Annotated in this window: 60 protein-coding genes and 1 pseudogene; 30 read left to right on the top strand and 31 right to left on the bottom strand. The window is 71.5% G+C overall.

Features of this window, described 5'->3' with window-relative positions; all coding sequences use genetic code 11:
- Positions 1-29 precede the first annotated feature (29 nt).
- Positions 30-986, top strand: a complete 957-nt coding sequence (locus ACIQAK_RS26340) for an NlpC/P60 family protein (RefSeq protein ID WP_401849114.1) — start codon at positions 30-32, stop codon at positions 984-986.
- A gap of 358 nt (positions 987-1,344) precedes the next feature.
- Positions 1,345-2,076: a phosphatase PAP2 family protein gene (locus ACIQAK_RS26335; RefSeq protein ID WP_366391467.1), complete on the top strand. Its 732-nt coding sequence runs from the start codon at positions 1,345-1,347 to the stop codon at positions 2,074-2,076.
- Between the two features lie 135 nt (positions 2,077-2,211).
- Here the strand turns inward: ACIQAK_RS26335 and ACIQAK_RS26330 are convergent, their stop codons facing one another.
- The gene (locus ACIQAK_RS26330; protein ID WP_366391468.1) at positions 2,212-2,427 is read right to left on the bottom strand and encodes a hypothetical protein; all 216 of its coding nucleotides are present in this window, start codon (positions 2,425-2,427) and stop codon (positions 2,212-2,214) included.
- A 163-nt stretch (positions 2,428-2,590) separates the two neighbouring features.
- Here ACIQAK_RS26330 and ACIQAK_RS26325 point away from each other — a divergent pair, with 163 nt between their 5' ends.
- Positions 2,591-3,460 (top strand): hypothetical protein, encoded by an 870-nt coding sequence (locus ACIQAK_RS26325; RefSeq protein WP_366391469.1) that lies wholly within the window; start codon positions 2,591-2,593, stop codon positions 3,458-3,460.
- A gap of 216 nt (positions 3,461-3,676) precedes the next feature.
- Positions 3,677-3,988 carry a hypothetical protein gene (locus ACIQAK_RS26320; protein ID WP_401849116.1) on the top strand — a complete coding sequence of 104 codons (312 nt, stop codon included), beginning with the start codon at positions 3,677-3,679 and terminating at the stop codon, positions 3,986-3,988.
- Between the two features lie 214 nt (positions 3,989-4,202).
- Here ACIQAK_RS26320 and ACIQAK_RS26315 read toward each other — a convergent pair whose 3' ends face one another.
- Complete coding sequence (locus tag ACIQAK_RS26315; protein WP_366391470.1) at positions 4,203-4,583, bottom strand: metal-sensitive transcriptional regulator; 381 nt, start codon at positions 4,581-4,583, stop codon at positions 4,203-4,205.
- 352 nt (positions 4,584-4,935) lie between these two features.
- On the opposite strand from ACIQAK_RS26315, the gene ACIQAK_RS26310 reads away from it, so the two are divergent.
- The gene (locus ACIQAK_RS26310) at positions 4,936-5,556 is read left to right on the top strand and encodes a DUF47 domain-containing protein (protein ID WP_007449359.1); all 621 of its coding nucleotides are present in this window, start codon (positions 4,936-4,938) and stop codon (positions 5,554-5,556) included.
- Positions 5,557-5,561: 5 nt separating this feature from the next.
- A complete protein-coding gene (locus tag ACIQAK_RS26305; protein WP_366391471.1) occupies positions 5,562-6,560 on the top strand; it encodes an inorganic phosphate transporter in 999 nt (332 codons plus the stop codon).
- 148 nt (positions 6,561-6,708) lie between these two features.
- Here ACIQAK_RS26305 and pstB read toward each other — a convergent pair whose 3' ends face one another.
- From pstB to mshD, 12 genes are all read right to left on the bottom strand, one after another.
- Positions 6,709-7,485, bottom strand: coding sequence for a phosphate ABC transporter ATP-binding protein PstB (pstB, locus tag ACIQAK_RS26300; protein WP_006125735.1), 777 nt, complete (start codon positions 7,483-7,485; stop codon positions 6,709-6,711).
- A 41-nt stretch (positions 7,486-7,526) separates the two neighbouring features.
- On the bottom strand, positions 7,527-8,615 hold the full coding sequence (gene pstA, locus ACIQAK_RS26295; RefSeq protein WP_366391472.1) for a phosphate ABC transporter permease PstA: 1,089 nt from the start codon (positions 8,613-8,615) through the stop codon (positions 7,527-7,529).
- Positions 8,612-9,613 carry a phosphate ABC transporter permease subunit PstC gene (gene pstC, locus ACIQAK_RS26290; RefSeq protein WP_366391473.1) on the bottom strand — a complete coding sequence of 334 codons (1,002 nt, stop codon included), beginning with the start codon at positions 9,611-9,613 and terminating at the stop codon, positions 8,612-8,614. Before pstC ends, pstA begins: the two co-directional genes overlap by 4 nt.
- 139 nt (positions 9,614-9,752) lie before the next feature.
- Positions 9,753-10,892: a phosphate ABC transporter substrate-binding protein PstS gene (gene pstS, locus ACIQAK_RS26285; RefSeq protein ID WP_366391474.1), complete on the bottom strand. Its 1,140-nt coding sequence runs from the start codon at positions 10,890-10,892 to the stop codon at positions 9,753-9,755.
- Between the two features lie 237 nt (positions 10,893-11,129).
- Positions 11,130-11,600, bottom strand: a complete 471-nt coding sequence (locus ACIQAK_RS26280; protein WP_401849111.1) for an NUDIX hydrolase — start codon at positions 11,598-11,600, stop codon at positions 11,130-11,132.
- A gap of 71 nt (positions 11,601-11,671) precedes the next feature.
- Complete coding sequence (locus ACIQAK_RS26275) at positions 11,672-12,895, bottom strand: CHAD domain-containing protein (protein ID WP_401849096.1); 1,224 nt, start codon at positions 12,893-12,895, stop codon at positions 11,672-11,674.
- The gene (locus tag ACIQAK_RS26270; protein WP_366391477.1) at positions 12,882-15,134 is read right to left on the bottom strand and encodes an RNA degradosome polyphosphate kinase; all 2,253 of its coding nucleotides are present in this window, start codon (positions 15,132-15,134) and stop codon (positions 12,882-12,884) included. Before ACIQAK_RS26270 ends, ACIQAK_RS26275 begins: the two co-directional genes overlap by 14 nt.
- Before the next feature lie 351 nt (positions 15,135-15,485).
- The gene (locus ACIQAK_RS26265; RefSeq protein WP_366391478.1) at positions 15,486-16,484 is read right to left on the bottom strand and encodes an ABC transporter permease; all 999 of its coding nucleotides are present in this window, start codon (positions 16,482-16,484) and stop codon (positions 15,486-15,488) included.
- On the bottom strand, positions 16,481-17,392 hold the full coding sequence (locus tag ACIQAK_RS26260; RefSeq protein WP_366391479.1) for an ABC transporter ATP-binding protein: 912 nt from the start codon (positions 17,390-17,392) through the stop codon (positions 16,481-16,483). The genes ACIQAK_RS26265 and ACIQAK_RS26260 overlap by 4 nt, the downstream gene beginning before the upstream one ends.
- Positions 17,392-17,805 (bottom strand): GntR family transcriptional regulator, encoded by a 414-nt coding sequence (locus tag ACIQAK_RS26255; protein WP_366391480.1) that lies wholly within the window; start codon positions 17,803-17,805, stop codon positions 17,392-17,394. The genes ACIQAK_RS26260 and ACIQAK_RS26255 overlap by 1 nt, the downstream gene beginning before the upstream one ends.
- 94 nt (positions 17,806-17,899) lie before the next feature.
- On the bottom strand, positions 17,900-18,223 hold the full coding sequence (locus ACIQAK_RS26250; RefSeq protein WP_366391481.1) for a MerR family transcriptional regulator: 324 nt from the start codon (positions 18,221-18,223) through the stop codon (positions 17,900-17,902).
- A gap of 487 nt (positions 18,224-18,710) precedes the next feature.
- Positions 18,711-19,634, bottom strand: a complete 924-nt coding sequence (gene mshD / locus ACIQAK_RS26245) for a mycothiol synthase (protein ID WP_366391482.1) — start codon at positions 19,632-19,634, stop codon at positions 18,711-18,713.
- Between the two features lie 254 nt (positions 19,635-19,888).
- Here mshD and ACIQAK_RS26240 point away from each other — a divergent pair, with 254 nt between their 5' ends.
- Positions 19,889-21,712 (top strand): bifunctional metallophosphatase/5'-nucleotidase, encoded by a 1,824-nt coding sequence (locus ACIQAK_RS26240; protein WP_366391483.1) that lies wholly within the window; start codon positions 19,889-19,891, stop codon positions 21,710-21,712.
- Positions 21,713-22,109: 397 nt separating this feature from the next.
- On the top strand, positions 22,110-23,273 hold the full coding sequence (locus tag ACIQAK_RS26235) for a methyltransferase domain-containing protein (RefSeq protein ID WP_366391484.1): 1,164 nt from the start codon (positions 22,110-22,112) through the stop codon (positions 23,271-23,273).
- A gap of 16 nt (positions 23,274-23,289) precedes the next feature.
- Here ACIQAK_RS26235 and ACIQAK_RS26230 read toward each other — a convergent pair whose 3' ends face one another.
- On the bottom strand, positions 23,290-23,457 hold the full coding sequence (locus tag ACIQAK_RS26230) for a hypothetical protein (protein ID WP_366391485.1): 168 nt from the start codon (positions 23,455-23,457) through the stop codon (positions 23,290-23,292).
- Positions 23,454-23,915 carry an ATP-binding protein gene (locus tag ACIQAK_RS26225; RefSeq protein ID WP_366391486.1) on the bottom strand — a complete coding sequence of 154 codons (462 nt, stop codon included), beginning with the start codon at positions 23,913-23,915 and terminating at the stop codon, positions 23,454-23,456. Before ACIQAK_RS26225 ends, ACIQAK_RS26230 begins: the two co-directional genes overlap by 4 nt.
- A gap of 247 nt (positions 23,916-24,162) precedes the next feature.
- On the opposite strand from ACIQAK_RS26225, the gene ACIQAK_RS26220 reads away from it, so the two are divergent.
- From ACIQAK_RS26220 to ACIQAK_RS26205, 4 genes are all read left to right on the top strand, one after another.
- Positions 24,163-25,014, top strand: coding sequence for a DUF5753 domain-containing protein (locus tag ACIQAK_RS26220; protein WP_366391487.1), 852 nt, complete (start codon positions 24,163-24,165; stop codon positions 25,012-25,014).
- Between the two features lie 12 nt (positions 25,015-25,026).
- A complete protein-coding gene (locus ACIQAK_RS26215) occupies positions 25,027-25,221 on the top strand; it encodes a DUF397 domain-containing protein (RefSeq protein ID WP_093691088.1) in 195 nt (64 codons plus the stop codon).
- A gap of 286 nt (positions 25,222-25,507) precedes the next feature.
- Positions 25,508-25,924 (top strand): hypothetical protein, encoded by a 417-nt coding sequence (locus tag ACIQAK_RS26210; protein ID WP_366391488.1) that lies wholly within the window; start codon positions 25,508-25,510, stop codon positions 25,922-25,924.
- Between the two features lie 70 nt (positions 25,925-25,994).
- Positions 25,995-26,336: a cupin domain-containing protein gene (locus ACIQAK_RS26205; protein ID WP_366391489.1), complete on the top strand. Its 342-nt coding sequence runs from the start codon at positions 25,995-25,997 to the stop codon at positions 26,334-26,336.
- Positions 26,337-26,395: 59 nt separating this feature from the next.
- Here the strand turns inward: ACIQAK_RS26205 and ACIQAK_RS26200 are convergent, their stop codons facing one another.
- The gene (locus tag ACIQAK_RS26200) at positions 26,396-26,773 is read right to left on the bottom strand and encodes a MerR family transcriptional regulator (RefSeq protein ID WP_366391490.1); all 378 of its coding nucleotides are present in this window, start codon (positions 26,771-26,773) and stop codon (positions 26,396-26,398) included.
- A 138-nt stretch (positions 26,774-26,911) separates the two neighbouring features.
- On the opposite strand from ACIQAK_RS26200, the gene ACIQAK_RS26195 reads away from it, so the two are divergent.
- Positions 26,912-28,042 (top strand): alkene reductase, encoded by a 1,131-nt coding sequence (locus tag ACIQAK_RS26195; RefSeq protein ID WP_366391491.1) that lies wholly within the window; start codon positions 26,912-26,914, stop codon positions 28,040-28,042.
- A gap of 117 nt (positions 28,043-28,159) precedes the next feature.
- The gene (locus ACIQAK_RS26190; RefSeq protein WP_366391492.1) at positions 28,160-29,089 is read left to right on the top strand and encodes a phosphatidylinositol-specific phospholipase C; all 930 of its coding nucleotides are present in this window, start codon (positions 28,160-28,162) and stop codon (positions 29,087-29,089) included.
- Between the two features lie 244 nt (positions 29,090-29,333).
- Here ACIQAK_RS26190 and ACIQAK_RS26185 read toward each other — a convergent pair whose 3' ends face one another.
- From ACIQAK_RS26185 to ACIQAK_RS26165, 5 genes are all read right to left on the bottom strand, one after another.
- Entirely contained in the window at positions 29,334-30,797 is a 1,464-nt protein-coding gene (locus ACIQAK_RS26185) for a HAMP domain-containing sensor histidine kinase (RefSeq protein ID WP_366391493.1), read from the bottom strand.
- A 2-nt stretch (positions 30,798-30,799) separates the two neighbouring features.
- On the bottom strand, positions 30,800-31,537 hold the full coding sequence (locus ACIQAK_RS26180) for a response regulator transcription factor (RefSeq protein ID WP_366391494.1): 738 nt from the start codon (positions 31,535-31,537) through the stop codon (positions 30,800-30,802).
- A gap of 69 nt (positions 31,538-31,606) precedes the next feature.
- The gene (locus ACIQAK_RS26175) at positions 31,607-32,683 is read right to left on the bottom strand and encodes a trypsin-like peptidase domain-containing protein (RefSeq protein ID WP_366391495.1); all 1,077 of its coding nucleotides are present in this window, start codon (positions 32,681-32,683) and stop codon (positions 31,607-31,609) included.
- A 339-nt stretch (positions 32,684-33,022) separates the two neighbouring features.
- Positions 33,023-34,063, bottom strand: a complete 1,041-nt coding sequence (locus ACIQAK_RS26170) for a LacI family DNA-binding transcriptional regulator (RefSeq protein WP_366391496.1) — start codon at positions 34,061-34,063, stop codon at positions 33,023-33,025.
- Between the two features lie 189 nt (positions 34,064-34,252).
- A complete protein-coding gene (locus ACIQAK_RS26165; RefSeq protein WP_366391497.1) occupies positions 34,253-35,059 on the bottom strand; it encodes a response regulator transcription factor in 807 nt (268 codons plus the stop codon).
- Positions 35,060-35,367: 308 nt separating this feature from the next.
- Between ACIQAK_RS26165 and ACIQAK_RS26160 the strand changes: the two genes are divergently transcribed.
- The 8 genes from ACIQAK_RS26160 to ACIQAK_RS26125 all read left to right on the top strand — a co-directional run bounded on the left by ACIQAK_RS26160 (position 35,368) and on the right by ACIQAK_RS26125 (position 40,974).
- Entirely contained in the window at positions 35,368-36,288 is a 921-nt protein-coding gene (locus ACIQAK_RS26160) for an alpha/beta hydrolase (RefSeq protein WP_401849085.1), read from the top strand.
- Between the two features lie 58 nt (positions 36,289-36,346).
- A complete protein-coding gene (locus ACIQAK_RS26155) occupies positions 36,347-36,601 on the top strand; it encodes a MoaD/ThiS family protein (protein ID WP_018490344.1) in 255 nt (84 codons plus the stop codon).
- 10 nt (positions 36,602-36,611) lie between these two features.
- A complete protein-coding gene (locus tag ACIQAK_RS26150) occupies positions 36,612-38,081 on the top strand; it encodes a hypothetical protein (RefSeq protein ID WP_366391499.1) in 1,470 nt (489 codons plus the stop codon).
- A 167-nt stretch (positions 38,082-38,248) separates the two neighbouring features.
- A complete protein-coding gene (locus tag ACIQAK_RS26145; protein WP_366391500.1) occupies positions 38,249-38,938 on the top strand; it encodes a DUF2993 domain-containing protein in 690 nt (229 codons plus the stop codon).
- 195 nt (positions 38,939-39,133) lie between these two features.
- The gene (locus ACIQAK_RS26140; RefSeq protein WP_350240574.1) at positions 39,134-39,214 is read left to right on the top strand and encodes a putative leader peptide; all 81 of its coding nucleotides are present in this window, start codon (positions 39,134-39,136) and stop codon (positions 39,212-39,214) included.
- 178 nt (positions 39,215-39,392) lie between these two features.
- Complete coding sequence (locus ACIQAK_RS26135) at positions 39,393-40,232, top strand: sulfurtransferase (RefSeq protein WP_366391501.1); 840 nt, start codon at positions 39,393-39,395, stop codon at positions 40,230-40,232.
- Between the two features lie 54 nt (positions 40,233-40,286).
- Positions 40,287-40,574, top strand: a complete 288-nt coding sequence (locus ACIQAK_RS26130; protein ID WP_003968135.1) for a DUF1416 domain-containing protein — start codon at positions 40,287-40,289, stop codon at positions 40,572-40,574.
- Between the two features lie 67 nt (positions 40,575-40,641).
- The gene (locus ACIQAK_RS26125; RefSeq protein ID WP_401370879.1) at positions 40,642-40,974 is read left to right on the top strand and encodes a DUF3099 domain-containing protein; all 333 of its coding nucleotides are present in this window, start codon (positions 40,642-40,644) and stop codon (positions 40,972-40,974) included.
- Positions 40,975-41,111: 137 nt separating this feature from the next.
- Here the strand turns inward: ACIQAK_RS26125 and ACIQAK_RS26120 are convergent, their stop codons facing one another.
- Both ACIQAK_RS26120 and ACIQAK_RS26115 read right to left on the bottom strand, forming a co-directional pair.
- A complete protein-coding gene (locus ACIQAK_RS26120; RefSeq protein ID WP_366391502.1) occupies positions 41,112-41,474 on the bottom strand; it encodes a DsrE family protein in 363 nt (120 codons plus the stop codon).
- Between the two features lie 68 nt (positions 41,475-41,542).
- Positions 41,543-41,851 carry a hypothetical protein gene (locus ACIQAK_RS26115; RefSeq protein WP_366391503.1) on the bottom strand — a complete coding sequence of 103 codons (309 nt, stop codon included), beginning with the start codon at positions 41,849-41,851 and terminating at the stop codon, positions 41,543-41,545.
- 303 nt (positions 41,852-42,154) lie between these two features.
- Between ACIQAK_RS26115 and ACIQAK_RS26110 the strand changes: the two genes are divergently transcribed.
- The 3 genes from ACIQAK_RS26110 (at position 42,155) to ACIQAK_RS26100 (ending at position 44,222) form a co-directional block, all read left to right on the top strand.
- Positions 42,155-42,727, top strand: a complete 573-nt coding sequence (locus ACIQAK_RS26110; RefSeq protein ID WP_366391504.1) for an FABP family protein — start codon at positions 42,155-42,157, stop codon at positions 42,725-42,727.
- 79 nt (positions 42,728-42,806) lie between these two features.
- Complete coding sequence (locus ACIQAK_RS26105) at positions 42,807-43,247, top strand: transcriptional repressor (protein ID WP_366391505.1); 441 nt, start codon at positions 42,807-42,809, stop codon at positions 43,245-43,247.
- A gap of 9 nt (positions 43,248-43,256) precedes the next feature.
- The gene (locus ACIQAK_RS26100) at positions 43,257-44,222 is read left to right on the top strand and encodes a folate-binding protein (RefSeq protein WP_366391506.1); all 966 of its coding nucleotides are present in this window, start codon (positions 43,257-43,259) and stop codon (positions 44,220-44,222) included.
- A 13-nt stretch (positions 44,223-44,235) separates the two neighbouring features.
- Here ACIQAK_RS26100 and dtd read toward each other — a convergent pair whose 3' ends face one another.
- Positions 44,236-44,685 carry a D-aminoacyl-tRNA deacylase gene (dtd, locus tag ACIQAK_RS26095; protein ID WP_366391507.1) on the bottom strand — a complete coding sequence of 150 codons (450 nt, stop codon included), beginning with the start codon at positions 44,683-44,685 and terminating at the stop codon, positions 44,236-44,238.
- A 232-nt stretch (positions 44,686-44,917) separates the two neighbouring features.
- Between dtd and ACIQAK_RS26090 the strand changes: the two genes are divergently transcribed.
- The 3 genes from ACIQAK_RS26090 to ACIQAK_RS26080 all read left to right on the top strand — a co-directional run bounded on the left by ACIQAK_RS26090 (position 44,918) and on the right by ACIQAK_RS26080 (position 47,910).
- On the top strand, positions 44,918-45,430 hold the full coding sequence (locus ACIQAK_RS26090; protein WP_366391602.1) for an ABC transporter substrate-binding protein: 513 nt from the start codon (positions 44,918-44,920) through the stop codon (positions 45,428-45,430).
- 230 nt (positions 45,431-45,660) lie between these two features.
- Entirely contained in the window at positions 45,661-46,635 is a 975-nt protein-coding gene (locus tag ACIQAK_RS26085) for an asparaginase (protein WP_366391508.1), read from the top strand.
- A gap of 24 nt (positions 46,636-46,659) precedes the next feature.
- Entirely contained in the window at positions 46,660-47,910 is a 1,251-nt protein-coding gene (locus tag ACIQAK_RS26080; protein WP_366391509.1) for a GNAT family N-acetyltransferase, read from the top strand.
- 77 nt (positions 47,911-47,987) lie between these two features.
- Here the strand turns inward: ACIQAK_RS26080 and ACIQAK_RS26075 are convergent, their stop codons facing one another.
- Both ACIQAK_RS26075 and ACIQAK_RS26070 read right to left on the bottom strand, forming a co-directional pair.
- Positions 47,988-48,782, bottom strand: coding sequence for an ABC transporter permease (locus tag ACIQAK_RS26075; RefSeq protein ID WP_366391510.1), 795 nt, complete (start codon positions 48,780-48,782; stop codon positions 47,988-47,990).
- Complete coding sequence (locus tag ACIQAK_RS26070) at positions 48,775-49,779, bottom strand: ATP-binding cassette domain-containing protein (protein ID WP_366391511.1); 1,005 nt, start codon at positions 49,777-49,779, stop codon at positions 48,775-48,777. Before ACIQAK_RS26070 ends, ACIQAK_RS26075 begins: the two co-directional genes overlap by 8 nt.
- 155 nt (positions 49,780-49,934) lie before the next feature.
- Here ACIQAK_RS26070 and ACIQAK_RS26065 point away from each other — a divergent pair, with 155 nt between their 5' ends.
- Positions 49,935-50,708, top strand: a complete 774-nt coding sequence (locus tag ACIQAK_RS26065; protein ID WP_366391512.1) for a TetR/AcrR family transcriptional regulator C-terminal domain-containing protein — start codon at positions 49,935-49,937, stop codon at positions 50,706-50,708.
- Positions 50,709-50,722: 14 nt separating this feature from the next.
- Positions 50,723-51,592, top strand: coding sequence for a TetR family transcriptional regulator (locus tag ACIQAK_RS26060; RefSeq protein WP_366391513.1), 870 nt, complete (start codon positions 50,723-50,725; stop codon positions 51,590-51,592).
- 209 nt (positions 51,593-51,801) lie between these two features.
- Here ACIQAK_RS26060 and ACIQAK_RS26055 read toward each other — a convergent pair whose 3' ends face one another.
- The 4 genes and pseudogenes from ACIQAK_RS26055 to ACIQAK_RS26040 form a co-directional block, all read right to left on the bottom strand.
- Positions 51,802-52,539, bottom strand: a complete 738-nt coding sequence (locus ACIQAK_RS26055; RefSeq protein ID WP_401849075.1) for an HAD-IA family hydrolase — start codon at positions 52,537-52,539, stop codon at positions 51,802-51,804.
- 58 nt (positions 52,540-52,597) lie between these two features.
- A pseudogene (locus tag ACIQAK_RS26050) lies at positions 52,598-52,863 on the bottom strand (DNA glycosylase AlkZ-like family protein); the annotation flags it as partial.
- Between the two features lie 173 nt (positions 52,864-53,036).
- On the bottom strand, positions 53,037-53,303 hold the full coding sequence (locus ACIQAK_RS26045; RefSeq protein WP_356831186.1) for a hypothetical protein: 267 nt from the start codon (positions 53,301-53,303) through the stop codon (positions 53,037-53,039).
- A gap of 30 nt (positions 53,304-53,333) precedes the next feature.
- Entirely contained in the window at positions 53,334-53,819 is a 486-nt protein-coding gene (locus ACIQAK_RS26040) for a hypothetical protein (RefSeq protein WP_366391514.1), read from the bottom strand.
- Positions 53,820-54,652: the final 833 nt, after the last annotated feature.

The raw sequence follows: 54,652 nt of genomic DNA, 5'->3' as shown, positions 1-54,652 counted from the left end.
GCATCGGCGTGGGCGCGGTCGCGTGCTTCATGGCGCTGCTCCTCGTCGGTACGTACTCGGCCGCCGCCGGTCTCGCGGGGGCGGGCGGGGGTGGTGCCGTCGCGCTCGCCAAGGGGGCGGTGCCGGCGCGGTTCCAGTCGCTGGTGCAGAAGTGGGGCAACCTCTGTCCCGCCATCAACCCGGCTCTGCTCGCCGCGCAGTTGTACCAGGAGAGTGGCTGGAACCCGCAGGCGCAGAGCCACGCCGCCGCGCAGGGCATCGCCCAGTTCATCCCGGGCACCTGGGCCACGCACGGGATCGACGGCAACAACGACGGCCGCCGGGACGTGTGGGACCCGGCCGATGCGATCCCCTCGGCCGCTTCGTACGATTGCGAGCTCGCCGGGTACGTGAAGAAGGTGCCGGGGGATCCGACGAGCAACATGCTCGCCTCCTACAACGCCGGCGCCTACGCGGTGATCAAGTACGGCGGTGTGCCGCCCTACAAGGAGACGCAGAACTACGTAAAGATCATCCGGTCGCTGGAGAAGAGCTTCGCCCGGCCCGTCGGCCGTGTGGCGCCCTCCCGGCAGGCGGCCGGGGCCATCTACTTCGCGCAGAAGAAGCTCGGTACGCCGTATCTGTGGGGCGGGAACGGAACGCCGGAGCAGCAGGGGCGGTTCGACTGTTCCGGGCTGACCCAGGCCGCGTACCGGACCGTCGGGATCGAGTTGCCGCGTGTCGCCAACGACCAGTACAACGCCGGGCCGCATCCCTCACGGGACGAGCTGCTCCCGGGGGATCTCGTCTTCTTCTCCGACGACCTCACCAATTCGCGGGCGATCCGGCACGTCGGGCTGTACGTCGGAGGCGGCTACATGATCAACGCTCCCTTCACCGGAGCGGTCATCCGCTTCGACAAGATCGATACGCCGGACTACTTCGGGGCGACGCGGGTCACCAAGGACGGCGCCGCTGCCTTGCCGACGGACCTTCCGACGGGATGACGGGTTCGTCGGCGGGACGACGGGACCCGTCGCCGAGGTGACCGTTCACTCCTCGGTCCCTTCCCGGCGCGGGTCGGCTGCGGCGAAACTGACGGGGGGTCGGCCGTGGCCGGAACTCTCCGTGAAGCCTGGGCCCTGAGCTGCAACGACCAGTCACTCTTCGATAACGTCATGGTGATCATTCGGTGGAGAGTGGAACGCGGACGGGTGCCAGGCCGTTCCCTGGACAGGGACAGCATGCGCACTGACCATGCGTGCGCAGGAACGGGACCACACCGATCACGGGGGTTCGACCACGGTGGCGCGCATGGACGCGCGTCGCCACAGATGAAGCAGACAAGGCAAGGGGCCGCAGCAGATGGCTGGACTCGAACTCGAAGGGTCGAACCCGGACGTCAGTCTGCTCTACGACATCAACGGGCTGGCGAAGGCCGCTCCGACCTGGCTCGACCGGGTCATGGAGTTCGTCGGTGAGTACGGGACCATGTTCGGCCTCGTCCTGGTGGGCCTCTGGTGCTGGTGGAGCATGCGCAAGCGCGGGAGCGCCGAGGATTCGGTGACCGCGGTCGCCGCGCTCGTCTGGGCGCCGCTCGCCGCCGCGCTCGCGGTCGTGGTCAACATCCCGATCCGTGGCTTCGTCGAACGGCCGCGCCCGTTCAACGACCACGAGGGCCTCGAAGTCCTGATCCACGGCAAGACGGACTTCTCGTTCGTCAGCGACCATGCCACCCTTGCGATGGCCCTCGCCGTCGGCATCTTCGTGGCCAACCGGAAGTTCGGCTTCGTCGCGCTCGGCCTCGCGCTCTTCGCGGGCGTCAGCCGGGTCTACATGGGCGTCCACTACCCGACCGACGTGATCGGCGGATTCGCCCTCGGCACGGCCGTCGCCCTGCTGCTGGCGCCCCTAGCCATGGCGCTGCTGACCCCGCTGATGGCGGCGGTCTCCCGTTCCGACCGGGTCGGCCGGCTTGTCCGGTCGAAGAAGGCGGATTCCGCGTACGCCGACGAGCGCGGGGACGCGCTGGGAATCCCAGAGCCGCGGCCGGGCGCCGGGCGCGGCAACCCGGGGGAGAAGGATCTCGCCGCCTGAAACCGGCCGCACGTTCCGTAGCGCCTATCTGTAACGCGTATCTGTCGCACCGATGTGTCACATCGATCCCCCGGGGTGCTTGAGCAAGCACCCCGGGGATCGTGCTTTTTCAGCCATGGCCCTCAACATGTGGGGTCAGGGCGGGGGCACGGCGAGGTGGTCGGCGGCGTCCGTGCGTGCCCGGTCCCGCGATCTGCGCGCCGGGCCCGTCCAGCCGCAGACGCAGCGGGCCAGGCAGAACGAGCCGCGCTCGATCGTCGTGGCGCTGTGTGCCGCCGCCGGTCCCGGGGCGGGGCACGACGGCGGGTGCGGGGCTGCGGTGCGGGCTGGGGCGGAGGGTTCCTCGGGCACCTGACCACGGTACTGGGGACGGTCCCCGAGCGGGGACCGGGCGCCGGACGACCCCCGGCCGCACGGCGGACGCGCCGGGGCGGCGTGACGGGGGGCGCCGGTGGTCGTTATGTGTGACGGGTGAGGGCTCGGTCGAGCGGCATTCGTTGGGGGTTGGCAGGCGATGGTGGTGCAGCAGTACAGGGACGGAGGCGGGGCCCGCGCTGTCCGCGTCCTCGCCGTGGCCGGGGTGATCGCGGTCGCCGCCGGATGCGTCGGCGGGGACGGGGGAAGCGGCAGGAGCGACGGCTCCGGGCAGCACGCCGTGGCCGCGGAGCGCCCGCTCGACGTGCTCGGCCGGGCCGCCGGCGTACTCGCCGAGGTGGGCGGCGCACGAGCCCGTACGTCGATGGAGACGGCGGCCGGCGGGACGCGGGTGACGATCCGGGGGCAGGGCACCTACGACTTCCGCAAGCAGGTGGGACGGCTGAAGGTGGTGCTGCCCACGGACGCGGCGGGCGCGGACGACCACCGGCCGATCACCGAGCTGCTGGCGCCTGGCGCGCTCTACATGAAGAACCGGGGCGCCGGGGTCCCCGACGACAAGTGGGTCAGGATCGACACGACCGCCCTCAAGGACGGCAACCTCGTCACCGGCGGGGTCACCGACCCGATGGCGGCCGCCGAACTGCTGCGTGGGGCCGGTGATGTGACGTACGTGGGGAAGTCGGAGGTGGGCGGGGTGACGGTGCATCACTACCGGGGCGTCGCCGACCTGAACCGGGCGGCGCGGGCCGCGTCGCCCCGGTCGCGCGGGGCGCTGGGCGCGGCGGCGAAAGGGTTCAGCAAGGACGCCATCCCGTTCGACGCGTACCTCGACGAGGAGGGACGGCTGCGGAAGGTCCGCCACCGCTTCAGCTTCGCCTCCGCGGGCCAGGAGGCGGCGGAGGTCACAGTGGTCTCGACGCTGCTGCTGTACGGGTTCGGGGTGCCGGTCACGGTGGCGCTGCCGGACGAGGGCGACATCTACACGGGGGAGATCCGGCAGGGCTGAGCGGCCGCCCGACGACGCGTCCCCCTAGGGGAGGAGCGGGGCGAGGAGGGGCCGGTTGGGAGGGGGACTAAATGGTCCGTCCGTGCCATGCGCGGCACGTATCGCGCTCCCTACGCTAGGAAGCCGGTGCGCCGAAGAAACGGCGATGCGCCGGAGCAGGGGCAAGGCGCCAAAGGGCCGGCGAAGGGTCGGCGACGGAAGGGAGAGGTGACGCAGGTGGTGACGCTCAGCGCTCCGAACGCTCAGGACTGTGTGGCCCTCGCGGAGATCGAGCTGTGCGGCGAGCTGATGATCGCGGCCTCGACGGCGCGTGAGGAGCGCCTCAGTCCCGACCGTATCGACGAAGTGCTCAACGTCGGGGATGAGCTGCTTGGCGCCGGAAGCGGCGGCGGCGGCGGAAGCGCTGGGGGCGCTGGGAGCGGCGGAAGCGGCGACGAAAGTGGCGGAGGCGACGTGGACGGCGTGCTCGCCGCCAAGGGCGCCGAGGCGTGGACCACCGTCCCCCGGCAGGCCGCCCACCAGGGCTGACGCCCCCGGCGGAGTGCCGACACCCGGTCCCGTACCGCACCGAACGCCCGGGCCCGGCCCTGTACGGCGCTGATGCTGAGCCCCTGAGCCCGGTCCCGTACCGCACCGAACGCCCGGGCCCGGCCCTGTACGGCGCTGATGCTGAGCCCCTGAGCCCGGTCCCGTACCGCACCGAACGCCCGAGCCAACCCCCGTACCTCCTGGCCCCCTGGCCTCAGGTCCTCAGCAGCCGGGCGATCGCCTTCGTGGCCTCCTCGACCTTCGCGTCGATCTCCTCGCCGCCCTTGACCGCCGCGTCCGCGACGCAGTGGCGCAGGTGCTCCTCCAGCAGCTGGAGGGCGAAGGACTGCAGGGCCTTGGTGGAGGCCGAGACCTGGGTGAGTATGTCGATGCAGTAGACGTCCTCGTCGACCATGCGCTGGAGGCCACGGATCTGGCCCTCGATGCGGCGCAGCCGCTTGAGGTGCTCGTCCTTCTGGTGGTGGTAGCCGTGGATGCCGCGGTCGTGGTCGGTCACGATCTCCTCGGCGTCGACGGGAGCCGCGGGGGCCGCCTCCGGTTCCGCTCCCGCGCCCGTGGTCTCGGTGGTGGTCATCTGCGTCCTCCCGTTGTCCTCGTGCGTGCGTGCGTTGTTCTCGTGCAACATGTCACAGCCTGCTACGGCGTGGCTCCGGTCCGGCTTCGGTCCGGCTTCGGTCCGGCTTCGGTCCGGCTCCGGTCCGGCTCCGGTCCGGCTCCGGTCCGGCTCCGGCCTCATGGGGTGACCTGGGCACACCTCTCGATATACCCCCGCCGGGTATATCGTAACGAATCCGGCGGAAACGTGACCGGGGGCCCGTGCTGATCACCGTTCCCGATGGGCGACACTGAAGAACGCCGGTTAGCCGTGGCCGGATGATGCGCCTAGCATCAGCCTGACCGAACCCAAAGCATCCCGAGGACCCCACGTGCGCTTTCGTCTGACCCCCAGGGAGACGAGCTTCTACGACATGTTCTCCGCCTCTGCGGACAACATTGTCACGGGCTCGAAACTCCTGATGGAACTGCTCGGGGCGGATTCTGCCTCCCGAGTCGAGATCGCGGAGCGTATGCGGGCAGCGGAGCACGCGGGGGACGATGCCACCCACGCGATCTTCCACCAGCTGAACTCCTCCTTCATCACGCCGTTCGACCGCGAGGACATCTACAAGCTGGCGTCCTCGCTCGACGACATCATGGACTTCATGGAGGAGGCCGTCGACCTGGTCGTCCTCTACCAGGTCCAGGAGCTCCCCAAGGGCGTCGAGCAGCAGATCGAGGTGCTGGCCCGGGCGGCGGAACTGACCGCCGAGGCCATGCCGGGGCTGCGGACCATGGACAACCTCACCGAGTACTGGATCGAGGTCAACCGCCTTGAGAACCAGGCCGACCAGATCCACCGCAAGCTGCTGGCCCAGCTCTTCAACGGCAAGTACGACGCCATGGAGGTGCTGAAGCTCAAGCAGATCGTGGACGTGCTGGAAGAGGCGGCTGACGCCTTCGAGCACGTCGCCAACACCGTGGAGACCATCGCGGTCAAGGAGTCCTGAACCTCGTGGACACCTTTGCGCTGATCGTGACCATCGGTGTCGCGCTCGGCTTCACGTATACGAACGGCTTCCACGACTCCGCGAACGCCATCGCCACCTCGGTCTCCACCCGGGCGCTGACCCCGCGTGCGGCTCTGGCGATGGCCGCGGTGATGAACCTCGCCGGCGCCTTCCTGGGCCAGGGGGTCGCCAAGACCGTCAGCGAAGGCCTGATCGCCACGCCCGTGGGGCAGAAGGGGATGGGCATCCTGTTCGCGGCGCTGGTCGGCGCGATCATCTGGAACCTCATCACCTGGTACTACGGTCTCCCCTCCTCGTCCTCGCACGCGCTGTTCGGCGGCATGGTCGGGGCGGCACTGGCCGGTGGTACGGATGTGATCTGGTCCGGGGTGCTGGAGAAGGTCGTCATCCCGATGTTCATCTCCCCGTTCGTCGGCCTGATCGCCGGCTATCTGGTGATGGTCGGCATCATGTGGATGTTCCGGAAGTCCAACCCGCACAAGGCCAAGCGCGGTTTCCGGATCGCGCAGACGGTCTCGGCGGCGGGCATGGCGCTCGGGCACGGCCTCCAGGACGCGCAGAAGACGATGGGCATCGTGGTGATGGCCCTGGTCATCGCCGACGTCGAGGGCCCCAACGACGAGATCCCCGTCTGGGTCAAGATCGCCTGTGCGGTGATGCTCTCGCTCGGTACGTACGCGGGCGGCTGGCGCATCATGCGGACCCTCGGCCGGAAGATCATCGAGCTGGACCCGCCGCAGGGCTTCGCCGCCGAGACGACCGGCGCGTCGATCATGTTCGGTTCGGCGTTCCTCTTCCACGCCCCGATCTCCACGACGCACGTCATCACCTCCGCGATCATGGGCGTCGGCGCCACGAAGCGGGTGAACGCCGTGCGCTGGGGCGTCGCCAAGAACATCATCCTCGGCTGGTTCATCACCATGCCGGCCGCCGCGCTGGTCGCGGCGCTGAGTTACGGCGCGGTGCTGCTGCTCTTCGGCTGAGCCGATGTCGTAAGGCGACAAGCCCTGAGCACATCAATGGGTCCGCCCCCGTTCTCCGTACCAGGGAGAGCGGGGGCGGACCCTTTCGCCTTGTGGTGGCACCGCCATGCAGCACCGCAAGGCCGTATCGGGGCAGGAGGCGTACGGCTCAGCCGAAGCGGCCCGAGATGTAGTCCTCCGTGGCCTGGACCGACGGGTTGGAGAAGATCCGCTCGGTCTCGTCTATCTCGATGAGCCGGCCGGGCTTGCCGACCGCGGCGAGGTTGAAGAACGCGGTGCGGTCCGAGACGCGGGCCGCCTGCTGCATGTTGTGCGTCACGATGACGATCGTGAAGCGCTCCTTCAGCTCGCCGATCAGGTCCTCGATGGCAAGGGTCGAGATCGGGTCGAGCGCCGAGCACGGCTCGTCCATCAGCAGGACCTGCGGCTCGACCGCGATGGCACGGGCGATGCACAGGCGCTGCTGCTGGCCGCCGGAGAGACCGGAGCCGGGCTTGTTGAGCCGGTCCTTGACCTCGTTCCAGAGGTTCGCGCCGCGCAGGGACTTCTCCACGACGTCGTTCAGTTCGCTCTTGCGGTAGCTGCCGTTGAGCCGCAGGCCCGCCGCCACGTTGTCGAAGATCGACATGGTGGGGAAGGGGTTGGGCCGCTGGAAGACCATGCCGACCGTGCGGCGCACGGTGACCGGGTCGACGTTGGAGGCGTACAGGTTCTCGTCGTCCAGCAGCACCTTGCCCTCGACGCGGCCGCCGGGGGTGACCTCGTGCATCCGGTTCAGGGTGCGCAGGAAGGTGGACTTGCCGCAGCCGGACGGGCCGATGAAGGCGGTCACGGAGCGGGGCTCCACGGTCATCGAGATGTCCTCGATGGCCTTGTGGCTGCCGTAGTAGGCGGTGAGGCCGCTGATGTCGATGCGCTTGGCCATGGTGATTCACTGCTTCTTTCGGGAGGTCGCTGATGGCCGCGTCAGCGACCGGTCTTCGGGGCCTTCCAGCGGGCGATTCCGCGGGCCATGAGGTTGAGGATCATGACGAAGGCGATCAGTACCAGGGCCGCCGCCCAGGCGCGGTCGTACGAGGCGGCCTCACCGATCTTGTACTGCTCGTAGATGTAGAACGGCAGCGAGGACTGGGCGCCTTCGAAGGGGTTCGAGTTGATCAGCTGGCTGCCGAAGACCAGCAGGATGATCGGGGCGGTCTCGCCGGCGATACGGGCGATGGCCAGCATGACGCCCGTGGTGATGCCGCCGATCGCGGTCGGCAGGACCACCTTCAGGATAGTGCGCCACTTCGGGATGCCCAGGGCGAGCGAGGCCTCGCGGAGTTCGTTGGGGACGAGCTTGAGCATCTCCTCGGTGGAGCGCACCACGACCGGGATCATCAGGATCGTCAGGGCGAGCGCGCCCATCAGGCCGGACGGCTGGATCTCGAAGATCAGCATGATCGACAGGATGAAGAGACCGGCCACGATGGACGGGATGCCCGTCATCACGTCGACGAAGAACGTGACCGCCTTGGCGAGCGAGCCCTTGCCGTACTCGACCAGGTAGACGGCGGTCAGCAGGCCGAGCGGGGCGGAGATCACCGTGGCGATGCCGACCTGCTCCAGGGTGCCGATCAGTGCGTGGTAGACGCCGCCGCTGGCCTCCGAGCCGAGTACCCCGGCCATGGAGTGGGTGAGGAAGTACCCGTCCAGGCGCTCGGCGCCGCGGGTGATCGTCGTCCACAGCAGGGAGGCCAGCGGGATGACGGCGATCAGGAAGCAGACCCAGACGATGCTGGTGGCCAGGCGGTCCTTGGCCTGGCGCTTGTTCTCCACGACGGTGGTGGCGACGTAGGAGATGGTCAGGAAGAACAGCGCGGCGAGCATGCCCCACTGCACCTTGCTGTGCCAGCCGGCCGCGGTGCTGATACCGACGGCGAGCGCGATCGCCACGGCGGCGAAGCCGACGGGGGCCAGGCGCGGCAGCGAGCGGCTGCTCAGGCCGGACTTCGGCGCGCCGGGGCCGCCGGGCGGCGTCGGGCGTTCCTGTACGGCGGTGGATGCGTGGCTCATGCGTTGGCCCCCGAGTACTCCTTGCGGCGGGCGATGATGAGCCGGGCCGCGCCGTTGACCAGCAGGGTGAGGACGAAGAGGACGAGGCCCGAGGCGATCAGGGCGTCACGCCCGAACTCGTCGGCCTCGCCGAACTTGGCCGCGATGTTCTGCGCGAACGTCCCGCCGCCCGGATTGAGCACGTGCAGCGAGATGATGAAGCTCGGGGAGAGGACCGTGGCGACGGCCATCGTCTCGCCGAGCGCGCGGCCGAGGCCGAGCATCGAGGCGGAGATGATGCCGGAGCGGCCGAACGGCAGCACCGAGAGGCGGATGACCTCCCAGCGGGTGGCGCCGAGCGCCAGGGCCGCCTCCTCGTTCATCTTCGGGACCTGGAGGAAGACCTCGCGGCTGACGCTGGTCACGATCGGCAGGATCATGATCGCCAACAGCACGCCGACGGTGAACAGCGAGCGGGCGACGCCGACCTCGGTCTTCTCGAAGATGTACGTCCAGCCGAAGAACTGGTCGAGCCAGAGGTTCAGGCCCTCCAGGTACGGGACCAGGACGAGGGCGCCCCAGATGCCGTAGACGATGCTGGGGACGGCGGCGAGCAGGTCGACGACGTACGCGATGGGGGCGGCCAGCCTGCGCGGCGCGTAGTGCGAGATGAACAGGGCGATGCCGACAGCGACCGGAACCGCGATGACCATCGCGATGATCGAGCTGACGACGGTGCCGAAGAGCAGGACGGCGATGCCGAAGACCGGGGGGTCACCGGCCGGATTCCAGTCGAAGGTGGTGAGGAAGTTGCCCTCGTCCTTCGAGATGGCGATGGCGGCCCGGTAGCTGAGGAACGCGGCGATCGACGCCATGAGCACGAGCAGCAGGATGCCCGAACCGCGCGAGAGGCCCACGAAGACCTTGTCGCCCGCACGCCTGGTGGACCGGGGGCGCGCCGTGCGGTCCGGGGGTGCCGGCGGGGCCGGTGGTGTGTCTATCGGTGTGGTGGAAGCCATGGTCTTTCCGGTCTGTGTGGGGGAGCTGTGCGCTCCCCTGGCGGCGGTGCACCGGATGGTCGGGGCGGCGGGCCGGTCCGGAGGGGTGCGCCGGGCCGGCCTGCCGGTGCCGCGCGGAGTCGCTCCGCGCGGCGGGTGGTTACGAGAGGCCCTTGACGGTTTCGCGGACCTTCGTGTTGATCTCGGCCGGGATCGGGGCGTAGCCCGCCTCGGTCAGGATCTTCTGGCCGTCGTCGGAGGCGGCGTAGGAGAGGAAGGACTTGACGGTGTCGAGCGTCTCGGGCTTGTTGCCGGTGTCGCAGACGACCTCGTACGTGACCAGGACCAGCGGGTAGGCGCCCTCGGCCTTGGTGGTGTAGTCGAGGTCGAGGGCCAGGTCCTTGCCGGTGCCCTTGACCTTGGCGGCGGCGATCGCCTTGGAGGCGTTCTCCGAAGTGGCCTCGGCCGGGGCCGAGCCGCCGGTGTTGATGGAGACCGTGGAGATGCTCTGGGACTTGGCGTAGGAGAGCTCGAAGTAGCCGATCGCGCCGTCGACCTGCTTCACCTGGGCGGCGATGCCGGAGGAGCCGGAGGCGGCCTGGCCACCGGGGGCCGGCCACTTCTTCTCGGCCTCGTACTTCCAGTCCTTCGGGGCGGTGGCGCCGAGGTACTTGCCGAGGTTCTGCGTGGTGCCGGAGTCCTCGGAGCGGTGGAAGGCCTGGATGGCCTTGTCCGGCAGCTCGACGCCCTCGTTGAGCTTGGCGATCGCCGGGTCGTTCCACTTCTTGATCTTCGTGTCGAAGATCTTGGCGAGGGTCGGGCCGTCCAGGGTGAGCTTGTCGACGCCCTCCAGGTTGTAGCCGACGGCGATCGGGCCGCCGACCATCGGGAGGTTGATGCCCTGGCCGGTCTTGCACGCCTTCTTCGACTCGGCGACCTCTTCCGGCTTCAGCGCCGAGTCGGAGCCGGCGAAGCCCACGGTGCCCTGGTTGAAGGCGACGATGCCCTCACCGGAGGAGGAGGAGTTGTAGTTGATCTCCACCCCGGAACAGGCGGCCATGTAGTTCTTGACCCAGAGGTCCATGGCGTTCTTCTGCGCGCTGGACCCGGAGGCACGGAGCTGGCCCTTGGCCTTGCCGCAGTCGATGTCCGACGCCGCCGCGGTCTTCTCCCCGGTGCCGCCGGTGCTCCCGCTGCCGGTGTTGTCGTCCGAACCGCACGCCGTGAGGACCAGGGCGCCGGAGACGGCGAGGGCACCGAGCGCGGTGGCACGAAGCCGGTTCTTGCGCTGAAGCTTCACTTTCGGGTGTTCCTTCCAGGAGCCGCCGTGATCTGTTCGTTCTACGACGGCGTGCGATGAGGAGCGGTGTTGCGGCTTGGCGCCGCGCACCGTGTACGTCCGAAATTAGGCAGAACAGGTGAAGCCGCCTACGGGGGAGAGTGAACGGCAGGTGAACCGTGTCGGGCAGGCGGGTGTGGGTGCCCTGGGCCGGTGATCGCCGGGGCAGGTTCGGCTCAGGTCCGGGGCAGGTCCGGCTCAGGTCCGGTGCAGGTCCGGCGCAGGTCCGGCGCAGGTCCTCTGGAGCCCGGCTGAGGTCAGCGGGAAGCCCGGCTCGGGTTCGCGGGAGCCCTGCTCAGGTTCGCGGGAGGACGGACAGCAGGGCGGTGAGCTGTTCGCGGTCGCGCCGGCGACCACCTTGGGGCGGCCGTCGACGAGATACCGGGCGGTCGGCAGCCGGACGCCCGGGGCGCAGTGGTGGCCGGTCTCCTCCAGGACCTCCCGTACGGCGGCGGCCAGCGGTTCCTCGTCGCGCTTCAGCTTGCCCTTCGGGAAGGACCAGTCGTCCCAGCGCGGCCGGTGTACCAGGCACACCTCCACCCCGCCGCCGCCCGGGGCGCGGCGCCACAGGACGCACCCCGCGGCGCGGATCGCGGTGTCCCGCGCCCGGTGCCCGCCGTGGCCATGGCCCGAGGCGCCGCCCCCGGGGTGCTCGCCGGCCCCGCCCATGGCGTCGCCCCCGGGGTGCTCGCCGTGGCCGTGTCCCATGGCGCCGCCCTCGCGGTGCTCGTCGGCCCCGCTCACGGGGCCGTCAGGGCCGCCGCGTACGGCCAGGTCTCCCGGAACACCGCCCGCGCCGCCTCCACCTCGTGGCGCTGGTCCGCATGGAGCACCCCCAGGGCGTACGCGGTGGCCGGGGCGATCCGGGGGGTGCGGGCCGCCGCTGCCGCCGCCGCTGCCGCCTCGGCCGCGTCCCGGTGCAGGTCCAGGGCGTGCCCGGCGCCGGTGAGGACGGGGTCGGCGGCGCCGAGGACGACCTCGTGGGCGTACCGGTGGAGCCGCAGCAGCAGGCGGGCCTGGTGCCACAGCGCGTCGTGCGCCTCGTTGTACGGCTCCGCCGCCGCGTCGGGCGGGAGGGCCGCCACCGCCCCGATCAGCCGCTGCTCGGCGCGTTCGGCGGGCTCCAGGAGCGGCTCGGTGCCCCGGCCGATGGTGCCGGGGGCCAGCGGGACATCGGAGGCGAGCAGCGCCACGGCGTCGGCGACCGCGTGGAAGCGGGAGGAGCCGAGGGCCTGGAGCGCGGCGGAGTGGGCCCGGGTCCGGGCGAGGGTGAGCCGGCGTTCCAGCAGCGCCCCGGCCCGCGCCGCCCCGACGCCGAGCGCGGCCCGGCCCTGGGGGTCGGAGGAGTCGGGGGCGTTCGCGGCGGGTACCGTTCCGCGGGCCCCGGGGAGGCTGGTCCCCGAGAGCTGGTGCAGGGCGTCGACGAGGCGGGTGAGCCGGCCGGCGTACGCGTGTTCCCGGGCGAGGGTGCCGGAGAGCCAGGCCAGTTCCGTACGGAGGTGGTCGGCCCAGACCGGGTCGAGGGCGCCGCGGAAGGTGTGGAGCGAGCCGCTGATGCGCCGGGCCGAGCGGCACAGTGCGCGGGCCGCGGCCTCGGCGCCCTGGCCGCCCGTCTCCGAGGGGGCGCTGTGTTCCCGGTGCAGGCGCAGGCTGCGCAGGAAGTCGGCGGCCCGGCCTCGGAGGTAGGGCGCGAGGACGGCTTCGGCGGTCATGGGGTCGGCGGGACCGACCGGGGTGGCCGCGCGCTCGGCGGGACCGACCGGGGTGGCCGCGCGCTCGGCGGGACCGACCGGGGTGGCCGCGCGCTCGGCGGGACCGACCGGGGTGGCCGCGCGCCCGGCGGGACCGACCGGGGTGGCCGCGCGCCCGGCGGGACGGCTGCCACGGTCGTCGGGGGGGCCGTCCTCCGGGTCCCCGTCGACCGCGGTGGGCCGGGTCGTCGTCTGGTGGTCAGGGCGTCGCACGCCTGCGCCTCCGGGCATCGATGAGCATCTCCTGGACGTGCCGCAGCGGCTGCCCCTCCGCGTCCGTGGCGTGCCGGGTCCAGTTGCCGTCGGGGCCCAGGTGCCAGGAAGAGGTGGTGTCGGCCATACCGGTCTCCAGGAGTCGGCTGAGTGCGGCGCGGTGGGCGGGGTCGGTGACCCGGACGAGGGCTTCGATCCGGCGGTCGAGGTTGCGGTGCATCATGTCGGCGCTGCCGAACCACACTTCGGGCTCGCCGCCGTTGCCGAAGGAGAAGACCCGGGAGTGTTCGAGGAAGCGGCCGAGTATGGAGCGGACCCGGATGTTCTCGGAGAGCCCGGCGACCCCGGGGCGGATCGCGCAGATCCCGCGCACCCAGATGTCGACGGGCACGCCCGCCTGGGCCGCCCGGTAGCAGGCGTCGATGATCGCTTCGTCGACCATCGAGTTGACCTTGATCCGTACGTAGGCGGGGCGCCCGGCGCGGTGGTGGGCGATCTCCTTGTTGATCCGGGCGATCAGCCCGTCGCGCAGTGACTTCGGGGCGACCAGGAGGCGGCGGTAGGTCTCGCGGCGGGAGTAGCCGGAGAGCCGGTTGAAGAGGTCGGAGAGGTCCGCGCCGACCTGCGGGTCCGCCGTGAGCAGGCCGAGGTCCTCGTACAGCCTGGCGGTCTTGGGGTGGTAGTTGCCGGTACCGACGTGCGAGTAGCGGCGGAGCGTGTCGCCCTCCTGGCGGACGACGAGCGAGAGCTTGCAGTGGGTCTTCAGCCCGACGAGTCCGTACACGACATGGCAGCCGGCCTCCTCCAGCTTGCGGGCCCACTTGATGTTGGCCTGCTCGTCGAAGCGGGCCTTGATCTCGACGAGGACGAGGACCTGCTTGCCGGACTCGGCCGCGTCGATGAGGGCGTCCACTATCGGGGAGTCGCCGGAGGTGCGGTACAGCGTCTGCTTGATCGCCAGCACGTCCGGGTCGCCCGCCGCCTGCTCCAGGAATGCCTGGACGGAGGTGGAGAACGAGTCGTACGGGTGGTGGAGCAGGACGTCCCGTTCGCGCAGCGCGGCGAATATGTCGGGTGCGGAGGCGGACTCCACCTCGGCCAGGTCCCGGTGGGTGCCCGCGATGAACTTGGGGAACTTCAGCTCCGGCCGGTCCAGCGAGGCGATGGTGAAGAGGCCGGTCAGGTCCAGGGGGCCGGGCAGCGGGTAGACCTCCGCGTCGGACACCTTCAGCTCGCGGACCAGCAGATCCAGGACGTACGGGTCGATGGACTCCTCGACCTCCAGGCGAACCGGCGGGCCGAAGCGGCGGCGCATGAGCTCCTTCTCCAGCGCCTGGAGGAGGTTCTCCGTGTCGTCCTCCTCGACCTCCAGGTCCTCGTTCCTGGTGACCCGGAACATGTGGTGCGCCAGCACCTCCATCCCCGGGAACAGCTCCTCCAGGTGGGCCGCGATGACGTCCTCGATGGGCACGTACCGCTGCGGGGACGCCTCCAGGAAGCGGGTCAGCAGCGGCGGGACCTTGACCCGGGCGAAGTGGCGGTGGCCGCTGACCGGGTTGCGGACGACGACGGCGAGGTTGAGGGAGAGCCCGGAGATGTACGGGAAGGGGTGCGCGGGGTCGACGGCCAGCGGGGTCAGCACGGGGAAGACGCGCTGCCGGAAGAAGGTGAACAGGCGGGCCTGCTCCTTCTCGGTCAGATCCGGCCACCGCAGGAGCTGGATGCCCTCGTCGGAGAGCGCCGGGCAGATGTCCTGCTGGAAGCAGGCGGCGTGCCGGGCCATGAGCTCGCGCGAGCGGGTCCAGATCAGGTCCAGCACCTCGCGGGGCTGGAGGCCGGATGCGGAGCGGGTGGCGACCCCGGTGGCGATGCGGCGCTTGAGGCCGGCCACCCGGACCATGAAGAACTCGTCCAGGTTCGAGGCGAAGATGGCGAGGAAGTTGGCCCGCTCCAGGATCGGCGTAGCCGGGTCCTCGGCCAGCTCCAGCACGCGCTCGTTGAAGGCGAGCCAGGAGCGCTCGCGGTCCAGGAAACGGCCCTGGGGCAGCTCGTCGCCGTCCCGGTCGGGCTCGTACGCGTCCGCGTCGGCGTCGAGGTCGGGATCCAGGTCGGCGGCGGTGGAGAAGCCGACGTTGCCGGCGGAGGGGTGCGCTACGGCGTGCGGCCGGTGCGCGGCGAGAGAGCCGACGGACGGCTGGGCGGGCTGGACCGGGACCTCGGAGCTGGGCTGCTGGCTCATGGACCTATTGTTCCGCGTGGGGGCCCCGGTCGGCGCGTCGGAGGCGGGAAAGATCGCGGAAGGCCCGGGAAACCCGGGGTCTCGGCCGGGGGAGCCGGTCGGGGCGTTACCCCGGCCGCTCCCGTCGCGGCGGGGGGCTGGCAGAGCTGGCTGCATCCCGTGAGGGTCGCAAGGGCGTCTGAATGGCCGGTAACGGCGACATGACGTACAGGAAGCGGTGTGCCTGCGGGTCGGTCGCGCGGTCACTGTATGTGACCATCGCCCGCCCCGGGGCCCGCTGGGGACGTCATGGGATCGCCGCCCGGGCCCTCCCCTCGTAGGGCCCGGACGGCGAAGTCGGCGGCTTGCGGCTCAGCCGTGCAGGCGGCGCAGGACCCGGAAGGCGGCGAACACGGCGAGCGCGGCGAGGGCGAGCAGGATGCCGGTCTCGACGAGCTGGAGGGGCCAGTAGTGCGAGGTGGGGTGGTACTCGCCGAAGTGGCTGACGCCTCCCCGGCTGCGCATGCAGGCCTCGGCGTTGTCCCTCAGGCCGGCGTCGTAGCAGTCCTGCCAGTACAGCTTCCGGCCCGAGTCGGTGAGCATGCCCGACTCGATCAGCCAGTCGCCGCTGCTGTACGTCACGGGGGCGCCGCCCGTCCGGAGAGACGTCGGCCACAGCACGTACCTCCGCATGCCCAGGCCGATGGCGACCGTCCCGAGCACGAGGGCGCTCAGTGTCATGGACAGCAGCGTGCGGCGGACGAGGAGCGCACACAGCGCGCCGACCGCCACGGCCAGCAGCCCGTAACCGAGGATGGCGGGCCCGGTGCCCGGGAACGCACCGTTGTCGTACCAGTGGGGTCCGAACGAGTAGGGAAATCCCCGGAGCGCCCGCAGCCCCCAGCGGTAGACGACGATCAGGACCGCCAGGCCGGTCACCACCAGGGCCGCGGGCACGGCCAGCCGGGCGGCGAGCCAGCGCGCGGGAGAGACCGACTGGGCCCACGCCAGCCGGAAGGTACCGCTCTCCAGCTCGCGGGCGACCAGCGGTCCCGCCACGAAGAGGCCGACGAGCGCCGCCAGGACGAGCAGCGCGGTGCCGCCGTCCGCGAGGAAGACCTCGGCGGACGTACGGGCGTAGCTGGCCTGGTAGATGCCGTCGCCGCACGGGGTGATGTCGCCGTCGGGACACAGCGCCTTCTCGAACGCCATCCAGAGCCGGAGCGCCACGACGAAGGCGATACCGAGGATCAGGAGGCCGGCCGCCGCCCAGAGAGCCTTGCGGTGCAGGCGCAGCAGTACGCGTACGGGCCCGCGCAGGGAGGAGCGGCCCGCCGCGGGGGCGGTGCGGTCCAGTGTCGGGGTGCTCACGCCGGCACCACCGCCCCACGCGTCCCGGCCGACGCGCTCGGGGTGAGCAGCGGCGGGGCGTCCGGGGAGCGGAGGTGGGCGAGCAGGAGTTCCTCCAGCGAGGGCTCGGTGACGGCCCAGAGGGACTCGTCCACAGGGCCCTCCTTCCGTACGAGGGCGGTGAGCTGACGTCCCGTCGTACGGGCTTCGACGACGGTGTGCGGGGCCAGTTCGTGGCCGGTCTGCCCGGTGACCAGGGCGTGGGCGGAGACGATGTCCTCGACCTCGCCGCCGAGCCGGACCCGGCCGCCGTCGACGAACAGCAGGAAGTCGCAGGCGCCCTCCAGCTCGGTGAGGATGTGCGAGGACATCACGATGGTGGTGCCGTGCTCGGCGGTCTCCGCCATCAGCACGCCCATCAACTCGTGCCGGGCGAGGGGGTCGAGGTCGCCCATCGGCTCGTCCAGCAGCATCAGTTCGGGCCGCTTGCCGAGCGCGAGGGCCAGTGCGAGCCGGGTCCGCTGACCGCCGGAGAGCGTACGGACACGGGCGGCACGCGGCAGCTTCCCGGCGATCCGGTCGGCGACGGCGGGGTCCCAGCGCCCGGGGTTGAGCTCGCCGCCGGCCCACAGCGTGTCGGCCACGGTGAGCTGCGGGTGGAGCGGCTTGTCCTGGGGCACGTAGGCGATGCGCTCGCGTACGGCGGAGGGGTCGGCGGAACCGAGGACGCCGAGGGACCCGGCGCTCGGCCGGGCCAGACCCGCCGCCAGGTTCAACAGGGTGGACTTTCCCGCCCCGTTGGGGCCGACGAGGGCGCAGACGCGCCCGGCGGGCAGGCGGAAGGAGCACCCGTCCAGGGCCGTGCGCGCGCCCCCTCTTCGCCCGTAGGTCATGGTGAGGCCGCGGGCCTCGATCACAGCACCTGTCATCAGTCCTGGTCCCCCTTGTACGTGCTGTCCAGTACGGCCATGAAGAGTGCGCTGACGTCGTCCTTCTCCAGCCCGGCCGACCGTGCCCGGCGGGCCCAGTCGGCGAGCTCGGTGCGCAGCGGCGAGTCGGAGGCGGAGGCTTCGGCCGCGCCTCCGAGTGTCCGGCGGACGAAGGTGCCGAGGCCGCGCCGGGCCTCGACGAGGCCCTCGCGCTCCAGCTCCCGGTACGCCTTGAGGACGGTGTTCGGGTTGATGGCGGTGGCCTCGACGACCTCGCGGGCGGTGGGCAGCCGGTCCCCCGGCTCCAGTACGCCCAGGCGCAGGGCCTGCTTCGTCTGCTGGACGATCTGGAGGTAGGTGGCGACGCCGCTGCGCCGGTCGATACGGAACTCGACCGCTGCGGATCCTGCCATGGTCACCACCCTTTCACTAATTGAGTAGTGAAAGGGTGGGCCAAAGAAGGGGCGGCGTCAACTGACGCCGCCCCTGTGCGTGTCCGGGGGAGGTCTACCGCGTCCGCGCGGAACGCAGTTCCTCGTTGATGCGCTGGGCCTCTTCGAGCTGGTCCTCAAGGATGACGATGCGGCAGGCGTCCTCGATCTTGGTGCCCTGGTCCACGAGCTCCCGGGCGCGGGCGGCGATGCGCAGCTGGTAGCGGGAGTAGCGGCGGTGGCCGCCTTCGGAGCGCAGGGGGGTGATCAGGCGGTTCTCGCCGAGTGCGCGGAGGAAGGCGGGCGTGGTGGAGAGCATCTCGGCCGCCCGGCCCATGGTGAAGGCGGGGTAGTCGTCATCGTCCAGGTTGTCGGTGGGGCGGGTACCGCTAGGGGGCATAGCACCTCTTCTTTCGGGGGCACGTCGTTTTCGGCGTGGGGACACGTCGGGGGGCCCGAGTGCCATCCGGCACTCGGGCCCCGAGCTTCAACACCATCTGCCGACTGGCTTATGTCGGCCTTCTTTTTCCGCCGGTCCGCCGGTGAGGGCGGGAGAGCGGGGATCGCGGATGCGTGACCGGGGACCACCTTCCGATCTGGGGCCTGCGGTACCCGAGCGGTGTGTGCCTCGCCCGGGCGATCCTGATGGCGTCTGCTCCTTACCTCGTTCGGTTGGGTTCATTCGGACGGACAGGTCGGAGTACCGCTGCGCGGCCCCTGGGGGCCACCCGGCCCGGCAATCAGCGGAGGAACCCACCGTTTCCGGCTCCACCACTCCACTGCCGTGCCGTCCTCGCTGTCCGGCTACGAGAAAAACACTAGACCCACCGGATGCGAGATGTCTACCGCCGCCACGACAGATTTTCTTCAAGGTGGAGGTGCGAGGTTCAGGACTCGGTGCGGTACATCAGGTCCACCTCGTGGGTGGTGAAGCCGATCCGCTCGTACACCGTCACGGCCGCCGTGTTGTCCGCGTCGACGTAGAGCATCGCGGTGGGCAGCCCCTCGGCGGCCAGGTGGTGCAGGCCGATCGCGGTCAGGGCCTTGCCGAGGCCGCCGCCCTGCGCGTCGGGCAGTACGCCGACGACGTACACCTCGCCCAGCCGCTCCTCGGCGTGCACCTTCGTCCAGTGGAAGCCGACGAGTGCGCCGTCCCGCTCGGCCAGGAAGAACCCCTTCGGGTCGAACCAGGGCTCCGCCTCGCGGTCGTCCAGGTCCTGCTGGGTCAGGGAGCCCTGCTCGGGGTGGTGGGCGAAGGCGGCGCGGTTCACGGCGAGCCAGGCGGCGTCGTCGCGGCCGGGCTCGAAGGTCCGTACGGTGACGCCCCCGGGCAGTACGGCTTCCGCGAGGTCGAGCGGAATCAGGCTCCGCCGGAGCTGGCGCAGCTCGCGGAAGAGGGAGAGGCCGAGGACCTGGGCCAGGTGCCGGGCCGCCGAGCTGCCGCCGTGCGCCCAGACCCGCAGCCGCTTGCCGGTCGCGGCCAGGAGCGCGGCGCCCAGGGCCCGCCCGTTGCCGGTGCCGCGCCGCTCGGGGTGGACGACGAGCTCGGCGGCCGGGGCCTCGACGGGGTCGGTGTCCTCCAACTGCGCGTAACCGGCGAGGCTCCCGTCGGCGGTGAGCAGGAAGTGGCGTACACCGACGCGGTGTCCGCCCCGGATCCGGAGCCTGCCCTGCTCGGAGACCGCCTGCCTGCCGTCGAACCGGGCCGCCTCACCGAGGAGTTCGAGGACGGCGTCGGCCTGGGCGGGGTCGAGCGCGTCGAGGGCCTGAATCTCGCGTCCGGGGGAGGGGAGGGGTGCGTCAGTCGTCATGGGGACGAGCGTACGGGGAGCGGGGGCGCGGGCGGGGGTGGCTGCCGGGGCCGGGAGGGTGCGGGGTGCGGACGCAAATGAGCCGTACGGGCGATATGGGGGCTTCAGGGTGGTTCCGGCGAACCATTTCGGTGTATGGCAACCAGGTCGTAACCCCGAACACCTGTTGCGCTACGCGCGTTGACTCTAGGCTGCGGCACGCAGGATTCCAGACGTGTGACACCAGTGACACCACTGACACCACAAGGGGACCGATGTCAGCGACTCCACAGAAGAACCGCGCGGCCCGGCGGATGCTCGCCGCCGCCGCCGGTCTGGCCACCGTGGGCGCCCTCGTCGCCGCGATGCCGGCCGGCGCCCAGGACCGAGGCCACGGGCACGGGCACGGGCACGGGCACGGGCACAAGCCTCGTACCGTGGACGTGCAGTTGCTGTCCTTCAACGACCTGCACGGCAACCTGGAGCCGCCGGCCGGTTCCGCCGGCAACGTCTCCCAGACGCAGCCCGACGGCACGGTGAAGGCGATCCCGGCCGGTGGCGTCGAGTACCTGGCCACCTCGCTGCGCACCGCGCGCAAGGCCAACCCGTACTCCGTCACGGCGGCCGGCGGTGACATGGTCGGCGCGAGCCCGCTGCTGTCGGGCCTCTTCCACGACGAGCCGACGATCGAGGCGCTCAACAAGCTCGACCTGGACGTCTCGGCGGTCGGCAACCACGAGTTCGACGAGGGCGCGACCGAGCTGGCCCGCCTCCAGAACGGCGGCTGCCACCCGGTCGAGGGCTGTTACGAGAAAGGCAGGAAGTTCAAGGGCGCGGACTTCCCCTACCTGGCGGCCAACGTCACCAAGGAGAAGACCGGCAAGCCGCTGCTCAAGCCGTACACGGTCTGGAAGAGGAACGGCGTCAAGATCGGCTTCATCGGGGTGACCCTGGAGGGCACGCCGGACATCGTCACCGCGAACGGGGTCAAGGGCCTCAAGTTCCACGACGAGGTCGAGACGATCAACAAGTACGCGCGTGAGCTGGACCGCAAGGGCGTCAAGTCCATCGTGGCCCTGATCCACGAGGGCGGGGCCCCGGCCTCCACCTCGTACAACTACGACTGCGACAGCCCCGGCGCGGGTGACGGCATCTCCGGCCCGATCGTCGGCATAGCCAAGGGCATCACGCCGAAGGTGGACGCCCTGGTCACGGGCCACACCCACCAGGCGTACGTGTGCACCGTCCCGGACCCGGCGGGCAAGCCGCGCATGGTCACCTCGGCCTCGTCGTTCGGCAAGCTCTACACGGACACCACGCTCACCTACGACCGCCGCACGAACGACATCGTCCGTACGTCGGTGAAGTCCGCGAACCACGTCGTGACCCGGGACCAGCCCAAGGCCACCGACATGACGAGCCTGATCGAGCGCTGGAACAAGCTGGCGGCCCCGATCGCCAACCGGCCGCAGGGCTGGATCAGCGCCGACATCAACGGCCGCGGCTCCACGGCCCCCGAGAAGCCGCTCGGCAACGTCATCGCCGACGCCCAGCTCGAAGGCCTCGCCCCGGCCGACAAGGGCGGCGCGGAAGTCGCGTTCATGAACCCGGGCGGCATCCGCGCGGACCTGGTGCACAAGGCGTCCGGCAGTGAGGGCGACGGGGTCGTCACGTACGGCGAGGCGTTCACCGTGCAGCCGTTCACCAACATGATGAACGTGGTCGACCTGACCGGCGCCCAGCTGGTCACCGCGCTCCAGCAGCAGGTCAGCGGCGCCAACGAGGCCAGCCCGAAGATCCTCCAGGTCTCCAAGGGCCTCACCTACACCCTCGACCTGACGAAGACCGGCGCGGCCCGCGTGGTCACCGACAGCATCAAGCTGAACGGCGCGGCGATCGACCCGGCGCGCACCTACCGCGTCGCGATGAACGAGTTCCTCGCGGGCGGCGGTGACGGCTTCCCGGCCCTCGGCCAGGGCAAGAACAAGCTGGTCGGCCCGTCCGACCTGGACCTGTTCAACGCCTACCTGGCGGCCCACTCCACGGCCGCTGCCCCGCTGGCCCCGCCGGCGACGGACCGGATCACGGTCGTGCAGTAACTCCCCCACGGGAACGGGGGCGGCGGGCCGGTGGGCCTGCCGCCCCTCACGTCTTCCACGAGGGCGGTTCAGGGCGTCGTACGCGGGGTGACGTCACGCGTACGTACGTGGCCGCGTGCCGGGCTGCGGCCCGTCGCCGTGCCCTCGACCGGCTCCGGAACCGGCGTCAGCGCGGGACGCCAAGGATGGCTCAACTCCGCCTGGCAGGCACTCTCCGGCGCGAGGAGAATGCTCAGCGTAACCTTCCCGACGGTGTGAGGCGCGAGGAGAGATGCGATGGGGCAGCACGGCGACGGCAAGGGCGGCTCCGAGGGTGACAAGAAGCAGTCACCGAAGGAGTCGGACGGTCAGTGGAGCGGGCCGGTGAGCAATCCGCCGAAGAAGAAGTGACCGGGCCGTGAGTTCACCCGCAGGCCTGCTGGATGTCCTCCGCGAGAAGGGAACGCCCCTCGGCCCGTGGGGAGACGCTGTGGTTTCCGTGCGGCGGGAGCTGTTCCTGCCCGACGAGATCGAGGTCGGGGACGAGCTCGTCTCCCGCGCCACCTCCCCGGCGAGGTGGCTGGAGCTGGCCTACGGCGACGTGTCCGTGACCACCCAGATCAACGACGGGCGCCCGACGGGACCGGATGAGTACCGGTTGCCGACGTCATCCAGCTCGCAGCCGTCCGTCATGCTGGAGATGCTGTCGCTGCTCGACGTGCAGGCCACCGACCGAATCCTGGAACTGGGATCCGGCACCGGCCTCAACGCGGCGTGGCTCGCCCACCGCGTCGGCTCCCACCGCGTCGTCTCCGTCGAGATCGATCCCGTACTCGCCGAGCAGGCGGCCAAGAACGCCCTGGCGGCCAACCTCTCCCCGCTCGTCGTCCAGGGCGACGGTGAACAGGGCTGGCCGGCCGGGGCCCCCTACCAGGGCGTCATCGCCACCTACGCGGTCACGGCGATCCCCTATGCCTGGGTGGAACAGGTGGCGGACCCGCATGGCCGGATCGTCGCCCCCTGGGGCGGGTCCTTCTTCCCCCACTCCTTCGCGGTACTCGATGTCCGGGGCGGCCGGGCGGACGGGAGGTTCACCGGCTACCCGGCCTTCATGCGGTCCCGCAACCCGCGCCCGGCCCGAGGCTTCCTCGACGACTTCCTGCATCACCGCGAGGCCGCCGACGCCACCACGACCGGCATCTCGCCTCTGCGGCTCGCACAGGACCCCGACGCCCTGTTCTACACCGGCCTTGCCCTGCCCGACGCATGGCACCTGCCCATCCCCGCGGACGACGGCAGCGGCGAGATGACCCTCTGGATTCTGGCGGACGACCAGAGGTCCTGGGCCTCCGCCGACTACACACCCGACGGCTGCGAGTACGCCGTCGCACAGTACGGGCCCCGCAAACTCTGGGACGAAGCCGAAGCGGCCTACCGGACCTGGGACGCCCTCGGTCGCCCGTCCCGCGACCGGGCCGGTCTGTCCGTCACCGCGCACGGGCAGGAGGTCTGGCTGGACACCCCGGAACACGGCCTCTCCTCTCTCACCGATGCACAGCGAGGCCGGGGCATCGGCGACTGAACGCGGCCCCTGCCGGCTAACGGCGCTGGTTCAGGGGCTCGCCCCCGGTGCGGTCCTGTCCCGTACGGGGCCGGGCGCGTCCTGGACGCGCCGTGCGGCTGGGTCCGGGCCCGAGCGCGATCCCGGCGGCGAGCGCCCCGACGACCAGGGCGACGACCGGAAAGCCCCACGCCGTGAGGCTCACGTCGTCAACTCCGGCCGCCCGAGCGTGAACCAGACGACTGTGCGCCCAGGATGCTGGTCGCCCCCGCTCCCCGTCCCCCACGCCAGGGCAAGGCTCTCCACGAGGGCGAGCCCGCGCCCGTGCTCCTGCTCGGGCCCTGCCGTGGTAGCCCCGAGCACGCCGAACGCCTCGTGCACGGGCCCACCGTCATCCGAAACGGCGACGGTGACCCGCTTCCGGTTGACGGCCACGTGGACCCGGATCAGCGGCGTACGGGTGTGGCAGTGGGCGTTGGTCACCAGCTCGGTGACGCAGACCCGGGCGTCGTCGACCAGCCCGAGGTGCCGGCTGACGCCCAGCAGCGAGGTGAGGAAGTCCCGCGCGATTCTGGGCGCGGCGGCGGTGTTGGGCAGGGTGAGGCGGTAGCTCTCGCCACCGAGGGGGTTGGGCTGTACGGGAGTTGGGGTTGCAGCGGTCATGTCGTTCTCCCCATGCGGTCCGGTTCTGCGAACTGGTGCGCGATATCTCGCCCGTGGCGGGGCTGTACGGGTGCACGCCTCAACGCGCGCCGGTGCAGCCCCACTTCGATTCGCCGAGGTGAGGCGCGGTGCTGGGTACGACCATAGCGGTGAGTCGCAATTGTCGTACCTAGATGGCAACTTAAGTGACCGAATGGATTACCGTGAGGGCGCCGGTCACACTGTGAGGCGACAAGAGGAGAGGCCGATGCCACCGAGGAAGGCGCCCACGGCGCGACAGCGTCGCGTAGGCGCCGAGCTACGCAAGATGCGGCAGAGTGCGGGGCTGGCACTTGCTGAGGCCGCTGCCCTGCTCAGTACGGAGCGCACCACCATCAGCAACACGGAGTCGGGGCGCTTCGGTGTGAGCGGTGACCGGGTCCGTAACTGGGCGGCCGGCTATGCGTGCCCTGATGAAGCGTATGTAAATGCACTCGCCGCGATGGCGGAGGAGCGGGGTCGGGGCTGGTGGGAGGACTACCGCAACGACCTCACCTGCGAGGCGATGGATCTGGCCGAGCTGGAGCATCATGCGGTGGGTATCAGGGCGGTGCAGATCATGCATATGCCTGGGCTGCTCCAGACCGAGGATTACGCCCGTGCGGTACTCGCGGAGACCGTTCCGCCCCCGGCCCCAGCTAGGCAGAGGCGCCATCTGTCCCACCGGCTCAAGCGACGAGATGTCCTCGACCGGCAGAACCCGCCGACCTGCACGTTCCTCATTCATGAGGCGGCGCTGCGGATGACGTACGGCGACTCCGGTGTCGCGCGCGGCCAGTTGGAGTACTTGCTGGGTGAGTCGGAACGCGACAATGTCGCCGTTCGGGTGGTCCCCTTCGCTGTCGGCGGCTTTCCGGAGGCCGGAAGCTCGACGCAGTATGTCTACGGACCTGTTCCGCAGTTGGATACCGTTCTGACGGACACGGCCACCGGGTCTGCGTTCCTGGACGCCGAGACGCGTCTGGCGAACTATCGAGCGGCGATGGATCGGATCGAGGGGCTGTCTCTTGATCCGCGACAGTCAAGAGACTTCATTCGTGAGGTCGCACAACAAGTGTGAGGCGTGAAGTACGTGGAAATTCAGTGGCGCAAGTCGTCGAAGTCGTCAAACGCCGAGGGTAGTGCCTGCCTGGAGCTGGCCGAGCACGGCGGCGAGATCCTGCTGCGTGAGAGCGACAACCCCGACGTCATCGTCCGCACGACGCGGGCCAAGCTCCGGGCGTTCCTGGGCGGTGCGAAGGAAGGCGAGTTCGACGACTTCGCCTGAGCTTCTGCGCTCAGGCGGCGAGCGGTCCCCATCGGCGCAGGTGGGGGCCGCTCCCCTTTTGTATCACTTGTTTGTCCGACCAGAATCACTCGTTAGAAGTCAAACACTTGATACGCATCCGCACGACACGCTAGCTTCCTGATGAGCCGCCTCGTCACACGGCGGCCAACTCTCCTGCCGTCTGCGCCCGTTGGGGGAGTCGCGATCCAGGGCGCCCCCTCTCCCCGGCTCGTCACGCCGGCCGTGGTCAGGGGGCGTTCCTGGTCTCACGCCAGGAGGCCGCGCCATGTTCGAACACATCCCTGAACCCGCCAACTCGGCGTCGTACGCCTACTGGTGCGAGCGCTCCACCTACGCATCGGAGGATCGCCACCAGCCTGACTGCTTCGCGCGGTACTCCGCTGCCACGCCCGAGCTGGCGATCCAGCGCGTCCGTGACGAGGCGCGAGCCCTGCTGGCCGAGTTACCGCAGGGGCAGCGCCCGGAGCTGGGGTGGGCCGTGGGGGTGGGCCGGGTCCGGGCTCTCGGCGCCCTGTGCGGAGGCCGTACCTGCGGGTTCTCGTTGCGGCACGGGGACGGGTGGAGCGAGTGGGTCGTCCGCCCGCGCCTCGTGCTGCCCGCCGAACCGGAGGTCCTGGCGGCGGAGCTGTCGGCGAAGGACGCGCCGTGCGGCGTGTGCGCGTGCTGTCGGCACGGCCGTTGACCGTGGACGTCCCGGGCCCGTCCCGCGTGTGATGCTCGCCCGGCCGCCCGTTCCGCGACAGGGTGGGGCCATGCGCAACGAGACACCTACCCGCACGGAGAACACCCTCAAGACCGTCGTCCACATCGATGACGTGGACCCGCACGAGGTCTCCCCCGGCATCCTGCGCCGCAAGCTGCCCTCCACCGCCTACGCGCGGGGCTGGCTGATCGACTTCGCCGCGGGCACGGAGTGGCCCGAGGTCGATGAACACCCCACCGAGGAGCGGTACTTCGTCCTGAGCGGCGAGGTGATCGACGGTGGTGAGCGTCATGGGCCCGGCTCGTACGTGGTGTTCGCGCCGGGGAGCGAGCACCGCCCGCGTACGGAGACCGGGGCCCGGATGCTCGGCATCTCGATGATGGACGCCTGAGGCACCTGAGGCACCTGAGGGACGTGAGGCCCCTGAGCCGGCGGCAGCGGCCGGGCCGGTCAGGCCGCCCGGTCCTGCCGCAAGGTCGTGCGGTGGGCCCGGTTGGTGGCCATCAGCGCGTCCAGGGCGTTCCGGGTGCGGACGAGCTCCTCGATGTGGGCGGAGAGGCGCTCCCGCTCCTGCTCCATCCGCTCCATGGCGGCGTCGGACGTCGCCTCGCTCGGGTCGTCCACACAGGGCAGCAGCTCCATGATGGTCCGGCTGGACAGGCCCGCCGCGTAGAGCCGCTGGATGAAGCCGACCCGGTCGACGTCGGCGTCCCGGAACTGCCGCTGCCCGCTGGGGCTGCGGGCGCTGGTGAGCAGGCCCTGCTCCTCGTAGTAGCGCAGGGACCGGACGCTGACGCCCGCGGCCTTGGCGAGTTCCCCGATGCGCATGCCGTCCGTCCTCTTCGCCGTGTCGTACCGCCGGGCGGGCCTGTGACCTGCGGCGCTTGCCCCTGACATTGATGTCAGGTTTTAGCGTAACCGCAGTGTCCGGTTCGCGGGCACGGCGTCATGAGGAGGACGGACGGCATGACCCTGATCGATGCTCCCAGCGGTGTTCCCAGCGGTACTTCGGGCGACACCCGCCCCGGCGATCTTTTCAGCAGGTACCGGCTCGGTGACCTCACCCTCCCCAACCGGGTGGTGATGGCCCCCATGAGCCGCGTCCGGGCCGCCGCCGGGGGCCTGGCGACGCCGTCGATGGCGACGTACTACGCCCAGCGGGCCACGGCCGGGCTCATCGTGAGCGAGGGCGTGCAGCCGAGCCTGATCGGGCAGTCGAACCCGGGTACGCCGGGGCTGTACACCGACGAGCAGGTGGCCTCGTGGCGGCCGGTCACTGGCGCCGTCCACGCGAACGGGGGCCGGATCTTCGCGCAGATCATGCACGGCGGGCGGGTCTCGCACCCGGACACGACCGGGCTGGTGCCGGTCGGGCCGTCCGCCGTACCGGCCGTCGGTGAGGTGTTCACGCCCACCGGTCCCCAGACCGCCCCGATGCCCCGCGCCCTGGAGACCGCCGAGGTCCCCGAGCACGCGCGGTCGTACGCGTCGGCCGCCCGCCGGGCCGTCGAGGCCGGGTTCGACGGGGTCGAACTGCACGGCGCCAACGGCTACTTGATCTCCCAGTTCCTCTCCTCCAACGCCAACCTGCGGAGCGACCGTTACGGCGGGTCCGTCGCCAACCGCGTACGATTCGCCGTCGAGGCGGTGGAGGCGACCGTCGAGGCGGTGGGCGCGGCACGGACCGGCATCCGGCTCTCGCCGGGCGGGACGTTCTGGGGCGTCGAGGAGAAGGACGTACCCGAGCTCTATGCCGTACTGCTCGGGGAGCTGGCCCGTCTGGAGCTCGCGTACGTGCACCTGGAGGCGACCGTCGACCAGGACACACTGGTGGACCTGCGCCGGGCCTGGCCCGGCACCCTGGTCATGAACCCGGTGCTGCCGATGGGGGAGCGGCGGGCCGAGCGCCCGGACGCGGACCGCTGGCTCGGGCTGGGTGCGGACCTCATCAGCTTCGGCCGGGCCTTCATCGCCAACCCCGACCTGGTCGAACGGCTGCGTGCCGGGCTGCCGCTCGCCCCGGAGGACGCGGCCACCTACTTCCAGGGAGGCGACACGGGGTACGTCACGTACCCGGCGTACCGGCACGCGGGTTGAGCCCGCGCCGCAACAGGGGAGGGAGGCGCGGGTCCGGGGGGCCCGCCCTCTTCCCGGAGTGACGTGTGCGCGTCAGAATCCTAGGGCTTGCCCCCCACGACCCTTGGAGGCGCCCCCATGTCCACCACCGCCAAGTCCCCTGTGACGTACGACGCCCCCTTGCCCACCCGCAGAGGCTTCCTGGCCGGAGCGCTCGCCGTCTCCGCCACCGCCGTCATCGGGGCCGCGCCGGCCGTCGCCGCCACCCGGAAGCGGGCGGTCCTCGGGACGCAGGACTGGATGGGCGGCCTGCCCGACGCCACCGCGCTCCAGCGGCTCACGATCCCGGGTACGCACGACTCGGGCGCACGGTTCGGGGGGCCGTGGGCGGAGTGCCAGAACACCACGATCGCCCAGCAGTTGCAGAGCGGGGTGCGCTTCCTCGACGTACGGTGCCGGATCACCGGAGGCTCGTTCGCCATCCACCACGGGGCCGCGTTCCAGAACATGATGTTCGGCGATGTCCTCATCGCCTGCCGGGACTTCCTGGCCGCGCGGCCGAGCGAGACCGTGCTGATGCGGGTCAAGCAGGAGTACTCCTCCGGGAGCGACGCCGCGTTCCGGGCGATCTTCGACGACTACCTGGACGTACGGGGATGGCGGTCGCTGTTCCGGCTGGACTCCACGCTGCCCTCCCTCGGCGGGGCCCGGGGCAAGGTGGTGCTGCTGGCCGACAACGGCGGGCTGCCCGGGGTGCGGTACGGCGACCCGGCCCTCTTCGACATCCAGGACGACTACATGGCGGAGCCGTTCGCCAAGTACCCCAAGGTCGAGGCCCAGTTCCGTAGGGCCGCCCAGCAGTCGGGCAAGTTCTTCATGAACTACGTGTCCACCGCCGCCCTGATGCCGCCCCGCTGGAACGCCGACCGCCTCAACCCACAGGTGCACGCCTTCCTGCAGCGCTCCGAGACCGCCGGGTGGACGGGCCTCGGCATCGTTCCGCTGGACTACCCGAACCAGCGGGGCGGGCTGGTGGAGTCGCTGATCCGGCACAACCCGGTGGGGTGAGGGCAGCACGACAGCCCGTGCGTGGAGGGGAAGCCCGAGCGGGCGGGCACGGCGATCATCGTCAAGGGCGGGATCCAGGACGTGGGGCGGTCCGGGTTGACGCGTCGCCGGACGTGCCGGACGACGCGCACGCCTGGGTGTGGCCGCAGGGCCTCTACTCCCGGGGACCGGGCACCGAGGGGTACCAGGAGGGCGACCGGACGGGGACATCCCCCGGCTGACCCGGCCGGTTCCGCCGAGGAGTTCACATCCCCGGCGGCGGTGTCGGCGCCCCCGGCAGTCTGATCGTCGCCACCGTGCCGGGGCCGCCGTCCGGGGCCGGCCGCAACGCGATCTCGCCGCCCGCCTGCTGGACCGTGCGGGCCACGATGGACAGGCCCAGCCCCGAACCGGGGAGCTGACGGGCGGAGGGGGAGCGCCAGAAGCGTTCGAAGACGTGCGGCAGCTCGTCGGCGGGGATGCCGGGCCCCCGGTCCCGTACCGTCAGCTCGCCCCGGTGCAGGTGCACGTCGATCGTGGCGCGCGGCGGGCTGAACTTCACGGCGTTGTCCAGGATGTTGACGATCGCCCGCTCCAGGGCGGCCGGTCCGGCCCGTACGTACCAGGGGGCCAGGTCGGCGGTGATCGTCAGCTCCGGGCCGCGCAGGCGGGCGCGTCGCAGGGCGGTACGGGTGATGTCGTGCAGGCCCACCACCTGGAGCGGGCCGGGCTCGGCGGCGTCGGGGCGGGCCAGCTCCTGGAGGTCACCGATGAGCGCGGCCAGCTCCGTCATCTGGGCCTTGACCGAGGCCATCAGCGCCTTGCGGTCGTCCGGCGGGATCACCCGGCCCGTCTCGTCGCTGCGGGCCAGCAGCTCCACGTTCGTCCGGAGCGAGGTGAGCGGGGTGCGCAGCTCGTGGCCCGCGTCCGCGATCAGCTGGGCCTGGCGGTCGCGGGAGGAGGCGAGCTGGGCCGCCATGGAGTTGAAGGAGTTCGACAGGCGGGCGATCTCGTCCTCGCCGTCGACCGGGATGCGTACGGTCAGGTCCTCGGTCCGGGCCACGTGCTCGACGGCCTCGGTGAGTTCGTCCACCGGCCGCAGACCCGCCCTCGCCACCCAGAGCCCGGCCGCCCCGGCACCGATGACGCCGATGCCGCCGACCAGCGCGAGGACCCAGGCGAGGGTGGAGAGTGGTGCGTCGATCTCGCCGAGCGGGCGCGCCACCGAGACGGCGAGCTGGTTGTTGGCCTGGCCGGAGCCGACCACCGGCGGCAGCTTGCGGGTGTAGACCCGCATGTCCTCGCCGTCGTCGTTCTCCGTCGTGTGCAGGGCGTCGGTCCGCCGGCCGGCCGCCACGGCCACGTCACTCCGCTGGGCGGGGACGGGGGTGGTGTTCGGGGCCGTGCAGTAGCTGCCGTTCGCCGCGACGATCTGCACGGTGTACTGGCCGGGGAACTCCTGAGCCGGCAGCTGCCCGCCGCTCAGGCACGAGCTCAGCAGGTCGCGCATCGGCTCGTTGTCCATCTTCGCGTTGCGCAGCGAGTCGTCGAGCTGGTCCTCCAGCTGGATCCGGGTCACGAACCAGCACGCCACCGCCACCGCCGCGACCGCCAACGCCACCGCCGTGGCCACCAGGAGCGCGAGCCGGGAGCGCAGCGGCAGCGCCCGGAAGCGGCGTACGAGACCCTTCCTGGCGGGAGTCGCCTCGCCCGCGGGGGGTTCCGCCATGCTCACGCCTCGGCGCTCCCGCCCGTACGCAGCGCGTAGCCGACTCCGCGCACGGTGTGGACCAGGCGCGGCTCGCCGCCCGCCTCCGTCTTGCGGCGCAGGTACATCACGTACACGTCCAGGGAGTTGGAGCTCGGCTCGAAGTCGAAGCCCCAGACCGCCTTCAGGATCTGCTCCCGGGTCAGCACCTGGCGGGGGTGGGCCAGGAACATCTCCAGCAGCGTGAACTCGGTACGGGTCAGCTCCACCCGCCGCTCGCCCCGGCTGACCTCGCGGGTGGCCAGGTCCATGCGCAGGTCGGCGAAGGAGAGGACATCGTCGTCGGGGGCCTCCGCGCCCGCCGCCGACACCGCGTACGAGCTGCGGCGCAGCAGGGCCCGGATGCGGGCGAACAGCTCGTCCAGCTCGAACGGCTTGACCAGGTAGTCGTCCGCGCCCGCGTCGAGGCCGGTGACCCGGTCCCCGACGGTGTCGCGGGCGGTGAGCATGAGGATCGGCGTGGTGGAGCCGGTGGCGCGGATGCGGCGGGCAGCGGTGAGGCCGTCCATGCGGGGCATCTGGATGTCCAGGACGATGAGGTCGGGGGCGTACGCCTCGGCCTTCGCCAGGGCGTCGTACCCGTCGACCGCGACCTGGGTGCCGTACCCCTCGAAGGCGAGGCTGCGCTGGAGCGCCTCCCGTACGGCCGGTTCGTCGTCGACGATCAGGATGCGCTGGGGATCGTCTTCGGCGGGGCTCATCGCTGCTGGTCCTCTTCTCGTTCCGACCCGGGCCGCCCGGTCTGCGGGGGTGGTCTCAGCCTCGCACGGTCAGGAACCGTCACCCGCGCGCAGGGCGTCCAGGTCGGCCTTGAGCGTGTTCACCGGGATGGCGAAGCCGAGTCCCACGCTGCCGGCCGACGAACCGCTGCCGGCCGCCGGGGAACTGGGCGCGTACATCGCGGAGTTGATGCCGATGATCTCCCCGTCCAGGTTGATCAGCGCGCCGCCGGAGTTGCCGGGGTTGAGTGAGGCGTCGGTCTGGAGCGCCTTGTACGTGGTGGTCTTCTCGCCGGTGTCGCCGTTGAACTGCTGCCCGCCGAACTCGAACGGCCACTGCTGACCGCCGCCGCCCTGACCGTTCTGGCCCTGTCCGGAGCCGCTGCCGGAGTCGTCCTTGGCCACCGTGACGTCCCGGTCCAGCGCGGAGATGATCCCGCTGGTGACCGTGCCGGTGAGCCCCTCCGGCGAGCCGATCGCCACGACCTGGTCGCCCACCTTGACCTGCGAGGAGTCGCCGAGGGAGGCCGTCTTCAGACCGCTCGCGCCGCGCAGCTTGATGAGTGCGAGGTCCTTGTCGGGGTCGGTGCCCACGACGTCGGCGGGGTACTTCTTGCCGGTGGAGAGCGTGACCTCGATCTGCTGGGCGCCGGAGACCACGTGGTTGTTGGTGACGATCTCGCCGTCGTCGGTGATCACCACTCCCGACCCGGTGGACCTGCCCGCCGAGGAGGCCGCGCCGATCTCCACGATCGCGGGGGAGACCGCCTCCGCGACGCCGGAGACGGTGCCCTTGCTGCGCTGCGCGACGGTGGTGCCCTGGACCACGCCCGAGGAGCCGGTGGCACTCGTCCCGCCGCCGGTGAGCTCCTCCACCAGGGTCGCCGTACCGCCGCCGATCACGGCCGCGGCGAGGGCGACCGCCGCCAGCAGCGCCACCGGCCGTTTCACCCGGCGCTCCCGGCGCCCGGCGGCGGGGGGCTCGACGGCGTACGAGGAGGGGTCGGGGGCGTACGGAGGCGGCGGCGGGTAGCCACCGGCCACGCCGTCGTACGCCGTGTCGTACGCGTACGGGGTGGGGTCCTGGTCCGTCGTGTGCGCGCCGCTCGGGCGGGGGCTCTCCGTCATGTGCCCCAGCGTCACGAGCCAAGATGAGAGCAGCCTGAGTACGTCCTGAGAAGCCCGGAAGAACCGCGTATGCCCGCTGTAAAGGCCCCGGCCCCGCTGCAAGGCCACGGCCTCCCTGCGAAGGCCACGGCCTCCCGGTTAAGCCACGGCCTCCCGGTTAAGCCACGGCCTCCCGGTTAAGCCACGGCCTCCCGGTTAAGCCCCGGCCTCCCGGTTAAGCCCCGGCCTCCCGGTTAAGCCCCGGCCTCCCGGTTAAGCCCCGGCCTCCCTGTGAAGGCCACGGCCTCCCTGCGAAGGCCACGGCCTCCCGGTTAAGCCCCGGCCGCCGACCGGCTCCGGCTACGCCGACCCGTTCGGCTCCCCACAGCCGCACGAGCGCCGCACGACCAGCGCGGAGGGGAACTGCTTCAGCCGCTCCCGCCGCGACCCGGAGACCCGGAGGGCGTCGTCGAGCACCAGGTCCACCGCGGCCCGCGCCATCGCCGGGCGGTCGGAGAAGACCGTGGTCAGCGGCGGATCGGTGAGCCCGGCCTCCTTCACGTCGTCGAAGCCCGCGACGGCCAGCTCACCGGGCACGTCGATGCGCAGCTCGCGCGCCGCCCGCAGCACCCCGATGGCCTGGTCGTCCGTGGCGCAGAAGATCGCCGGGGGGCGGTCCGGGCCGGAGAGCAGGCCGAGGGCCACCTGATAGGCGTCGTACCGGTTGTACGGGGCCTGGAAGAGCCGGCCTTCCGTCGAGCGGCCGGACTCCTGCATCGCCCGGCGCCAGCCCTCGACATGGTCGGCGACCGGGTCACCGACCACCGGGGTCGACTCCACCCCGCCGAGGCACGCCACGTAGGGGTGGCCGTGCTCCAGCAGGTGGCGGGTGGCGAGCTGGGCGCCGCCGACGTCGTCGGTGACCACCGCGACGTCGTCGATCGCCTCGGGGCGCTCGTGCAGCAGCACGACCCGGGCGTCCCACGCCTCGATCTCCGCCGCCGCCCGCTCGCTGGGGCCCTGGCTGACCAGGATCAGCCCGGAGACGCGCATGCCGAGGAAGGCCCGCAGATAGTGGACCTCGCGCTCGTCGCGGTAGTCGGAGTTGCCCACCAGCACCATTTTCCCGCGCTCGGCGGCGGCCTGTTCGACCGCGTGCGCCATCTCCGCGAAGAAGGGCTGACGGGCGTCCGGGACGATCATGCCTATGAGGTCGGTGCGCCGCGAGGCCATGGCCTGGGCGACCCGGTCGGGCCGGTAGCCCAGCTGCTTGATCGCGGCGAGTACCCGCTCGCGTGTGGCCGGGGCGACCGGCCGGGGTCCGTTGTTGATGACGTAGCTGACGACCGCGGTCGACGTTCCCGCCAGTCTCGCCACATCGTCCCGCGTCACCTTGGCCACGCGCGGCAGTCTACGCGGATGGAACCAGGGGGTGTCCGGTGGATCAGGACCGGGGTCACGACGCCTGGCACGGCACCTCGCCGCGTTGCCGCAACGCCCGGATCGCTCCGCGTTGAAGACGCTCCGGCGCCTTGCGATGCACCGCACCCGACGCCGCGCCCTGTCCGGCCCTGACGCACCGGACACCCCCTACCTCTTGGCAGCCTCTACCGGCGCTTCTCCCGCCACCGTGGCCGAGGACGAATGCTCCGGACGGGCGGCGGCTTCGCCGGCCTTCCGCTGGGCGGCGGCCCGCTCCTTCGCCTCCTCGGCGGCCCGCTCCACCTTCTCCGGAGTGACGAAGCGGTAGCCGACGTTGCGGACCGTCCCGATCAGCGACTCGTGCTCGGGGCCGAGCTTGGCGCGCAGCCGCCGGACGTGGACGTCGACCGTCCGCGTACCGCCGAAGTAGTCGTATCCCCAGACCTCCTGGAGGAGCTGGGCGCGGGTGAAGACCCGGCCCGGGTGCTGGGCCAGGTATTTCAGCAGTTCGAATTCCTTGAAGGTCAGGTCCAGGACCCGGCCCTTGAGTTTCGCGCTGTACGTCGCCTCGTCGACGGAGAGGTCGCCGTTGCGGATCTCCATCGGGGAGTCGTCGGAGGTGATCTGCTGCCGGCCGGTGGCCAGCCGCAGCCGGGCCTCGACCTCGGCCGGCCCCGCGGTGTCCAGCAGGACGTCGTCGATGCCCCAGTCGGCGGTGACGGCCGCGAGGCCGCCCTCGGTGACGACGAGGATCAGCGGACAGCCCGGTCCGGTGGACCGCAGCAGCTGACAGAGCGAGCGGACCTGGGGCAGGTCACGGCGCCCGTCGATGAGGATCACATCGGCGCCCGGGGTGTCCACCAGGGCCGGGCCCTCGGCGGGGGCCACCCGCACGCTGTGGAGCAGGAGACCGAGGGCGGGAAGCACCTCCGTCGACGGCTGGAGTGCGTTCGTCAACAGCAGCAGTGAACTCATCGCCGCCCACCTGCCTGGTTCGGTCGATCGTGGTGCACGGTTCGCTCGCCCATTACGTCGGTCCTCCTCGTTCCCTGCGAGAGGGGCACTCCCGGGTCGGACCCGGGGGAGTATGCGGCACTGCTTCGTACAGCTGTACAAGGTTGCGCCACGATCACGCTGCGGCGTTCGTCATACAGGTTTTACGGTGCGGTCCCGCGTCCTGGGACCGCTGAGCTTGTTGAAACGTCTCCGTAACAACGCCCGGGAAGCACAAAAGGACCCGGGGGCTGCATTGCCCGGATCCTCTTCGCAGCAGAATAGCCCACATGAGTTCTGTGTCCGAGGGTCCATTCCTGAGTTCTTCTGTTCCCTTGCTCACGCGGGTACCACGATTCGCCACATTGCTGACCGATGACGGGGTCCCCGTCGAGGCGGTGTACGAACCGTGTACGGCAGGTTTCGGGGCTCATGGGGAAGCGCCGGCGGACATCCCCGTGATCGTCGTGGCGCACGGGTTCACCGGCTCGGTCGACCGCCCCGCCGTACGCCGCGCCGCGCGGGTGTTCTCCCAGCGTGCGGCCGTGATCACGTTCTCGTTCCGAGGGCACGGCCGGTCCGGCGGGCGCTCCACGGTGGGCGACCGCGAGGTGCTGGATCTGGCCGCCGCGGTGGCCTGGGCGCGGACCCTCGGGCACTCCAGGGTCGTGACGGTCGGGTTCTCCATGGGCGGCTCCGTGGTGCTGCGGCACGGCGCTCTGTATACGGACGAGACCGAGGCACGGGGTGCGGCCGTTCGTGTACCGGTGCGCGCACAGCGCACGGGGGCGCACTCGGGGGCGCACTTCGGCGCGTATGCCGATGCGGTGGTCTCGGTGAGCGCCCCCGCCCGCTGGTACTACCGGGGTACGGCCCCGATGCGCCGGCTGCACTGGGTGGTCACCCGCCCCTCGGGCCGGATCGTCGGGCGGTACGGATTCCGTACCCGGATCGCCACCGACGACTGGGACCCCGTCCCGCTCTCCCCGGTCGCCGCGGTCCCGCTCATCGCCCCGGCCCCGCTGCTGCTGGTGCATGGCGACCGCGACCCGTACTTCCCGCTGGACCACCCGCGCATGCTGGCCGAAGCGGCGGGGGAGGGCGGCGCGGAGCTGTGGCTGGAGCGGGGGATGGGGCACGCGGAGAACGCGGCGGACGACGCCCTTCTGGCCCGGATCGCCGACTGGGCGACGGCCGCGCTGTCCGCGTGACCCATCATGGAGAGCTGACGCACGAGGCGTCCGACGAACCGACTGAAGGAGTGGCGCCATGGCAGCGGGGACGATCCGCTACTGGGCTGCGGCCAAGGCCGCCGCGGGCACCGCGGAGGAGCCGTACGCGGCGGCGACCCTCGCCGAGGCGCTCGACGCGGTGCGCGAACGGCACCCCGGCGAGTTGAGCCGGGTGCTCCAGCGGTGCTCGTTCCTCATCGACGGCAACCCCGTCGGTACCCGTGGGCATGAGACCGTACGCCTTGCCGAGGGCGGCACGGTCGAGGTGCTCCCGCCGTTCGCAGGAGGGTGAACCGCAGGCCATGAGCAGCAGCGATCAGCAGTACCCGTACCCATACCCGTACGACCCCCAGCAGCCGCAGCAGCCCCAGCAGCCCCAGGCACCGGAGCACTGGCCCGACGGGACGGCCGGGCAGTCCGCCGTACCCCAGGAGGCGGGCGCCTTGGACCAGGGCGCGACGCAGACGTGGCAGGCGCCGACCTGGGACACGCAGTACCAGCCGACGATCCAGCGGGGCCCGGAGCCGTACCAGGGGCACGGACAGGGACCGGGACAGGGGTACGGACAGGGACCGGGACAGGGGTACGGGCAGTCGCAGCCGGACGCGTACGGAGCCGGGCAGCCGGGCCCGTACGCCGTTGGGCCGCAGCAGCCCGACCCGTACGGGACACCGCAGCCGCAGTACCAGGAGCCGTACCAGGAACCTCAGCCGCAGCCGTCGTACCAGGAACCGCACCACTCGCAGCCGTCGTACCAAGAACCTCAGCCGCAGTACCCGGACCCTCGGCACCACCAGCCGTACCAGGAGGCCCCGCAGCCGTACCGGTCCGCCGCCGAGACCGCCTACCTGCTCCCGCAGGGCGCTTCCGGCTCCCTCCCGCTGCCGCCCGAGGCCCCGGCCACCGCCACCGCCGGGCCCGCGCCCGTACCCCCGTCCGCGCAGCGGCCGCAGCCGTCGCAGCCGGGGCCCGACGACTCCGGCTACAGCGCGCCCACCACCCTCGGCAACGCCCGGATCACCGACGCCCAGCGGGCCCGGGCCGAAGGGCGCTCGCCGATCATCGCGCCCGGGATGCAGCCCGCCGCGATCACCGCCGGGCTCGGCCTGCTCCTCGCGGGCGGCGCGGCCCTGGGCTCCTACGCCCTGCTCGTCCCGCTCGTCCTCCTCCAGGCGCTGACGGCCGCGGGGTGGTTCCGGCTGAACGGCATGTGGCCGGCCCGGCAGGGCATCGCGCTCGCCTTCGCCGGCGGTCTCGTCGCCGACGTCGCGCTCCTCGCGGCGGGCCGGGAGCACGGGCCCGCCGCGCTCCTGGGCACCCTGGGGGTCTGGGTGCTGCTCACCGTGGTCCTCCAGCTCCGCAGCCACGCGGGCGCCGACGAGCGGATGTACGGGCTGATGGCCACCGTCGTCTCGGCGGCCCTGGCGGTCCTCGCCGCCGGGCACCTCGCGGCGGCCCCGGACGCGGTGGCGGTCGGCGCGGTGGCGGTCGCGGCCGCCGTGCCGGCCAGGGCGCTGCCGCTCCCGGGCGTCGCGTCCGTGGTGACGGCGCTGCTCGTGAGCGCGGGCGCCGGCGTCGCGGTGGGCGGGCTCACGGACTACGGCAGCCAGGGGGCGCTCCTCGGCCTCGCGGCCGGCGTCTGCGCCCTGGTCGGGCTGCGGGCGGCGAGCTACGACTATCCGTCCCGCTTCGTCCACATGACGGCGGGGGTGGCGCTGCCGCTCACCGCGGCGGCCCCGGCCGTGTACCTGATCGGCCGCGCCCTCGCCTGACCCGGGACCGATGGGCACGTGACGGGTCTGACGTGGACTCACGGGGGGTAGGCGCCCCGGGAACCGGCCGGGTGGTGCCGCTCGTCGATCACCCGGGGCGTCCTGCGCTGTCGCAGTAGGCTCGCGGGTGCCGGGGACCGATCGGCCGAGGTGGGGTAACGACACACATGCGCGCACTGCGAATACTGCTGGTCCTGCTGCTGGTGCTCGGCGGCCTCTTCGTCGCCGTCGACCGGGTGGCGCTCCACTTCGCCGAGTCGGAGGCCGAGGAGCGGGTCAGCATCAGCGGTGGCAGTGCCGGGAGGACCGAGGTGGCGATCAAGGGCTTCCCCTTCCTCACCCAGCTCGCCGCCTCCGAGCTCGACCGGGTCGACGTCACCCTCACCGGTATGGAGACCGAGGCCGCCGGCCGCGCGGTCCGGGTCGACGAGGTCCGGGCGCGGCTGAACGACGTGAAGCTCGGCTCGGACTACTCCACCGCCACGGCGGCCCGCGCCACCGGCACCGCCGTCGTCTCGTACGAGGACCTGACGGCGGCGGCGGAGGACGGCGTCACCGTCGCGTACGGCGGCGACGGCAAGGTCGAGGTCACCGGCACGGTCGAGATCCTCGGCCGCAAGATCTCCCGCAGCGTGCGCTCCACGGTGACCCGGATCGACGGCCACACGATCAAGGTGCGCGCGGACGAGGTGCCGGGGGAGGGCATCCCCGGGCTGGAGCAACTGGTGCGTACGAGGACGGACTTCGAGGGGGACGTCGACGGCCTGCCCAAGGGCCTCGAACTCCGGCAGGTCCAGGTGACCGAGAACGGTCTGGAGATCGCGCTCACGGGCTCGGACGTGTCGCTGACGGGCTGAGCGCACGGAACCGGGAGCGCCGATCCGGATGGTGAGACGCCGGTGTCCGGTCCGTAGATAAGTGGCGGGCGGGAGTCGGCGGGAGACCGCCCAGGTGGCGCGCCCCCCGCTCCTCGTCTCGCATCATGGATGATCGCGTCTCACGATACGACACGGCGGTGACATCTCCGCCCGTACCTCCCTACGATCGGACCCATGAAGCGACAGGCGGATCTCACGAAGCGGCGGGCAGTAGACCTGTGCCGCGTCGCCGCCATGCTCTGTCGCACCTCCTGAGCGGGGCGTTCGTTCCGTCCCGTCTCCCCCCGGCCCTTCGACCACTGTGACCACCGTCGAAGCCGGCCCCGTGCCCCGTACGCGCCACGCTCCGTCCGTCCGCGTGTATACCCGCACCGCCGCACGATCACTCCGCATCTCGCACCACCCGCCGCAGACTGCCCCGGAGGAGAACAACATGAGCCGCAGCGACGTCCTGGTAGACGCCGACTGGGTCGAGGCCCACATCGACGACCCGCAGGTCGCCATCGTCGAGGTCGACGAGGACACCTCGGCATACGAGAAGAACCACATCAAGAACGCGATCCGGATCGACTGGACCAAGGACCTCCAGGACCCGGTCCGCCGTGACTTCGTGGATCAGGCCGGCTTCGAGAAGCTGCTCAGCGAGAAGGGCATCGGCAACGACACGCTGGTCGTCCTCTACGGCGGTAACAACAACTGGTTCGCGTCCTACGCGTACTGGTACTTCAAGCTGTACGGCCACGGCCCCGTCAAGCTCCTCGACGGCGGCCGCAAGAAGTGGGAGCTCGACTCCCGCGACCTGACCGACGCCGTCCCCACGCGCCCGGCCACCGAGTACAAGGCCAAGCCGCAGGACGAGTCGATCCGCGCCTACCGCGACGACGTCGTGAAGGCCATCGGCAGCCAGAACCTGGTCGACGTGCGCTCGCCCGACGAGTTCAGCGGCAAGCTGCTCGCCCCGGCGCACCTCCCGCAGGAGCAGTCGCAGCGCCCCGGCCACGTGCCGAGCGCCCGCAACATCCCGTGGTCGAAGAACGCCAACGACGACGGCACCTTCAAGTCGGACGACGAGCTCAAGGCGCTCTACGAGGACGAGCAGGTCGACCTGTCGAAGGACACCATCGCGTACTGCCGCATCGGTGAGCGCTCCGCGCTCACCTGGTTCGTCCTGCACGAGCTGCTCGGCCAGGAGAACGTCAAGAACTACGACGGCTCGTGGACCGAGTACGGCTCCCTCGTCGGCGTGCCGATCGAGCTCGGCGCCAACAAGTAACGCCACCCGCAGTCCCGACCGACCCGCACGACCCGACCAGAAGGACAGAACACCATGTGTGGAGCACAGGCCGGCGGCCCCGACGCTTCGACGATCAAGCCCGGTGAGACCACCATCCAGGGCAGCGTGACCCGCGACGGCGAGCCCGTCACCGGTTACGTGCGTCTGCTGGACTCGACCGGCGAGTTCACCGCCGAGGTCCCGACCTCGGCGACCGGACAGTTCCGCTTCTACGCGGCCGAGGGCACCTGGACGCTCCGCGCCCTGGTCCCGGGCGGCAGCGCCGACCGCACGGTCGTCGCGCAGACCGGTGGACTCTCCGAGGTCGCGATCGCCGTCTGATCCACGGCATGGCCGGTCCACGGCACAGACAGGCCGGAGGGCCGCACCCCAGGGGGTTGGACGCCACCTGACGCGGGGTGCGGCCCTTCGTGCCGTCCCGGTGCGGGTGTGCGGGGCCCTGGGCGCGTCCTACGCTGGAAACATGTACGCCCGACGCCGGCGCGGCTACTTCTGGATGATGGGCGGATGCGTCGCCCTCTTCGTCTCCGCCTGGGCCGTCGTGCGCCTGTGGTCGATGCCCGCCGCTGTCGCCATGTGCCTGGTCGCCATGGTCATCCCGCCGGTCGCCGCGGTGCTCGCCAATCGTCGGGGCCCGGAGGACCGGTGGTGGGACGACCCCTCCGGCGACCCGAAGTCCGACGAGTGGTGGGACGAACTGGACGGGAAAAAGCGGTACTGACGCACCGAGAGGCCTCAAGGAGAGGTGACGTGCCGAGAGGCCTCAAGGAGAGGTGACGCACTGAGGAACCTCACGGAGAGGCGACGCACCGAGAGGCCTCACGGAGAGGCGACGCACCGAGGAACCCCACGGAGAGGTCAGTAGACGAGTGCCTGAGTGCCGTCCGCCATGGCCTCCTGGACGAAGACCTGCGCGCCGGCGATCCGTACGCCCTCCAGCACGTCCTTCTCGGTGATCTCGCGCCGGGCCGCGCACTGCGTGCAGAGGGTGACCCGTCCGGCCGCGAGGACCGAGTCGAGCAGATCGGGCAGCGGGGCGGCGTGCGGCAGCTCGAACTCGGCGGCCCGGCCCGGCAGCGCGAACCACGAGGACTCCCCGGTCAACCAGAGCGAGACCTCCACGCCACTGGCGACGGCCACCGCCGCCACGGTGAAGGCCTGCGAGCAGCGCTCGGCGGCCTCGGGCCCGGCGGTCACCTTGATCACGAGCTTCTTCGGCATAGGCCGAACTGTAGCCGTGCGGGCGGCGGCCCCCGGCTGACCTGGAAACTCCGGCGACCTGGAATCTCCTACGGGGTGAACTCGGCGATGCGATAGGCGAACATCCCGGAAGCCTTGGCCAGGGCGGTCACATCTATCGTGATCCTGCTCGGTGCGTCCTGGACACGCGTAGGGACGGGTACCCCGTCGCATTCCAGTTTCTTCACCTCTGTCGTGCCCTTGCTCCGCACCGTCGCCTCAGCCGCGCCGCTGCCGGCACAGGCGAAGCTCACCTTGTACGACTTCCCCGGCGTCAGCAGCGACTTGGTGTGGATGCCATCGCCGAGGCGCCCCACCCCGGATTCGAGGAACCCCGGCTCGTCGGAGGCGATGCCCACGGCGGCCTCGGCCTCCCGGCCCGGGCCACCGTCCGGCCCCCGCAGCCGCCACCTGGACGAGAAGGCCGGGCCCCCACCCATTAGGCTGGGGCCCGGCCCTGTACTGCCGCCATACCGCTCGTTCCGAGGAGCCCCCGTGCTTGAGGCATTCTTCTCCGCCCTGCTGATCCTGGTCTGCGTCGGCGTACTCGCCTTCACGGTGGTCGCCGTGAAGAAGCTGTACCAGGGCCAGCGCTGAACCTCGCCGTATCCGGCCCCCTCCCGCCCACCCCCTCGCACCCTCACAGATCGTCTGAGCCGCTCATGATCGAGATTCCGTCCGACCTCCACCCGGACCTCGTCCCGCTGGCCTTCCTCATCGGCAAGTGGGCGGGCGCGGGCGTGTCCGACTTCCCCGGCGCCGAGAAGTGCAACTTCGGCCAGGAGGTCACGTTCAGCCACGACGGCCGGGACTTCCTGGAGTACGTATCCCACACCTGGGTCCTGGACGCCGACGGCAACCAGGTCCGTCCGCTGGAGTCGGAGTCCGGTTTCTGGCGCATCGACAAGGACCGCAAGGTCGAGGTCGTCATGGTCCGTGACCAGGGCGTCGTCGAGATCTGGTACGGCGAGCTCGCCGATCAGAAGCCGCAGATCGACCTGGTCACCGACGCGGTCGCCCGGACCGCGGCCTCCGGCCCGTACAGCGGCGGGAAGCGCCTCTACGGGTACGTGAAGAGCGACCTCATGTGGGTCGGCGAGAAGGCGACCCCCGAGGTCGAGCTGCGCCCCTACATGTCGGCGCACCTGAAGAAGGTCGTCACCCCCGAAGAGGTCGCCGAGATGGCGAGGAACCTCGAGGACATGCCGGACGACGGCATCGCGTTCTTCAAGTAGCCCGCCTTCAAGTAGCCCGCCCGAACCGATCGGCCTTCGGGCCTCCTGGCCGGTGCTCACCCCGCTCTACACTGGGCCTGTGGTGAGCACCGACTGGAAGACCGATCTTCGGCAGCGCGGCTACCGGCTGACGCCTCAGCGCCAGCTCGTCCTGGAGGCCGTGGACGCCCTGGAGCACGCGACTCCGGACGACATCCTGTGCGAAGTGCGCAAGACCGCGTCCGGGGTGAACATCTCCACGGTGTACCGGACCCTGGAGCTCCTGGAGGAGCTCGGGCTGGTCAGCCACGCCCACCTCGGGCACGGCGCCCCGACCTACCACCTGGCCGACCGGCACCATCACATCCATCTGGTCTGCCGGGACTGCAAGGACGTCGTCGAGGCGGACCTCTCCGTGGTCGCCGAGTTCACCGAGAAGCTGCGGGCCGACTTCGGCTTCGAGACCGATATGAAGCACTTCGCCATCTTCGGCCGCTGCGAGGCCTGCACGGCCGTGAGGAACGAGAGGCCCAAGTCGTAGGCTGGGCGCATGAAGAGCCCCCTGCTGTCCCTGCCCGGCGCCGTCGCCGCCGAGGGCCGCGACGAAGGTGTTGCCGGACACTACGGCGACCTGTTCCGCGAGCAACGCGCCCTCGCCGACGGCAACGGCCTCGTCGACCTCTCCCACCGCGGGGTCGTCGCCGTCAGCGGTGACGACCGGCTGAGCTGGCTGCACCTGCTGCTCACCCAGCACGTCAGCGACCTCGCCCCCGGCCAGGCCACCGAGGCACTGATCCTCTCCGCCAACGGGCACATCGAGCACGCCATGTATCTCGTCGACGACGGGACGACGGTGTGGATGCACGTCGAACCCGGCACCCAGGGCGATCTCATCGCCTACCTGGAGTCGATGAAGTTCTTCTACCGCGTCGAGGTCGCCGACCGCACCGAGGACACCGCCGTCGTGCACCTCCCGGCCGGTTCCATCGCGCAGGCCCCCGACGGAGTGGCCGTACGGGAGACCGCGCAGGGCCGCGACCTGTTCCTGCCGCGCGCGGATCTGCAGGCGTACGCCACCGCCAACGGCCCGGCCGTCGGCATCCTGGCGTACGAGGCGCTGCGCATCGAGGCGCACCGGCCGCGCGTCGGCTTCGAGACCGACCACCGCACCATCCCGCACGAGCTGGGCTGGATCGGTACCGCCGTCCACCTCCAGAAGGGGTGCTACCGGGGCCAGGAGACCGTCGCCCGCGTCCACAACCTGGGGAAGCCGCCGCGCCGGCTGGTCTTCCTGCACCTGGACGGCAGCGAGGTGCACCTGCCCGGCCACGGAACGCCGGTACGGCTGGCCGCCGACGGCGAGGAGGGGCGGCAGCTCGGCTTCATCACCACCTCGGCCCGCCACCACGAGCTCGGCCCGATCGCGCTGGCGCTGGTCAAGCGGAACGTGGCGGTGGACGCGGAGCTGATCGCCGGGGACACGGCGGCGGCCCAGGAGACGGTCGTCGAACCGTAGGGGCCGGGACCCGTCACACCTCGATGATCACCGTGAACGGGCCGTGGTTCGTGAGCGAGACCCGCATGTCCGCTCCGAACCGGCCCGTCGCCACCCGCGCGCCCATCGCCCGCAGCTGGGCCACCACCTCGTCCACCAGCGGTTCGGCCACCTCGCCCGGGGCCGCGGCGTTCCAGGTGGGGCGGCGGCCCTTGCGGGCGTCCCCGTAGAGAGTGAACTGGGAAATCACCAGGAGGGGGGCATTCACCTCCGAACAGGACTTCTCGCCCTCCAGGATGCGGACGGACCAGAGCTTGCGGGCCAGCTGCGCCGCCTTCTCCGGGGTGTCCCCATGGGTGACTCCGACCAGTGCACACAGGCCTTCGCCGATGATCTCGCCGACCACGCCGGCCGCCGACGGGTCCTCGCCCGTCCCGGCCACCGAGACACTGGCGCCGTCCACTCGCTGTACCACTGCACGCATACAGACCAACCTATCTTGGGCTGAACGGGTACAGAGTGTCTGCGGGGGCACCGTGCAGGGTGGGACGATGCACGATGTCGGTGTGCCGACGCACCGGTCGAGGGGACGGAACAGCATGAGTACCTATGGAGCCGGACAATCTCCCGGGACCGTACCGGGCGCGGCTGCCGGCAACAGCCGCACCAGGACCCTGCACCCACCCGCGCGGCCCCTTCTGCCCGGGCTCGCGTCCGTGCCGGAGCAGGGCGGCGGCGAGGCCGGGGTCGGCGGGCTGCGGCTGCCGGAGCTGCGGACGCTGCGCCGCGACGCGCAGCGGGACGAGGCCGACCTCAGTTATGTACGCCGGCTGGTCCAGGGGCGGATCGACATCCTCCGCGCCGAACTGGCCCGCAGGCGGGACCCGCAGGCGCCCGTCCCGGAGACCCCGGTGGTGGACCGGCTCCCGGAGATCCTGACGGACACCCCGTCCCGGCACCGCACCTCCGCCCGGCACGTGACGCTGACGACGCCCCGCGGTGACGAGTTCCGGCAGCTCGCCGCGGAGAACCTGGCCGAGGTCGAACTCTCGGACCTGGCCGCCCGGACGGACGAGGAGCTGCACGACGCGATGGGCCGCCTCACCCGCTACGAACAGCAGGTGTCCCGGCGTCGTCACGAGCTCCAGCGCACCACCGACGATTGCAGCGCGGAGATCGCCCGCAGGTACCGTGACGGGGAAGCCCAAGTGGACGACCTGCTCGCCTGAAGCGACCCTTCCGGACGGCGGGTCCCGCACCCCGGCCGTCCGGCGACCCTTCCGGACGGCGGGTCCCGCACCCCGCCCGTCCGGCGATCCTTCCGGACGGCGGGTCCCCGCACACCACACCTGACCGCTCCGGCCCTTCCTTCCGGACGGCGGGTCCCCGCACACCCGACCGCTCCGGCCCTTCCTTCCGGACGGCGGGTTCCGTACCGACCGTCTCCCGGAAGGCCACCATGACGTCGACCGACGCCCCTGCCGCGATAACCCCCGCCCCGCCCGTGCTGGCCGAGGTCCAACGGTCCGGGTTCACCGAAGGCCACCACCGCGGTTCGCTGGTCCTGCTCGCCGCCGACGGGAGCGTGGAGCTGACGCTCGGGGACCCCGCCGCCCCGGTCTTCCCCCGGTCGTCGAACAAGCCGATGCAGGCCGCCGCGATCCTCCGGGCGGGTCTGGAGCTGTCCGGGGAGCGGCTGGCGCTGGCGGCCGCGAGCCACTCGGGCGAGCCCTTCCACCTCGAACTCGTGGCGAGGATGCTCGCGGAGCACGGGCTGAGCGCCGACGACCTGCAGACCCCGCCCGACCTGCCGCTGGACCCGGTGGAGGCGGAGACCTACCTCGCCGCCGGGAACGTACGCGAGCGGATCACCATGAACTGCTCCGGCAAGCACGCGGCCATGCTCGCCGTCTGCGTCCGCAACGGCTGGGACACCGCGAGCTACCTCGACCCCGCCCACCCGCTCCAGCTCCTCGTCGGGCAGGTCGTGGCCGAGGCGGCGGGCGAGCCGGTCGCCTCGCTCGGCACGGACGGCTGCGGGGCCCCGCTGATGGCGATCGGGCTGACCGGCCTCGCCCGCGCCTTCCGGTCCTTCGTGCTGGCGGAGGAGGGGAGCGCCGAGCGCCGGGTCGCCGACGCGATGCGCGCCCACCCCCAGTACGTGGCGGGCACCCGGCGCCCCGACACCTGGCTGATGAGTGAGGTTCCCGGGACGCTCTCCAAGATGGGCGCCGAGGCCGTGCAGGCGGTGGCGCTGGCCGACGGGCGGGCCCTCGCCTTCAAGATCGACGACGGCGCGACCCGGGCGCTCGGCCCGGTCCTGGCCCGCGCCCTGGCCCTGCTCGGCGTGGACGCCCCCGTCGTCGCCCGGATCGGACGTTCGCCGCTGCTCGGCGGGGCGGCGGAGGTCGGGGAAATTCGCGCGACATTCTGAGCCGCCCCTGCCTAGCGTGCAGGCATGAGCCTCGATGTCCGTACCGTCACCGCGTCCGCCTACCCCGACTGGCTGCGGGCGGTGCAGAACGGATTCCTCACGGCCGGTTCACCGACCGAGGACGATGTCGCGGACCGGCTGGCCGACACCGATCTCTCCCGGCTCCAGGGCGCGTTCGAGGCCGGGCGGTGCGTGGCGACGTTCCGCTCGTTCGCCCAGGAGCTGACCGTGGTCGGCGGGGCCACCGTGCCGGCCGACGCGATCAGCTCGGTGACGGTGGCGCCCACCCACCGCCGGCGCGGACTGCTGAGCCGGATGATGGCCACGGACCTGGCGGCGGCCAGGGAGCGCGGCGAGGTGGTCGCCACGCTGATCGCCGCCGAGTACCCGATCTACGGGCGGTTCGGCTTCGGACCCGCCGCCGGGGCTACCGAGTGGGAGGTCTCCGTCCACCGCGCCGGCCTCGACCCGCGCCGGTCGGGGCAGCCGGAGGACGGCGGCCGGGTCGAGATGGTGGACGGCGCCGACATCCGTGAGTACGGCCCCGAGCTGCACGCCCGGCTGGCGGCGCTGCGACCCGGTACCGTCAGCCGCAGCGAGCGCTGGTGGAAGTTGCACACGGGGGCCGTGCCGTCCCCGGCGCACCACAAGTGGACCGAGCCGTTCTACGTCATCCGCCGCGACGCGGACGGCGAGGTCGACGGCCTGGCGGTCTACGGCACCGACGACAAGTGGGGCGACGGCAACCAGCCCCTGAACACCGCGACCGTACGGGACCTGATCGCGGTCACCCCGGCGGCCGAGCGGGCGCTGTGGCACTTCCTCTGCTCCATCGACTGGGTCTCCACCGTCCGCTCGGGCAACCGAGCCCCCGACGACCTGCTCCCTCTGCTGCTCCCGGACCCCCGGGCCGCCCGGACGGTCACCCACTCGGACTGGCTCTGGCTGCGGCTGCTGGACGTGGAGCGCGCGCTGGAGGCCCGCTCCTACGAGAGCGAGGCGTCGCTCGTACTCGACGTCCGGGACGGCGGGGGAATGGCCGAGGGGCGCTTCCTGCTGGATGTCTCGCCCGACGGGGCCCGCTGCACCCCGACCACCCGGAGCGCCGATCTGGCCCTGGGCGCGGGGGAGTTGGCCTCCCTCTACCTGGGCGACGAGTCGGCCCGGCGACTGGTGGACCTGGGGCGGGCCGAGGAGCTGCGGGCCGGCGCGGCGGGGACGGCGGACGCGGTCTTCCGTACCGGGCGGCGGCCTTGGTGCCCGGACGTCTTCTGAACCGCCTGCCGCCCGGTCTTCTGAACCGCCTGCCTTCCGAGGGGGCGGGGTTCGCAGCCGCTTGCCCGCAGGGGCGGTCAGCGCGTACGTACGCGGAACAGCGCCCCCGACGCCCCGATCGCCACGGCGGCCATGCCACCGGCCCAGGCGAGCGCGATCCACGGAGAGTTGCCCACCGGCTGGTTCAGCAGCAGCCCGCGCAGGGACTCGATGGCCGGAGTGATCGGCTGGTGTTCGGCGAAGCCGTGCAGCCAGCCGGGCATCGAGTCGATCGGGACGAACGCGCTGCTCGGGTAGGACAGGAACGACATGAAGAAGGTGAAACCGCTCGCCGCCTCCGGGCTCCTGGCCAGCAGGCCGATCGCCGCCGAGAGCCAGGACAGCGCCACGATGTAGGCGACCAGCACGGCGGCCGCGAGGAGCCAGCCGCTCCAGGACGCCACCGGGCGGAAGCCGATCAGGAGGGCGGCGCCGAGGACCAGGGCGGTGGCTACCAGGTTGCGGACGGTGCTCGCCGCCACATGCCCGGCGAGCACCGGCGTACCGCCCACGTCCAGGGAGCGGAAGCGGTCGATGATGCCGCCCTTCATGTCCTCGCTGACGGCGGTGGCGGTGGTCGCGGCACCGAATCCGGCGCACAGGAGCAGGACGCCCGGGACGACGTACATGACGTACGAGTCGTAGGCCGTCCCGGTCTCGATCGCGCCGCCGAAGAGGTAGACGAAGATCAGCATCAGCATGATCGGCATGACCAGCGACATGATCAGCGCGTCGGTGTTGCGGCGGCTGATGCGCAGGCTGCGGCCGGTCATGACGGCCGCGTGGGTGAGCGGGCCTGGGGGATTCCCCGGTCGGATCGCCGTGTCAGGCATGGGCGGGCACCTCCGAGGTGAGGGCCAGGAAGACGTCGTCGAGCGTGGCGCTGTGCAGGGTGAAGCGGTCGATCTCGGTGCCCTCGGGGTCGATCTCGTCGAGCAGGGCGCGTACCTGGGCGGCGCTGCCGTCGGTGGGGAGGCCGAGGGTCAGCGTCTCGGGGGAGTGGTGGACCGCGCGCCCGGCGAGCCGGAGGTAGGCCTCACCGCTGGTGACGACCAGATCGAGGCGGTGTCCGGCGACCCGGCTCTTGAGGTCGGCGGCGGTGCCCTGGGCGGCGATGCGGCCCTTGTGCAGCAGGGCGATCCGGTCGGCGAGGCGGTCGGCCTCCTCCAGGTACTGCGTGGTGAGCAGGACGCTCGCGCCGCGCCCGGCCAGTCCCCGGACCACCTCCCAGAGCTCCTGGCGGCTGCGCGGATCGAGGCCGGTCGTCGGCTCGTCCAGGAAGAAGACGCCGGGCTCGGGTGAGCCGACGAGCCCGGCGGCCAGGTCCAGGCGGCGGCGCATCCCCCCGGAGTACGTACGGACGGGGCGCCGGGTTGCCGCGGTGAGGTCGAAGCGCTCCAGCAACTCCTCGGCCCGGCGGCGGGCGGCGGTGCGGGAGAGCCCGGTGAGCCGGGCCGTCATCCGCAGGTTCTCCTCACCGGTCTGGGTGTCGTCGACGGCGGCGAACTGGCCGGTGAGGCTGATCGCCCGGCGCACCGCGCTCCGCCCGGCGACGACGTCGTACCCCGCGACGCGTGCGGTGCCCGCGTCGGCGGTGGTGAGCGTGGCGAGGATGCGTACGGAGGTGGTCTTACCCGCTCCGTTCGGGCCGAGCAGGGCGAGGACGCTGCCGTGATCGACGTGGAGGTCGAGCCCGTCCAGCACCCGCACGGCGGGCTTTCCGTAGGACTTGGTGAGGCCGTACGCCTCGATGGCGTAAGGCGCCCGGGCGGCGGCGGTGCCGGTGGCTGCGGTCGGGTCCGGAGTGGTCGTGCTGGGGCTGGTGGTCATGGTCCGACCCCCTTCTGCGTATGTCATACGCGTTATTGCGTAAGCATTACGCATCCTTAGGATGGGGTCAAGGCGCACGGGGGCGCGGCGCACCTGGGCGGTGGGCGTGCGGAACGTGAGCGGTACGTGGTTTTCTGCGTGGGCAAGGGGATGTGGTGGCGGAGAAGAGCAAGGCGGACGGCGGCGACCTGCCGGCCTCCATCGAGGCCGCCTGGGGTCTGCGCGAGCGCCCGGCGAAGGGGCCGAAGCCCGGTCTGAGCCTGGAGCGGATCGTGGCGGCGGCGGTGGCCGTGGCGGCGGCCGAGGGGCTCGCGGCCGTGTCGATGGGCCGGGTCGCGCAGGAGGTCGGCGCCTCCACCATGTCGCTCTACCGGTACGTCTCCGCCAAGGACGAGCTGTACGTCCTGATGCAGGAGGCGGCCTTCGGCCCACCTGCCCCGTCGGCCGCGCTGGCGGCCGGGGCGGGCTGGCGTGAGGCGCTCACCGAATGGGCGACCGGCCAGCGCGAGCAGTTCCGCGCCAACCTCTGGGCGCTCCGCATCCCGATCGGCGGCCCGCCCGCCACCCCGAACTCGCTCGCCTGGTGGGAGCAGGGGCTCCAGGCGCTGGAGGACAGCAGGCTCGGCGAGGGCGACAAGATCTCGGCGATCCTCCTGATCACCAACTTCGTGCGCAGCGAGGCGTTGTTGATGAGCGACCTCTCCGCCGCCGTCGCCGCGCGGGGCATCTCCCCCGAGGAGGTCGTCGCGGGCCACGAACGCACTCTGCGGCGGCTGGTCGACCCGGCGCGCCACCCCGCGATCCACCGGCTGCTGGGCTCCGGCGTGATGAGCGAACCGGACGACCCCGACTACGAGTTCACCTTCGGCCTTGCGACCCTGCTGGACGGGGTCGAGGCGCTGATCCGGAGGACGGCCGGGGCCGGCTGACCGGCTGACCTGTCGTGCTCGGGACATCAAGTCCGGCCGAGGTCAAGGGCGTACGCTTCATGGTCATGAGTGGAGAGAAGGCCGGCGGCGGAAACGGAAACGGAAGCGCCGGCGGGGAGCAGGAGCCGGGGCAGAAGCAGGCGCCGGAGTGGGGGCCGGGGCGGGAGCAGAAGCAGGCGCCGGGGCGGGAGCGGGAGCCGGGGCGGGAGCAGAAGCAGGCGCCGGGGCGGGAGCGGGAGCCGGGACAGGCGGAGGCGGCGGCCCCGGCCCGGGTCAGTCTGCGGGAGCGGAAGAAGCGGCTGACGTACCGGGCGATCTCCGACGCGGCCATCGCCATGTTCCTGGAGCGGGGCTTCGACAAGGTCTCCGTGGCGGAGGTGGCGGCAGCGGCGGACATCTCCAAGCCGACGCTGTTCCGGTACTTCCCCGCCAAGGAGGACCTGGCGCTGCACCGGTTCGCCGACCACGAGGACGAGGCGGCCCGGGTGGTCGGCGGCCGGGCCTCCGAGGAGAGCCCGCTGGACGCGCTGCGCCGCCACTTCCTGGCCGGCCTGGACCGCCGCGACCCGGTGACCGGCCTCTGCGACGCCCCCCAAGTGCTCGCATTCCACCGCCTGTTGTACGGGACCCCGTCGCTGGTGGCCCGCCTGTACGCGTACCAGGGCCGCTCCGAGGCCGCGCTCACCCGCGCGCTGGGCGGCGGGGTGGCCGCCCGGTTGGCGGCGGGACAGGTCATCGCCGTCCTGCGCATCCTGGCCGAGGAGAACTGGCGCCGGATCGACGCGGGGGAGAGCGCGGAGAGGGTGTACGCGGGCGCGGTGCAGGTGGCCGAGGAGGCGTTCGTACAGCTGCGCAGGGGGCTGGAGCCGGAGGGGCGGGGCTGAGGGGGGGCGGCCGGGTTCCGGGCGGGGCGGGGCGTTGCCTGGGGCGGCCGGGTTCTCCGAGCCGGGGTTCGAGGGAGGAGCGGCCGGGTTCCGGGCGGCGCGCTGCGGGTCCGGCGGGGGCGGCCGGGTTCCGGGCGGGGCGCTGCGGTCCGGCGGGGCGCTGCGGGTCCGGCGGGGGCACGGGCCGAGGGGCGGTGGCTCGCCGTTCCTCACGCGTACGGGGGTTCGCGCGTACCCTCGTACGCCAAAGGCCCCAGCGCCCGCCGCAGGTCGGCCGGTGCGCGGTACAGCATGCCCGTCATGCCGAGGGCGGTGGCCGCGTCGATGTTCTCCTGCCGGTCGTCCACGAACAGGCACCGCTCCACCGGCACGCCGGCCCGCTCGGCGGCGATGCGGTAGATGGCCGGGTCCGGCTTGGCCACCTGCTCCACCGCGCTGCTCACCACCGCGTCGGCCAGGTCTGTCAGCCCCAACAGGGCCAGGTCGTCATCCAGTTGGAGCGTCGCGTTGGTGACGAGCACCAGCGGGACGTGGGTGCTCGCCCGCCGCAACATCCCGACCACCTCCGCGTCGGCCCGGAACGGCGCCCCGGCGAGCGCCCGCCCGAGCGCGCGGGCCAGGCCCGTGTCCCCGCGCACCTGCGGGGCGAGCCCTGCGGCGATGGCCTCGACCCAGGCGTCCGGGGTGATCCGGCCGAGGAGGAGCGGGAGGTCGATCTCGGGGGCGTAGACGACCGCCGTGGTCGTGCCCTCCGGCAGCCCCGCTTCCCGCTCCAGCGAGGCGAGGGGCGCGGTGTCGTAGAAGCGGATCACGTTGTCGAGATCGCAGAGCACGGCGTCGTAGGGGCGGTCCTCGGCCGTGTCGTACGGGCGGTCCTCGGCCGTGTCGCACGGGCGGTCCTCGGCCGGGCTGGTGGCGACGCCGGCAGGGGCGTACTGCGTGCTCATGGCCGTGATCCTGCCAGTCCTCCGCCGGGCGCGGAACGCCAGTCCGCGTCGGACCGGCTCAGGCCGACGAGCCGACCCGCACCCGCCGGCTCCCGCCGTCCGAGAGGAAGACGGCCAGCTCCCGGCCCTCCTCACCGACAGCGGTCCGTTCGGCCCGGGAGAACGCCCGCAGCGGTGTGACGGCCACCGTGTCCGCCTCCACGTCCCAGGTCGCGGAGACCCGGCCGTCGACCAGGACGACGCGGGCGCCGGCGACCGACAGGCCCCGTGGGTGTCGTCGATGACCCGGGTGCGGTCGTCGTAGCCGAGGATCGCGGTGGGGAACATCGCTTGAACACAGTCCATGCGCTGAGAGTGTGTGAGCCGGGCAGTAGCGGCCCCCACCAGCTGTTTTGTACTTTCAGAGTTTTCCTGAGGTGTTGGGGCAGTGAAAGGCCCCGCCGATGTGCCACGGGGGCAGCACACGGACGGGGCCGGTCCAGGGAGGGTGAGGGTGGCTAGTCGTCGCCCTCCTTCGGGGGGTAAACGAATCCCCGGGTGGGCCCGCTCTGCCTCTTCGGGGCAGGGCCGGGGCTGGACGACGGGAACGTGGCTGCCAGGGCGGCCAACGCGTCCGCAGTGGCGTCCTTGCGGGTCTCCGGGTCGGCCTGGTCGAACACTCGCCAAGAGCCTGCCGGATTCTCCGGGTCGACCGGTGCGACTACGCCCGGGATGCCGAACCGCCGCAACACGCTATCGACCTGGCGGGCCTGCTCCGCGTCCATCTGATCACCTTCCGTTGAGTGCGGGGGAGCCTAGTCGTCGCCGCCGCTGGTGGCGCAGTTGCCCGGACGGACCGTGCCGCAGCCACTGCCGCTACTGCACCCTGAGTGCTGGCACTGGGCCGCTACTCCCACCAGGGTTTTGGTGGGGGCGGACCAGAGTTCCGCGTCGGTGGTGTATCCGGCCTGTTCGATGGTTGCCATCGTGCGGGTGATGACGTGCTCGTCGTAGCGCTCGGGGTTGGGACGCTCGGGGTAGTGGTGCACGAAGTAGCCGAGTCCTTCACACAGCATTGCGTACAGCTTGGTGTGCAGGATCAGGGCGTGCCAACCCTCGTCGACCACCTTGGAGGGGGCGATGCGGACCGTGGGGAACTGCGCGGCGGCGTCCACGAACTTCAGCGCCTCCGCGACGATCCGACAGGCCGTACCCTCGTCCATGCCGGGGTTGTTGTCGGTGACCGTTGCGACAACACCCTCCAGCCCTTCGGGGGTGAGTAACGCGAGTGCGTCTCGCATGTTCTTGCCTTCCTGTTGGGGTTGACCCGCTCCGTCCGTGCGTCCTGTCCAGGGGTTAGAACGGTCGGAGCGGGGGCTTTGGCGGGCTGGCTTGCGCCTCGTCGCCCTCGCGGGTGGCGGGGCTTGTTGCTGCCCTGGTCTGCGTGGTCGTAGGCTCCCGCTGCGGGACGCGTCTAGCTGCCCCGCAGCGGGTCCTGCAACCTGCAAGCGCGATGGTTCCGGTTGCCGATGCTTGCAGGGGCTCAAGAGCGCGCGGCCCCTCTGAGTGGCCGGGCGTCGTCGTACGCCCCACTCGTCAGCGATCCGCGCGAGGGTGCGCCTATCGATGCCGTACTCCCCGGCGATCTTTCGAACGCTCTCGTTCGCTTCGAGGCGGGCGGTGATCGTGGCGCGGTCGGTCAGAACGGCGCTCTCCAGCGCCGCGTAGTCGGCTCGCGTCATCCCCCTACGCATGACGGGTAACCGATCGATGAAGCCGGGAAAAGGGGTCACCGGGATAGCTGTACGGGTAGTCGAACCCGGCGGCGGCGCTGAGGGCCTGCTGACGTTCCCGGTGCAGATCGACCTCATCCGCGTATGCGGTCCGGTCGAACGCGCGACGGTATTCGGTACGGTGCCGACGGAGTTCCCTGACCTCGTGCGCGCTTCGTAGATCCCCTTCAACGATCCTCAGGGGAATGGTCGTGTCGCGTTCGTCGTCTGCCCAAAGCTGCCGAACGGTGTCGCGGTCCGGTCCGGGCCAGGGCTGGAGCCAAGGACTACGTAGGGTCTGGTGGAGGTCCCGAAGGTGGCTCGGGCAAACGGTGAGGCGGTAGACGGCGTGGTGGCCGTTC

Source organism: Streptomyces sp. NPDC088706, from assembly GCF_044752765.1.
Lineage (GTDB): Bacteria > Actinomycetota > Actinomycetes > Streptomycetales > Streptomycetaceae > Streptomyces.
Note: the sequence above shows the minus strand (reverse complement) of the source record. Positions and strands in the feature narration are given on the sequence as shown.

Coding starts and splice junctions, on each gene's coding strand:
- ACIQAK_RS26160 (WP_401849085.1), top strand. CDS start 35,368: ATGAGTTCTGTGTCCGAGGGTCCATTCCTGAGTTCTTCTGTTCCCTTG.
- ACIQAK_RS26205 (WP_366391489.1), top strand. CDS start 25,995: ATGCGCAACGAGACACCTACCCGCACGGAGAACACCCTCAAGACCGTC.
- ACIQAK_RS26165 (WP_366391497.1), bottom strand. CDS start 35,059: ATGAGTTCACTGCTGCTGTTGACGAACGCACTCCAGCCGTCGACGGAG.
- ACIQAK_RS26270 (WP_366391477.1), bottom strand. CDS start 15,134: ATGAGCCAGCAGCCCAGCTCCGAGGTCCCGGTCCAGCCCGCCCAGCCG.
- ACIQAK_RS26150 (WP_366391499.1), top strand. CDS start 36,612: ATGAGCAGCAGCGATCAGCAGTACCCGTACCCATACCCGTACGACCCC.
- ACIQAK_RS26240 (WP_366391483.1), top strand. CDS start 19,889: ATGTCAGCGACTCCACAGAAGAACCGCGCGGCCCGGCGGATGCTCGCC.
- ACIQAK_RS26335 (WP_366391467.1), top strand. CDS start 1,345: ATGGCTGGACTCGAACTCGAAGGGTCGAACCCGGACGTCAGTCTGCTC.
- ACIQAK_RS26190 (WP_366391492.1), top strand. CDS start 28,160: ATGTCCACCACCGCCAAGTCCCCTGTGACGTACGACGCCCCCTTGCCC.
- ACIQAK_RS26045 (WP_356831186.1), bottom strand. CDS start 53,303: ATGGACGCGGAGCAGGCCCGCCAGGTCGATAGCGTGTTGCGGCGGTTC.
- ACIQAK_RS26100 (WP_366391506.1), top strand. CDS start 43,257: ATGAAGAGCCCCCTGCTGTCCCTGCCCGGCGCCGTCGCCGCCGAGGGC.
- ACIQAK_RS26070 (WP_366391511.1), bottom strand. CDS start 49,779: ATGACCACCAGCCCCAGCACGACCACTCCGGACCCGACCGCAGCCACC.
- ACIQAK_RS26085 (WP_366391508.1), top strand. CDS start 45,661: ATGACGTCGACCGACGCCCCTGCCGCGATAACCCCCGCCCCGCCCGTG.
- pstB (WP_006125735.1), bottom strand. CDS start 7,485: ATGGCCAAGCGCATCGACATCAGCGGCCTCACCGCCTACTACGGCAGC.
- pstA (WP_366391472.1), bottom strand. CDS start 8,615: ATGAGCCACGCATCCACCGCCGTACAGGAACGCCCGACGCCGCCCGGC.
- ACIQAK_RS26225 (WP_366391486.1), bottom strand. CDS start 23,915: ATGACCGCTGCAACCCCAACTCCCGTACAGCCCAACCCCCTCGGTGGC.
- ACIQAK_RS26055 (WP_401849075.1), bottom strand. CDS start 52,539: ATGAGCACGCAGTACGCCCCTGCCGGCGTCGCCACCAGCCCGGCCGAG.
- ACIQAK_RS26315 (WP_366391470.1), bottom strand. CDS start 4,583: ATGACCACCACCGAGACCACGGGCGCGGGAGCGGAACCGGAGGCGGCC.
- ACIQAK_RS26210 (WP_366391488.1), top strand. CDS start 25,508: ATGTTCGAACACATCCCTGAACCCGCCAACTCGGCGTCGTACGCCTAC.
- ACIQAK_RS26180 (WP_366391494.1), bottom strand. CDS start 31,537: ATGAGCCCCGCCGAAGACGATCCCCAGCGCATCCTGATCGTCGACGAC.
- ACIQAK_RS26135 (WP_366391501.1), top strand. CDS start 39,393: ATGAGCCGCAGCGACGTCCTGGTAGACGCCGACTGGGTCGAGGCCCAC.
- ACIQAK_RS26280 (WP_401849111.1), bottom strand. CDS start 11,600: ATGGGCGGGGCCGGCGAGCACCCCGGGGGCGGCGCCTCGGGCCATGGC.
- ACIQAK_RS26200 (WP_366391490.1), bottom strand. CDS start 26,773: ATGCGCATCGGGGAACTCGCCAAGGCCGCGGGCGTCAGCGTCCGGTCC.
- ACIQAK_RS26195 (WP_366391491.1), top strand. CDS start 26,912: ATGACCCTGATCGATGCTCCCAGCGGTGTTCCCAGCGGTACTTCGGGC.
- ACIQAK_RS26260 (WP_366391479.1), bottom strand. CDS start 17,392: ATGACAGGTGCTGTGATCGAGGCCCGCGGCCTCACCATGACCTACGGG.
- mshD (WP_366391482.1), bottom strand. CDS start 19,634: ATGACGACTGACGCACCCCTCCCCTCCCCCGGACGCGAGATTCAGGCC.
- ACIQAK_RS26250 (WP_366391481.1), bottom strand. CDS start 18,223: ATGCCCCCTAGCGGTACCCGCCCCACCGACAACCTGGACGATGACGAC.
- ACIQAK_RS26175 (WP_366391495.1), bottom strand. CDS start 32,683: ATGACGGAGAGCCCCCGCCCGAGCGGCGCGCACACGACGGACCAGGAC.
- ACIQAK_RS26120 (WP_366391502.1), bottom strand. CDS start 41,474: ATGCCGAAGAAGCTCGTGATCAAGGTGACCGCCGGGCCCGAGGCCGCC.
- ACIQAK_RS26075 (WP_366391510.1), bottom strand. CDS start 48,782: ATGCCTGACACGGCGATCCGACCGGGGAATCCCCCAGGCCCGCTCACC.
- ACIQAK_RS26325 (WP_366391469.1), top strand. CDS start 2,591: ATGGTGGTGCAGCAGTACAGGGACGGAGGCGGGGCCCGCGCTGTCCGC.
- ACIQAK_RS26080 (WP_366391509.1), top strand. CDS start 46,660: ATGAGCCTCGATGTCCGTACCGTCACCGCGTCCGCCTACCCCGACTGG.
- ACIQAK_RS26110 (WP_366391504.1), top strand. CDS start 42,155: ATGATCGAGATTCCGTCCGACCTCCACCCGGACCTCGTCCCGCTGGCC.
- ACIQAK_RS26220 (WP_366391487.1), top strand. CDS start 24,163: ATGCCACCGAGGAAGGCGCCCACGGCGCGACAGCGTCGCGTAGGCGCC.
- ACIQAK_RS26155 (WP_018490344.1), top strand. CDS start 36,347: ATGGCAGCGGGGACGATCCGCTACTGGGCTGCGGCCAAGGCCGCCGCG.
- pstC (WP_366391473.1), bottom strand. CDS start 9,613: ATGGCTTCCACCACACCGATAGACACACCACCGGCCCCGCCGGCACCC.
- ACIQAK_RS26255 (WP_366391480.1), bottom strand. CDS start 17,805: ATGGCAGGATCCGCAGCGGTCGAGTTCCGTATCGACCGGCGCAGCGGC.
- ACIQAK_RS26040 (WP_366391514.1), bottom strand. CDS start 53,819: ATGCGAGACGCACTCGCGTTACTCACCCCCGAAGGGCTGGAGGGTGTT.
- dtd (WP_366391507.1), bottom strand. CDS start 44,685: ATGCGTGCAGTGGTACAGCGAGTGGACGGCGCCAGTGTCTCGGTGGCC.
- ACIQAK_RS26130 (WP_003968135.1), top strand. CDS start 40,287: ATGTGTGGAGCACAGGCCGGCGGCCCCGACGCTTCGACGATCAAGCCC.
- ACIQAK_RS26340 (WP_401849114.1), top strand. CDS start 30: ATGGCGCTGCTCCTCGTCGGTACGTACTCGGCCGCCGCCGGTCTCGCG.
- ACIQAK_RS26185 (WP_366391493.1), bottom strand. CDS start 30,797: ATGGCGGAACCCCCCGCGGGCGAGGCGACTCCCGCCAGGAAGGGTCTC.
- ACIQAK_RS26140 (WP_350240574.1), top strand. CDS start 39,134: ATGAAGCGACAGGCGGATCTCACGAAGCGGCGGGCAGTAGACCTGTGC.
- ACIQAK_RS26145 (WP_366391500.1), top strand. CDS start 38,249: ATGCGCGCACTGCGAATACTGCTGGTCCTGCTGCTGGTGCTCGGCGGC.